The 46,651-nt window shown below is 47.3% G+C and carries 32 protein-coding genes; 14 read left to right on the top strand and 18 right to left on the bottom strand.

The window, feature by feature from the left end; all coding sequences use genetic code 11:
- Positions 1 to 117: 117 nt before the first annotated feature.
- From ACFQ2O_RS02260 to ACFQ2O_RS02275, 4 genes are all read left to right on the top strand, one after another.
- Positions 118 to 1,608 carry a hypothetical protein gene (locus ACFQ2O_RS02260; RefSeq protein ID WP_377522581.1) on the top strand — a complete coding sequence of 497 codons (1,491 nt, stop codon included), beginning with the start codon at positions 118 to 120 and terminating at the stop codon, positions 1,606 to 1,608.
- Between the two features lie 183 nt (positions 1,609 to 1,791).
- The gene (locus ACFQ2O_RS02265; RefSeq protein ID WP_377522582.1) at positions 1,792 to 3,573 is read left to right on the top strand and encodes a cytochrome-c peroxidase; all 1,782 of its coding nucleotides are present in this window, start codon (positions 1,792 to 1,794) and stop codon (positions 3,571 to 3,573) included.
- 307 nt (positions 3,574 to 3,880) lie between these two features.
- Entirely contained in the window at positions 3,881 to 4,873 is a 993-nt protein-coding gene (rluF, locus tag ACFQ2O_RS02270; RefSeq protein WP_377522583.1) for a 23S rRNA pseudouridine(2604) synthase RluF, read from the top strand.
- Positions 4,874 to 5,076: 203 nt separating this feature from the next.
- On the top strand, positions 5,077 to 6,057 hold the full coding sequence (locus ACFQ2O_RS02275; RefSeq protein WP_377522584.1) for a S4 domain-containing protein: 981 nt from the start codon (positions 5,077 to 5,079) through the stop codon (positions 6,055 to 6,057).
- A 165-nt stretch (positions 6,058 to 6,222) separates the two neighbouring features.
- On the opposite strand, the gene ACFQ2O_RS02280 is transcribed toward ACFQ2O_RS02275, so the two are convergent.
- The 4 genes from ACFQ2O_RS02280 to ACFQ2O_RS02295 form a co-directional block, all read right to left on the bottom strand.
- On the bottom strand, positions 6,223 to 7,071 hold the full coding sequence (locus tag ACFQ2O_RS02280) for a pirin family protein (protein WP_377522585.1): 849 nt from the start codon (positions 7,069 to 7,071) through the stop codon (positions 6,223 to 6,225).
- A gap of 167 nt (positions 7,072 to 7,238) precedes the next feature.
- On the bottom strand, positions 7,239 to 8,123 hold the full coding sequence (cysM, locus tag ACFQ2O_RS02285; RefSeq protein ID WP_377522586.1) for a cysteine synthase CysM: 885 nt from the start codon (positions 8,121 to 8,123) through the stop codon (positions 7,239 to 7,241).
- A gap of 169 nt (positions 8,124 to 8,292) precedes the next feature.
- Positions 8,293 to 8,973, bottom strand: coding sequence for a type 1 glutamine amidotransferase domain-containing protein (locus ACFQ2O_RS02290; protein ID WP_377522588.1), 681 nt, complete (start codon positions 8,971 to 8,973; stop codon positions 8,293 to 8,295).
- Between the two features lie 126 nt (positions 8,974 to 9,099).
- Entirely contained in the window at positions 9,100 to 10,401 is a 1,302-nt protein-coding gene (locus ACFQ2O_RS02295) for a PQQ-dependent sugar dehydrogenase (RefSeq protein WP_377522590.1), read from the bottom strand.
- 147 nt (positions 10,402 to 10,548) lie between these two features.
- On the opposite strand from ACFQ2O_RS02295, the gene dinB reads away from it, so the two are divergent.
- Positions 10,549 to 11,631 (top strand): DNA polymerase IV, encoded by a 1,083-nt coding sequence (dinB, locus tag ACFQ2O_RS02300; protein ID WP_449301385.1) that lies wholly within the window; start codon positions 10,549 to 10,551, stop codon positions 11,629 to 11,631.
- Positions 11,632 to 11,976: 345 nt separating this feature from the next.
- Here dinB and ACFQ2O_RS02305 read toward each other — a convergent pair whose 3' ends face one another.
- From ACFQ2O_RS02305 to ACFQ2O_RS02335, 7 genes are all read right to left on the bottom strand, one after another.
- Entirely contained in the window at positions 11,977 to 12,849 is an 873-nt protein-coding gene (locus ACFQ2O_RS02305; protein WP_377522591.1) for an alpha/beta fold hydrolase, read from the bottom strand.
- Positions 12,850 to 13,138: 289 nt separating this feature from the next.
- Positions 13,139 to 14,848, bottom strand: a complete 1,710-nt coding sequence (locus tag ACFQ2O_RS02310; protein ID WP_377522592.1) for a glycoside hydrolase family 15 protein — start codon at positions 14,846 to 14,848, stop codon at positions 13,139 to 13,141.
- 482 nt (positions 14,849 to 15,330) lie between these two features.
- Positions 15,331 to 16,236 carry a hypothetical protein gene (locus ACFQ2O_RS02315; protein ID WP_377522594.1) on the bottom strand — a complete coding sequence of 302 codons (906 nt, stop codon included), beginning with the start codon at positions 16,234 to 16,236 and terminating at the stop codon, positions 15,331 to 15,333.
- A gap of 119 nt (positions 16,237 to 16,355) precedes the next feature.
- Positions 16,356 to 16,724: a hypothetical protein gene (locus ACFQ2O_RS02320; RefSeq protein WP_377522596.1), complete on the bottom strand. Its 369-nt coding sequence runs from the start codon at positions 16,722 to 16,724 to the stop codon at positions 16,356 to 16,358.
- Positions 16,721 to 18,190, bottom strand: a complete 1,470-nt coding sequence (locus ACFQ2O_RS02325) for a cellulose synthase family protein (protein WP_377522597.1) — start codon at positions 18,188 to 18,190, stop codon at positions 16,721 to 16,723. Before ACFQ2O_RS02325 ends, ACFQ2O_RS02320 begins: the two co-directional genes overlap by 4 nt.
- Positions 18,190 to 19,734: a 4Fe-4S binding protein gene (locus tag ACFQ2O_RS02330; RefSeq protein ID WP_377522599.1), complete on the bottom strand. Its 1,545-nt coding sequence runs from the start codon at positions 19,732 to 19,734 to the stop codon at positions 18,190 to 18,192. The genes ACFQ2O_RS02325 and ACFQ2O_RS02330 overlap by 1 nt, the downstream gene beginning before the upstream one ends.
- Positions 19,731 to 21,125, bottom strand: coding sequence for an NAD(P)/FAD-dependent oxidoreductase (locus ACFQ2O_RS02335; RefSeq protein ID WP_377522601.1), 1,395 nt, complete (start codon positions 21,123 to 21,125; stop codon positions 19,731 to 19,733). The genes ACFQ2O_RS02330 and ACFQ2O_RS02335 overlap by 4 nt, the downstream gene beginning before the upstream one ends.
- Positions 21,126 to 21,996: 871 nt before the next feature.
- On the opposite strand from ACFQ2O_RS02335, the gene ACFQ2O_RS02340 reads away from it, so the two are divergent.
- The 7 genes from ACFQ2O_RS02340 to ACFQ2O_RS02370 all read left to right on the top strand — a co-directional run bounded on the left by ACFQ2O_RS02340 (position 21,997) and on the right by ACFQ2O_RS02370 (position 30,465).
- Positions 21,997 to 22,578, top strand: a complete 582-nt coding sequence (locus tag ACFQ2O_RS02340) for a TIGR04282 family arsenosugar biosynthesis glycosyltransferase (RefSeq protein WP_377522603.1) — start codon at positions 21,997 to 21,999, stop codon at positions 22,576 to 22,578.
- A gap of 45 nt (positions 22,579 to 22,623) precedes the next feature.
- Positions 22,624 to 25,680 carry a TonB-dependent receptor gene (locus tag ACFQ2O_RS02345; RefSeq protein ID WP_377522604.1) on the top strand — a complete coding sequence of 1,019 codons (3,057 nt, stop codon included), beginning with the start codon at positions 22,624 to 22,626 and terminating at the stop codon, positions 25,678 to 25,680.
- 297 nt (positions 25,681 to 25,977) lie between these two features.
- A complete protein-coding gene (locus ACFQ2O_RS02350; protein WP_377522605.1) occupies positions 25,978 to 27,192 on the top strand; it encodes an ABC transporter substrate-binding protein in 1,215 nt (404 codons plus the stop codon).
- Complete coding sequence (locus tag ACFQ2O_RS02355) at positions 27,179 to 28,033, top strand: ABC transporter permease subunit (protein WP_377522607.1); 855 nt, start codon at positions 27,179 to 27,181, stop codon at positions 28,031 to 28,033. Before ACFQ2O_RS02350 ends, ACFQ2O_RS02355 begins: the two co-directional genes overlap by 14 nt.
- Positions 28,026 to 28,787 (top strand): ABC transporter permease, encoded by a 762-nt coding sequence (locus ACFQ2O_RS02360; RefSeq protein ID WP_377522608.1) that lies wholly within the window; start codon positions 28,026 to 28,028, stop codon positions 28,785 to 28,787. Before ACFQ2O_RS02355 ends, ACFQ2O_RS02360 begins: the two co-directional genes overlap by 8 nt.
- Entirely contained in the window at positions 28,787 to 29,524 is a 738-nt protein-coding gene (locus ACFQ2O_RS02365; protein ID WP_377522609.1) for an ABC transporter ATP-binding protein, read from the top strand. The genes ACFQ2O_RS02360 and ACFQ2O_RS02365 overlap by 1 nt, the downstream gene beginning before the upstream one ends.
- A complete protein-coding gene (locus ACFQ2O_RS02370; RefSeq protein WP_377522611.1) occupies positions 29,521 to 30,465 on the top strand; it encodes a radical SAM protein in 945 nt (314 codons plus the stop codon). Before ACFQ2O_RS02365 ends, ACFQ2O_RS02370 begins: the two co-directional genes overlap by 4 nt.
- Positions 30,466 to 30,511: 46 nt before the next feature.
- Here ACFQ2O_RS02370 and ACFQ2O_RS02375 read toward each other — a convergent pair whose 3' ends face one another.
- Together ACFQ2O_RS02375 and ACFQ2O_RS02380 are read right to left on the bottom strand one after the other, a co-directional pair.
- Complete coding sequence (locus ACFQ2O_RS02375) at positions 30,512 to 32,038, bottom strand: sensor histidine kinase (protein ID WP_377522612.1); 1,527 nt, start codon at positions 32,036 to 32,038, stop codon at positions 30,512 to 30,514.
- Positions 32,039 to 32,050: 12 nt separating this feature from the next.
- Entirely contained in the window at positions 32,051 to 33,205 is a 1,155-nt protein-coding gene (locus ACFQ2O_RS02380) for an acyl-CoA dehydrogenase family protein (RefSeq protein WP_377522613.1), read from the bottom strand.
- Positions 33,206 to 33,457: 252 nt separating this feature from the next.
- Here ACFQ2O_RS02380 and ACFQ2O_RS02385 point away from each other — a divergent pair, with 252 nt between their 5' ends.
- On the top strand, positions 33,458 to 34,354 hold the full coding sequence (locus ACFQ2O_RS02385; protein ID WP_377522614.1) for an alpha/beta hydrolase family protein: 897 nt from the start codon (positions 33,458 to 33,460) through the stop codon (positions 34,352 to 34,354).
- Positions 34,355 to 34,440: 86 nt separating this feature from the next.
- Positions 34,441 to 36,093, top strand: a complete 1,653-nt coding sequence (locus tag ACFQ2O_RS02390; protein WP_377522615.1) for a M28 family peptidase — start codon at positions 34,441 to 34,443, stop codon at positions 36,091 to 36,093.
- A 205-nt stretch (positions 36,094 to 36,298) separates the two neighbouring features.
- Here ACFQ2O_RS02390 and ACFQ2O_RS02395 read toward each other — a convergent pair whose 3' ends face one another.
- The 5 genes from ACFQ2O_RS02395 to ACFQ2O_RS02415 form a co-directional block, all read right to left on the bottom strand.
- Complete coding sequence (locus tag ACFQ2O_RS02395; RefSeq protein ID WP_377522616.1) at positions 36,299 to 37,360, bottom strand: SusE domain-containing protein; 1,062 nt, start codon at positions 37,358 to 37,360, stop codon at positions 36,299 to 36,301.
- 73 nt (positions 37,361 to 37,433) lie between these two features.
- The gene (locus ACFQ2O_RS02400) at positions 37,434 to 39,020 is read right to left on the bottom strand and encodes a RagB/SusD family nutrient uptake outer membrane protein (RefSeq protein WP_377522618.1); all 1,587 of its coding nucleotides are present in this window, start codon (positions 39,018 to 39,020) and stop codon (positions 37,434 to 37,436) included.
- 14 nt (positions 39,021 to 39,034) lie between these two features.
- On the bottom strand, positions 39,035 to 42,325 hold the full coding sequence (locus ACFQ2O_RS02405; RefSeq protein WP_377522620.1) for a SusC/RagA family TonB-linked outer membrane protein: 3,291 nt from the start codon (positions 42,323 to 42,325) through the stop codon (positions 39,035 to 39,037).
- Positions 42,326 to 42,336: 11 nt separating this feature from the next.
- Positions 42,337 to 43,386: a FecR family protein gene (locus ACFQ2O_RS02410; RefSeq protein WP_377522621.1), complete on the bottom strand. Its 1,050-nt coding sequence runs from the start codon at positions 43,384 to 43,386 to the stop codon at positions 42,337 to 42,339.
- A gap of 223 nt (positions 43,387 to 43,609) precedes the next feature.
- Positions 43,610 to 46,429, bottom strand: coding sequence for an alpha-amylase family glycosyl hydrolase (locus tag ACFQ2O_RS02415; RefSeq protein ID WP_377522622.1), 2,820 nt, complete (start codon positions 46,427 to 46,429; stop codon positions 43,610 to 43,612).
- Positions 46,430 to 46,651 lie beyond the last annotated feature (222 nt).

The following is a 46,651-nucleotide window of genomic DNA, read 5'->3' on the forward strand; positions in this document are numbered from 1 at the left end:
TCTAATTAAATATAGGCATTTCACTTTCTAGTGACAATACGATAACCAAAGGGTTATTAGCATGTAATACTTAAGTAACATTGTGCTGGTAGTTTTGAGCAGACATAAACGTTTGCTATGAAAAACCTATCTACTTCAAAACTTAGTCTTGCCCTGGCACTGGCAAGCACAATCGTTGTTACTGGCTGTAACAATGACGACAAGTACACTCCCGAGCGACCTATCGAGTTTGGGCTTAAAGATCAGTCGGTAAACCCTGCGCTGGTTAAAACCTTACCTGGCTTCAACGGCATTAAGGTAAATACCCTTATCAGCAGCGACGATAAACTTGAGCAGTCTCCAAACTTTATCTATGGTGCGCAGCCAGATGGTGGTGGCATGATCAAAAACCCGAATGGTGAGGGTTATATTATGATTACCAACCACGAATACCTGCGTTCAGTATCGCGTGTATTCCTTGATAAAAAGCTAAAGCCAGTAAAAGGTGAATACCTCGTAAACGGCACAGGAGGTATGTGGCGCCTTTGCTCGGCCACCCTGGCTACCCCGGAGGAACACGGCTTCGGCCCAACCTTCCTGACAGCAGGCGAGAGTGGTGTAGAGTCTATGATTCACGCTATCAACCCCTTCGGTGACATAGCAGACAGAAGCCGCACCGACCGCACCTTGCCAGCCTTGGGCAAAGCCAGCGCCGAAAACGCTGTACCACTGCCGAAGACAGCATATCCTGGCAAAACAGTTATTTTTATTGGAGAAGATGAAAGCAACCCTGCCAACAGCATGGGTCAGGTGAACATGTACTTATCTAACAGTGTAGGTGATATGCAAAACGGCAAACTGTACATGCTGCGTCGCAAAGACAAAAACGTGGTAGAAACAGACATGCAGGTTGGCAGCAGCTACGATGTAGAGTTTGTAGAATATACAGACGTAAAATCCAGCACAGGCGCCCAGCTAGCCGCACAAACTATTGAGAAAGGAGCTATACAGTTTGCTCGCGTAGAAGACCTGGACTATGGCAAAGGCAGACCTGACGCCAACCGTACTTTATACTTTGTAGCCACAGGTGTGAGCCCCGACAAAGTAAATCCTGCACCAGGCTTTACAATGTGGGGCCGCCTTTACAAACTTGATTTGAACCCAAGAAGCCCATTGAGTGGCAAACTTACACCATTGATTGATGGTGGTATTGATCCGGGTAATAGCATTGTAAACCCTGATAACGTTTGTGTTACCGAAAACTTCGCTTACATTCAGGAAGATGGCGACTCGTTCTACAGCGCGAATAAACATGACGGACGCATCTGGCAGTACAACCTTAGGACAAAGGCTTTAAAGCCAATGCTTGAGATGAACCACCGCCGCGACGATCCTGCTTTCAATGCCAAGTATAACTCTGTTGGCTCTAACAACCTTAGTTCTTGGGAGTACGGCGCTATGTATGATATTTCGGATCTGATCGGTCTTCCTGGCACCTTTGTGGTAAACCTGCATCCACATACCTGGAGAGACGAGAAGTATAAAGATGCGGATGGCAGCGGCCTGTTTACAAGCGGCAGCGGCTTAGAAGGCGGACAAACAGTGATACTTACCAACGTACCCCGATAAATTACCCTTTTTATCCAGTCCCCACTGCAAAGCTCTCTTACCCCTAGGAGAGCTTTGCTTTATTTCAGTTAAAAGCCAGACGGGGGCATGATAATTTACTCTCTATGCCATGTCTGTCGATTTATTTCGGCTTTAGTTCTTCTGTTCTACCTTAACCAGTTCCTTTTCAAACTCCCTGTCGCCATGAAAAAGTTGCTATTCGCCTTTTCTTTGCTGCTAAGCACAGCTATCTATTGCTGCACACCGGATGCACCTTTATCTCCTTCTGAAAAAGCCAAACTTCATTTACTTTCTGAATTAGACACACTACAGCATATAGCAGAAAATGAGCTGTTGCGCTTAGCAACTACAGGTTCAGAAGACTCCATTCGTTTAGCGTTTCATCGTACACGGCAAGCTTATAAACAAGTGGAGTTGTTTACGGAGTATTACGCCCCAACAGTCAGCAAAGAACTAAATGGCGCTCCTCTGCCTGAAATAGAAGTTGAAGAAACAACCGTGTTTGAGCCTTCGGGTTTACAAGTGATAGAAGAACATCTTTATCCAAGCTTTGAAGAGCAGAACCGGGAGGTGTTAATACAGGAGGCAAAAAAGTTCTTATCCCTTACAGGGCGCGCACGCACTATACTGGAGGGCACAGAGTTTACAGATGCACATATACTGAATGCCTGCAGGCAGGAAGTGTTCCGAATCATCGTGCTCGGCATTTCCGGATTCGATACACCACTTACGGCTACAGGCGTTAAAGAGGCTGCTACAGCTCTACAATCTGTGCAGGAAGTGCTGGCGTTTTTTGGTAACAACGAACAGCTGCAAACACTCCTACAAAAAGCAATTGCTTATACTGCGCAAAGTGCTTCTTTTGATCATTTCGATCGAATGGCATTTATAACCCAGTTTGCGAATCCCATCACGGCAGAAATTACGGGCTGGCAAAAGCAGTTAAACGTTGCCCCCCTTACAATGCCCTTAGCCATTCATGCAGAAGCTGCCACACTTTTCGATAAAAACAGCCTCCGTGCCGATTATTTTGCAGGCTCTGCAGAAGCCATGGCTACACCAGAAAAGATAGCACTGGGTAAAGCGCTTTTTTTTAACCCTGTGGTATCTGGCAATAGCAGTACCTGTGGCGCCTGCCATAAGCCTGAACTTGCCTTTACAGATGGACTGCCGAAAAGTGCCGCAATCGAAAAAGGCAAATTCGTTCAGCGCAACGCACCCACCCTCTACTATGCAGGGCTACAGCACGCCCAGTTTTACGATATGCGCGCCTCAACCCTGGAGAGCCAAACCGTAGATGTTATCCGTAACAAAGATGAAATGCACGCCTCTGTAGAAGATGCAGCACATCGCTTAAATGCCGAAGCTGATTTTATACTCGCATTCAAACAAGCATTTCCGGGTATGGAGGCAGAGATCCAGCCAAAGCATGTGATGATGGCGCTTGCCAGCTACGTTCGCTCGCTCACTCCCTTCAACTCACGCTTCGACAGGCATATGCGAGACAAAGAGCAACACCTGACGGCACAGGAAACCAAAGGCTTCAATTTATTTATGGGTAAAGCAAAATGCGGTACATGCCATTTTATGCCTGTGTTCAACGGCACTGCGGCACCTGCCTTCAACAATACAGAAGCAGAAGTACTGGGCATTGTTGAAAACCCGAGAGCAGCTCACCCAATGTTAGATCCTGACCTTGGCCGGTTTACTCACAATAAAATGGAGGAACTTCGCTTTGCGTTTAAAACACCGACACTCCGCAATGTCGCCAAAACAGCACCATACATGCACAACGGTTCTTATCAAACGTTAGAAGAGGTTATGGATTTCTACAACAAAGGAGGAGCACAAGGCATGGGACTACAGTTGGAAAATCAGACTCTCCCTCCTGACCCACTCAACCTGACTGAGGAGGAAACGAAATCCATTATTTCATTTCTCCATACACTGACAGACGAAGTATAAATAGGCCAAACAGATTCAGTTTTTAAGTAACGTATCGCCATAGGTTATACCCGTGGCGATACGTGTTTATGGAGTATAAGAGTCAACAACACCTCCGATAGAATGCAAACTATTTATTCTATGCACGTAAGCCTCACCTTTTGAAGGTAGGTGAAAGGTGATCTCTTCTATCCAGCTCAAAATAGGTTAATCACTAGCTTTCCTGTACTTTTGATGTAAAGAAGTATAGCACGTTTAAAGGGTTGTTAAGAAGCTGGTTCTCATCATACTGAAATCAGGTAAATCAGCAAAAAGCTCCCATCACCTTATGGAACCGATCAGATTAAATAAATTTATAAGCGATACAGGCACCTGCTCCCGACGTGAGGCAGATAAAATGATTGAGCAAGGCCGTGTGTCAGTGAACGGCAAGCGCCCTGAAGTTGGTGCTAAGGTTACGGCAAAAGATAAAGTGCGTGTAGACGGTAACCTGCTGCAAATAGATGAGGTAGAGCCTGTGTACCTGCTCTTAAACAAGCCCGCTGGCATAGAGACCACTACTGACACCTCGCAGCGCGACAACATCATCAGTTTCACGAATTACCCCGAACGTATATTCCCGGTAGGCAGGCTTGATAAGGATTCTGAAGGACTTATTATTCTTACGAACGATGGCGACATCGTGAACAAAATATTACGTGCGGGCAACAGGCATGAGAAGGAATATGTGGTGACGGTAGACAAGCCCATCACTCAGGATTTTGTAGAGAAGATGAGTAATGGTGTGGCCATACTTGGCGTGAACACAAAAAAATGCTTTGTTGCTCAGGAAGGTCCAAATAAATTCCGCATCATACTTACCCAAGGCATGAACCGCCAGATTCGCCGCATGTGTGAGGCACTGGGCTACGAGGTAAAAACTTTACAACGCACCCGCATCATGCACCTCTCGCTGAACAAGATTCCGCTTGGCCAGTGGCGCAACATGACGGATACAGAGGTGGAAGAATTGCAGCGCCTGGTGGCTGGCTCCACTAAAACAGAAGAAGGATCAGTAAATAAGAAACGAACTACCGAGGCTGCTGCTCCTGCCAGAAGCAACAAACCTAAGCCTCGCGGAGGTACATCAGCGGGAAGACCTGCGCGTGCCGGAGGCGCTCCTAAAGGAACTTCAAAAGGTGCAGGAGCCGGTAAACGTGAAAAACCAAAATCAAGCGCAAGTAGTGCCCGAGGCTCTCGTGGTGCATCAAAAGGCAGCCCTAAAGGAGCCACAGGCGGAAGAGGTACGCGCGGGGCAGCTAAGGGCGGCAAAAGGCGCTAATTCTTTAAGTTAGGTAGCCTAAATCACAGTCTCTCTGCCAGCCAATCAAAGGCATCAGGCATAATACTGGTGAAGCAGCCATTATACTATAAAACAAGTAGGTAAAGCAGTGCATTTACCTTAATTTCGCCGCCCGATAAAGCAGGGTGCAACAAAAGGCTACTAAAAATACTACACTTATGTAGTAACAGCCAACATAAACCATGGAACCAAAGCGATTAAACAAATACATAAGTGATGCCGGCTTCTGCTCCAGACGCGAGGCTGACAAGCTGATTGAAGAAGAACGTGTTACTATCAATGGCAGATTAGCAGATGCTGGTGCCAAGGTAATGCCTAAAGACAAAGTGCGCATCGACGACGAAATTCTGAACGTGCGTGAAGAGGCGCCAGTGTTTATGATTTTCAATAAGCCTGCTAACATGTCTGCCACCGCTGATATGTCGGTGCGCGACAATGTGGTGCGGGCTATTAATCACCCGGCATCGCTACAGCCTATCCTCCACCTCGAAAGAGATGCTGACGGGCTTATATTTTTGAGCAACGATACTGATCTTGTGGCGCGCATGACGCGGTTCAATAACAAGTATGAAAAGGAATACATTGTTACTGTAAATAAGCTCATCACTTCTGAATTCCTGCTGAAGCTAAGCGGTAGCGAACCAAATGAATCAGGGGAGCAAGTACAAAGAACATTTGTTGCCAAAGAAGGCTCTAATCGCCTGCGGATTATTTTAAAGCCAAGCGCGAACCACAACATCAAGATGATGTGCGAAGACTTAGGTTACCAGGTAACGCATTTATCCCGCATCAGAATTGAGAATTTTACTTTAGCCAAACTACCCGCCGGGCATTGGCGTGCGCTGAACCCTGCAGAAGTGGAAAACCTGCGCAGCGTAACTAACAGAGCTGGTGCTAAAAGCAAAGAAAGGGATTTTGAGCAGAAGAAGCGCTCGACAACTACGCGCAGTGGTGAAGGCAGCCAAACTGGGGCACGTATAGGCAAAAGCAGACCTAAAACACCTGCAAAAGGTGGTGCTGGCAGTTTCTCCAGAAGTAGCACAGGAAGTTCTAAAGGAGCACCCAAAGGCGGCAATAGAACGGGTGGCTTTAAAAGCGGTGGCGCAAAAGGTGGTGCAGCAGGCAAAAGCGGCGGCAAAGGCCCAGCTAAAAGAGGACGCTAAAATCAAAAAAATATACTGGCTGGTTCTGTTTTTATAAAAGCAGCTATACTTGATAAAGCATTTTTTTAGTGCTCGGGCAGGATTTATACTATAAGCTTACATTCATAAGTATAAAAAAAGAGAAGCTGAATAAGCTTCTCTTTTTTTATACTTGCTTTCAAGCCATTACCAGCTACCCATTTTACCGGCCTGGTAATCACGGAAGGCCTCCTGAATCTCTTCTTCTGTATTCATCACAAAGGGGCCATGAGATACAACAGGTTCGTTGAAAGGATGCGCATGGCCTAGCAGAATATAACTATCCTCCTGCGCCTCTACCTTAATTTCCTCGCCCTCGTTTTCAAACTCAACCAAATTTTGCTTATCAACAGCTTCACCGTTGACTTTCACAGAGCCGCGCACCACATAGAAAAAGATATTCCGCTCAGCAGCTATGGAGGTAGTTAAACTGCCCCCCTGCTTCAGTTCTATACTTGCCATGTGAATGTCACTTAGCGACGGAATTGGCCCCTGAGTTTCGCGCCAATTGCCGGATATCACGTTTACCTTTACGTTGCCATCATCTTCCGTAGCGGTAGGAATTTGGTCTTTTTGCAGGCCAACATACTTTGGCTCAGTCATTTTATACTTGGCAGGCAGGTTAAACCACAGCTGCAGAATTTCCAGTGGGCCTCCCTCCTTCTTAAACTTATCGGAGGAAACTTCAGCATGAATAAGTCCGCGGCCAGCTGTCATCCACTGTACGCCGCCAGCCACAATAACATCTTTACCGCCGCCGGTATCCTGGTGCATGATGTCACCATCAAGTATAAATGTTAAGGTTTCGAAACCTCGGTGCGGGTGCGGCCCAAAAGGTAAGCCTCTGTTGTTGCTCTTGTATACCTGCGGCCCATGATGGTTCAGAAACAGGAACGGATCTATATACTCTACCTCACGCGTTGGAATGGCACGATACGTTACCAGGTCATCCATGGGCGCATAAGCTGCTTTATGTTTTTTCTTTATTTTTCTCATAGTAATCTCAAATTCAATGTACGTACACCAATATACAAATATGCTGCCAAGTATAAAAGCTTTATCCTTTCTTTATGTTTACGGGACGGGCATAAAAGTAAAGGAGGAGGAAACTAGTGCTACCCTCCTCCTTTGCTTATTTTAACTTGCTATACCGGGTGGTATACTTATGAGGCAAATAAATCTGAAGACAGGTAACGGTCACCACGGTCGCAGATGATGCAGACAACCACACCTTCCTCTATCTCTTCTATCAGTTTGGTTGCCACATGCACAGCACCACCGCTGCTCATGCCTGCAAATACACCTTCTTCTTTGGCTAAGCGGTGCGTCATAGCGGTGGCCTCGGCCTGGCTTACATCAATCGTGCGGTCTACACGTTCTGCCTCGAATATCTTTGGCAGGTATTCTTTTGGCCAGCGGCGGATGCCTGGAATCTGAGAGCCTTCTACCGGCTGTGCTCCTACAATCTGTACATCAGGGTTCTGCTCTTTCAGGTAGCGTGATACACCCATGATGGTGCCCGTAGTACCCATAGATGATACAAAATGCGTTATTTGGCCTTCCGTATCTCGCCAGATTTCAGGGCCGGTCGTGCGTACATGCGCCATATAGTTATCTGGGTTGCCGAACTGATTCAGCACCAGGTAACCTCCCTGCGCCACCTTCTCTGCCACATGATCTATAGCGCCTTCCATAGATTTCTCTGCTGGTGTTAGGGTAACTTTTGCGCCGTACGCCTCCATCGTCTGTACCCGCTCTTTAGTGGCATTAGCAGGCATTACCAGTTCTATCTCCACCTCAAAAAGACGTGCAATCATAGCCAGCGCAATGCCGGTGTTGCCACTGGTCGCTTCAATCAGCTTCATACCTGGCTTCAGATCGCCTCGGTCCAAAGCACCCTTGATCATACTATAGGCAGCACGGTCTTTCACGCTGCCGCCGGGATTGTTGCCCTCCAGCTTTCCGTACAGTTTTACGCCAGGTTTAGTATTTATATGTGTAAGCTCCACCAGCGGGGTGTTGCCTATAAAGTCAAGTAAAGTTGCCATAAGCTCTGGAATGGTGATAGATTGTTAAACCACAAAAGTAAGGGATAGTTTTCTTTCCTTCACCACTACAGCCACCTGCAGACGCTTTAGTCGTTTCTTTATACTTTAACACAACAAAAAGCCCACCTTGCGAAAGGCAAGGTGGGCTCAGCTATGTACTTATTGAATGCTACTTTTTTAATAACTTGAGTAACTCTTCAGCTACACCTTCCGATGATGCCGGATTCTGCCCTGTAATAAGCAGGCCATCGCGTACTATGTGCGGCTGCCAATCTGCTACTTTAGAGTAATTGCCACCAAGTTCCTGTAGTTTCTCCTCTACCAGAAATGGCACTACATCAGTAAGGTTAACGGCCTCTTCTTCTGAGTTGGTAAAGCCGGTCACGTTCTTACCTTTCACAAAAGACTCGCCCTGCTCGTTCTTTACTTTAGCGAAAACAGCCGGCGCATGACAAACAGCAGCCACAGGTTTTTGTTGTTTGGCAAATGCCTCAATTAGCTTGATTGATTCTTCGCTGTTTGTTAGATCCCAAAGCGGACCGTGGCCTCCAGGGTAGAAAACAGCATCGTAATCATCGGCTTTTATATCGCTAAGCCTGGTTGTGTTCATCAGTTTATTCTGCAAGTCCTGATCGCCATTATAGCGTTCAGTAGCTTCTGTCTGGGCACCGGGTGCTTCGCTACTAGGATCTACAGGTGGTGCACCACCTGCCGGAGATGCTAAAGTAACAGCTACTCCAGCATCAGCCATAACGTAATAAGGCGCGGCAAACTCTTCTACCCAAAACCCGGTTTTTTTACCCGTATCACCGAGCTCTGCATGTGATGTTAAAACAAATAATACTTTCATAATCCGTGTTATCTTCTGTAATTAAAATAGCAGGTGCTCCTATGGCACGTCTGCACACTTACAACCACTTCAAGAATATAAAGTTTTATTCTCCTGAAAACGCAAAGGCTAATTTAAAATCAAATCTTACTGTGCAGCTATCCGCCATACGGTATTACCCTCATCGTCAGCAACCAGCAGCGAACCGTCTGGTAATTCTGCCACACCGGCGGGCCTGCCGTATACTTCATTTTTTTCTGCATCGGCAATAAAGCCTGTCAGAAAATCCTCATACTTGCCTGGCTTCCCACTTTGGAAAGGCACAAAAACCACTTTATAGCCAGAGAAACTGCTACGGTTCCAAGAGCCGTGCTGCCCGACAAAAGCGCCGTTTCTATACTTAGCCGGAAAGCGGTTGCCGTTATAGAATTCCAATCCTAACGAAGAAGTATGGGCACCAAGCGGCACATCAGGCACAAGGGTCTTTTGCACCAGATCAGGCCTTTCGCCTTTACGACGCGGATCTACGTTCTGGCCAAAGTAGGCATAAGGCCAACCGTAAAAAGCCCCCTCCTGTACACTTGTCAGGTAATCTGGCACCAGTTCATCTCCCAGTTCATCACGCTCATTTACTGCTGCCCAAAGGGTAGTAGTACCAGGTTGCCAATCCATTCCTACCGGATTGCGGAGCCCGCTGGCAAAAATGCGTTCTCCTGATCCGTCTGGATTAATCTCCAATATGTTAGCGCGTCGTTTTTCTTCGTCCATGCCATACTCACCTACGTTGCTGGCAGAGCCTACTGAAACATATATTTTAGAACCGTCAGGGCTTGCAATCAGGTTGCGTGTCCAGTGGTGGTTATAGCCGCCAGCGGGTAAGGTCAGTATCTTCTCTCCTTTTGCGGTAATTTTTGTCTGCTCTTCTTTATAGGGATAGCGCATGATGCCATCGGTGTTGGCCACATAGAAATAGCCGTTCATCACCAACATGCCATAAGGCTGCTTCAGGTCGGTCATAAACACCTCGCGCATGTCAGGCTGACCGTCGCTATTGGTGTCGCGGAACATGGTAATGCGGTTAGCGCTTTTCTTCTCGTCATCCGACTCCACCACAAAAATATCTTTATTTGGGGCCACATACATACGGCGCGGGTGCTTCAAGTCTCCGGCAAACTTACTTACTGTAAAACCCGCGGGAGCCACAGGCATTTTGCCAGCAGGCCAGCCGATTGTTTTGCTGCGCTTTTCTACTTGATGGGTAGTATCCGGCGCAGGCAAAACCAGGTTAGCGTTTGTTTCAGTTGTTACGGTGTCGGCATCGGGGTTAATGTTGTTAACCGCAGTGTTATTGTTTGTTTCCGTAGTAGCTCTCTGTGATTCGGAGCAACCAGCAAATGCTATACTTGCCATCATGGCCAGTAGTGGCGCTCTCCATGTCATCTTTTTCATTTATCAGGCTTTACTATTTAAGTTTATACTATACGCAGGAGTGCTCGTTATTTGTTAAATTATTCTGGGTAAGCTCTTAACCTGACGGTAGTTTGCACTATACTTCCTGCCTTTGATTTTGTAAATTGCAGCGATTAAAGCTATACTTTGGAACAGCCCATCCGCAAGATTATACATGTAGACATGGATGCCTTTTTCGCATCCGTGGAGCAGCGCGATAACCCCGAGCTGCGCGGCAAGCCTGTGGCTGTGGGTGGCTCCAAGGCGCGCGGTGTGGTAGCCGCTGCCAGCTACGAAGCCCGTAAGTATGGCGTTCACTCTGCACTGGCCTCCAAAATTGCAGCACAACGTTGCCCGCACCTCATTTTTGTAAAAGCTCGTTTTGATGTTTACAGTGCCGTATCGCGGCAGATACGGGAGATATTCCATTCCTACACCGATTTAGTAGAACCCCTATCGCTGGATGAGGCATACCTGGATGTGACCGAGAATAAGATTGGTATGCCTTCTGCCAGCATCATCGCCAAAGAGATAAAGCAGCGCATTTTAGAGGAGACAGGCTTAACCGCATCTGCAGGAGTTTCCTACAATAAGTTTCTGGCAAAGATCGCTTCTGACATGAACAAGCCCGATGGCTTTACGCTCATCACACCGGACAAGGCAGAAGACTTGGTAGCTGGGCTTGAGATTGAGAAGTTTCATGGCATTGGCAAAGTTACAGCAGCCAAAATGCAACATATGGGCATCCTGACTGGAGCTGACCTAAAGCTGCGCACCGAAGAGGAGCTGGTGCGAAACTTTGGCAAAGTGGGCCGCTATTATTACCGCATCTCCCGTGCACAGGATGAGCGGGAGGTACAGCCCCACCGCATCCGTAAGTCTATCGGCTCTGAACGTACTTTTGATATAGACCTGACAGAAGAAGATGATATGCTGGAACGTTTACAGTTTTTATCAGAAGAAGTGGCTCAGGATATGGCACGGCTTCAGGCTGCTGCCAAGACAGTAACAGTCAAAATAAAGTATTTCGACTTCACACAAAATACCCGCAGCAAAACTTACCTGAGTGACTTCAGCTCGGCCAGCGCTATTTACACCATTGCCCGTGAGTTGCTACACACGCCGCAGCTTCCAGCTTATCCGGTGCGCCTGCTTGGTATCTCCGTTTCCAGCCTTACCTACCAGCACGACAAACAGCAGGAAGGTTATCAGCTAACCCTGGAGCTTTAGGTTATATATTTTTAGGTGTCTTATTTCTGATGAAGTATATCCATGCCGTAACTCCCTGATAATATCCTAGTTAATTACTCCTGATCTTTGAGCTGAGCACTCTAAAGCAAAAGGTGAGACAGTTAACCGAGAGGTGAAGTATAAACAGAAGCATGGAAGGAAAGCTTAACCGGAGATGCTATACTTCGAGCAATGCAAGTATCAACTGCACTAAGTATAGTAAAAGCTATAGCAAGTATGGCTTTTCAAGCCAGTTGAGTTACAAACCCAACACCATTGTAAGACACGAGTTGAAAACTCGCGCCAGCAGAGAATGGCAGAAGCTAAGAAACGCTAGTTATACTATCACTTTTTTAACCCCACAATTAATGCTGCAATTTCTTCTGGTTTTTCTTCCTGCAGAAAATGCCGAGACGCCAACTTGTGTACCTCCTGCAAATTAGCTGCGGCTTTTATTTGGTTGCCGTAATGGGCAAAATCCAAAGCTGGGTCTTCTGCGCCCCATATAGCTTGAATGGGATAAGCCACGTTTTCAACTGCCTCATAACATAAGCGTTTAAACTCTTCTGACTTCTGAAAACTGCGCATGATCTTTAGAAAAGCAGCTCCTCCATCCTCACGTTTCAACAGATCTACATAGGCATAAATCTCTTCGTCAGGTATAGGATTGGCATCTATCACACCCATATTAGAGAACAGCAGGTGCCAGGTAGGGTGTATAATGGTTTTAAGTTCTGCCTCTCCCAGCACCGGCATTTCAAACGGGCGCATCGGTAAAGGCTTCTTAAAAGTGTCTACATCAATCCAGGTGTTCAGAATATTCAGAGAGAGAATCTTAGCTTTGTTTTCGGCAGCCAGCGCAAAACCAACGGGCCCGCCTATATCATGTATCAGCAAGTGGTACTGCTTTAAGCCCAGCACTTCGGCAGCTCGGGCACAAAAGCGTGCAAAGCTGTGAAAGGTATACTCAAAATCTTCCGGTCGATCAGATAAGCCCAGGCCTGGAAGATCAATACAGATGCCCCGCATACCTTTATCTGCTAATGAGTTGATAACTTTCCGGTATAAAAAAGAGGATGTTGGCACACCATGGATACAAAACACAGCTTCTCCCTCACCCTGATCCAGGACGAAGGTTTTGATGCCGTCTACTTGAATAAACTTACCAGCTTCCTGGTGTTCGGCTATGACTTGCGCTACTGTTCTGCTTTCGCTCATGGTGCTCATTTTTCAGGTGGAGTAGAGGCACTGGCAAATTTTTGCTTGCGCTCCCAGACCCATACCTACTGCTATGCGCATGAAATGGTTTATTTGCTATAGCAATTTTAACTGAGCATCCGTTAAATTGCAGACCTGCTTTAAGCAAAGAAGTAGCAGCTCGCCCACCACAGTTCTATGTATGAATAGGCGTTTGCTATACAAAGCTTGGCTGTAGCGCTTCGCTTTTCTTTGCTCAACAAAGCTCCTTGAAAAGCACTGCTGCAGAGAAAGCTACCATAACTCCGGGTTAATCTTTTGTGTTCTCATAGTCAATTACGGCACCAACCAGCGATGCGTGCACAAAGGTTTGTGGTATATTGCCCAGAAACTCTCCTGTTACCGGGTCTCCTTCTTCTGGCATTAGTCCAACATCATTCATAAAAGCCAGCGCAGCATCCATTATCTGCTTAAACCGTTCGGTATTTTTGCGCATCACGTAATACTGTGCCACCCAGAAAGTGCCCGCTAAAAAAGCGCCTTCTTCTCCCTCATAATCCACGAGGTGGCGGCGAAACAGGTTATGCTGGCAGTAATCTCGCTCCAGTACTTCTATTGTTTTCAGCACAGCCGGATCATCAGCATCAACATAAGCCCATATTGGAAACAGAATTGCGCTTACATCTACTGCCTCTGTACCCGGAAAAGCAGCATAAGCACCTTCTGAGGTGAGGCAGTTTTGTTGTACAAAGTTTCTTATTTCGAAAGAGGCTTGTTCCCAACGTTCCTTTTGCTCTTGCTCTTCACTAAGTTCAGCTATATACTTGAGGCTAATAGAGGCTACTACTTTACTTACAGTATAATGCTGCTTCTGTGTTTCCTCCCAAATACCATGGTCTTTCTCATGCCAGTGTGCCGCCAAGTAGTTTGCCAGCTCGCTTACCAACTGCCAATGCTCCCTCGTATCAAACTTGTTATAGATAACTTTTGCTGCCAGTAAAACATTGCTGATAGCATCCAGCTGCAATTGGCTATTGGCATTGTTACCTATCCTGATAGGCAGGCTTGCCTTATAGCCTGTAAGGTGATGTAACTCCTCCTCGCCAGGGGCTGGCTCAAAATCAAGGGTAAAAAAAGGCACAACAGGTTTATCAATGTGGTGCAAGGCGTTACAGATAAAGTCAAGGAACTTCCGTTCTTCCTCACCGTCAGAGCCTGCACGTGTCAGGGCGCTAGCGATCATGGCGGCATCGCGAAGCCATACATAGCGGTAATCATAGTTTCTGTCACCTTCCGGCACTTCAGGCAAGGACGTAGTACCTGCCGCTATGATGCCTCCGTTCTCGGCAAAAGTCATCATCCGCAGCACACGCAGTGAGTTTCGCACTTCCTTTTGGTATGCGCCGTGGTACGTTATATGACGGCTGATTTGCTTCCATTCCTGCAGCGTAGCTTTTCTTGCCTCCTCCAGCAACTGCTCCTCTGCTTTAAACTCCTGATCAGCCAAAACAAACCATGATTTTTCTCCTTCAGGCACAGCACAACAAATCGTATCTCCTTGTAATTGTAGCGGATGAGATGCAGACAAAAAAAGTGTTCCGTTTATACTTGCTGTGTTGTCCTGTAGCAGCAGCTCTACCTCTCCACGTGCATAATCGGGCTTTGGCTGTAATACTAGTTGCAAGTCTACGGGTGCTTCAGACAGAGACCGGCAAATTCCGGTAAAAGCAGTGCCCATGGGCATCCAGTCTTCTACCTGCAAAGCTCCTGCTGTATGTAGCAGGTATGTATTCAGGATCGCACTGTCACCGGTATAATGCCGTTCTTTAAATGTAAGGCCTTCGGCTATTATCTTCCAGGCTCCTCCATTTTCTATATCAAGCAAGCTGGCGAACACGGACGGTTGGTCAAATCGGCCGGGGCAATACCATACAATATTAGCTTGTTTATCGGTATAGGCGCAGGTACGGCGATCGCCAATTATAGCAAGGTCTTGTATCTTGGGTTGTAATATTGTCATAGGCTATGATGCTCTCTATCCGGCTGTTAAGTTTAAAGTACCACCCCTGGTGAAGGTTGAGCCGGAGCAGTTATCTGAATCGGCTCAGGCCAAAACAGCGTTCGCTTCGCAAGTTCCTCAGGCGGACAGGTGTGTTTGGAGCCTGCTTTTCGCGCGCTTCCTGCTCCGCCAGCTCTCTGCTTTAAAACATAAATACCTTTCCAGATGCCTATTTGTTTTACTCTGATAATCTTGCAGGCACACTTCCTAACCATCTCAACCGACCTTTTCTGCACGAAGCCTGCGTTTGCCCTGGTAAAGCTGGTTACTTTGGCTAGTAGTTACTTATACATAAAAACTGAAACAGTACCTGATAGCTTTAGGACCTTCCTGGCTTACGCAATACAGTTAAAACCGCTACAGCAAACCAGAAGCTTTTGCTATAACCCAAAAGCCTGCTTAAAACAAGAAGGTTTCGGGTGCCAAGCATAATGACATTCTCACTAATTATCGAGCTTCAGCTTACGGCGCAGCGGCTCAAACTTGTTTTTGTTTTTGGTCCAGTAGTCAATCATCATAGTGGCTTTTCGGGTAGCGCGGCTAACTTCTTCTTTCCCGCCCTCCAAGCGCCGAATTTCCTCCCAACCAGCTATCTGATAAGGAAAAGCTGAAGTATAAAAGATATGCAGTGTGCGTGGGTAAGCCTTATACTTTACCGTAAGCAACTGCAGCTCTGTTGCTGCAAAGCCAGCCATACTTTCCGTGGCTGGAGCGATGGTGATGGTGGCCTCCTCTGCCTCCAGTTGCTCATGTGTCAGGCGCTGGTCCAGCAGAGCAGGAATGAGCTTAACCTCTCCGGTTGGCACCTGCCTGGGGTGCAGGCGCAGCAGTGTCCAGAGGTTATCTTCGGGAATGGCATCAAGGGTAAGCTGCTGGTCGCTTTCCCGCTCGAAGTATGAAAAAAGCTGCGCTTTATACTTGCCGTTGTTGCGCTTGAGCTGTGTGTAAGTCTGCCCGCACCACTCCTGCACGCTCGCAGTAACCTTTACGGCCGGAATACTATCATAAACAGGCGTAAAAACCGACAGCATCATGGAATAGGGGTATATGCCAGTAATAAACTTCTTGGTCATGTTCAGCTTCAGTACCTTCTGGGCATCGCTTTCATTGGCTTGCGGCTCATCCAGCTTCACCTGTTTGTCCCTCCAAAAATCCTCGGTTACAAAAATGAGTACAGCCTCGCCTACTCTTTTCTCTCCATAGCGATACTGCTCCAGTTCATAGGAATTTAGCTCTGCCTTTCCCTGGTACCAATATTCACCAAAAGCATCATAATTTATACTTCGCTGGCTTGCGCCGGAGCAACCCAAAAGGCTGAAAACAAGACTAAGTATTAAAAGCTGCTTCATAGTAATGATTTTTGTAACGGTTCTTACTTCCTGCTGCAAGTATCCGTATGTGCCTGTTTTATACTTAGCTGGCTGCTAATGGAGCACGAGCGGATGCTTGAGCTAAAATATGCGCTTATTTATACTTTTAGTTGTAGAGCCTCATTCAGACTTCCTTTCAGCTCGGCCAAAGATTTCATACTGTTCAGCTCCTCTGCCTTCAGCAGCAACGTTATACTTCCATTTTGCCGCAGCGCCACCAGCGGGTACTTGTCATACACCTCTTTGTGCCTCCACTCGTTCTTATAAATAAATTCCACCTTTAGTGGCAGGCTTTGCAGATACTCCGCCCAGTCTTCAAACATAGTAAACTTGCCATAGGTAAGCGCACAGAGGCTACAGGCATAGGTGTCCGGAGAAACAATTTTATGCACCATGTCCGTCAGCTTGTTAAAAAAGCCTGTCTCAGCGTTATAAACAAACAGTAGTTTTGAGTCGCTATACTTCATATTTTTCTGTAGGACTGAAAAGAGTAGTAGAAAACCAGCAGATAACCTATGGCCAGCATCAGGTGAAACACCAGAAAAGCATATTCTCCTTGTGCCACACTCCAGGCCGCAGTGCCCAGGAACAGCAGCCCCAGTACCCCTTCCAGGTAAGTGGTAAAAGGTATTTTCAGGCTGCGGTACAGGTTCTCCTGCCATTGGTGTTGCTGCGCCTCCAGGTTAAATTTCGGGGTACGGATAAAAGGTGATCTACGTCCGCTCCAGCCCTCCCACACCGCTACGGCATTATGCAGCGCTAGCCCCATCGACATAGACAAAAACATCGGATAGTATACCACAAAGCTAAGCAGCCTGTTCATACCTGTAGTTTTTCCCAGGGCATTAGCCTGAAAGTATACCAGGCTTATCATAACAAAGCTGATCAGCATAAAACTGCCTATGCGGAAAACAACATCAGGAAGCAGGTTATTTACCTGTGCCCACAGCAATGGTATACTTGCCAGCGAGGCTATCAGTATCGCCACAAACACTGCACTGTTCAGCAGGTGGGCCATGGCGTGATATTTCGTGCGCAGCCCGGCACCTGAGCGCAACACCGTTGGCAAATGCTTTACGGCAGACTCGGCTCCGCCTTTTGTCCAGCGGAACTGCTGCGATTTAAGGGCACTCATAACCGGAGGCAACTCTGCCGGCGACTCAACAGCTGACAGGTATTTAAAGTCCCAGCCACGTATTTGCGCCCGATAACTCAGATCCAGATCTTCGGTTAAGGTATCATCCTGCCAGTTGCCGGCATCAAGTATAGTTGCTTTGCGCCAGACGCCTGCGGTTCCGTTAAAATTGATAAAGGCTTGTTGGCTGTTACGGCCGACCTGCTCTATAAAAAAATGTGCATCCAGGGCAAGCGCCTGCAGCTTAGTAAGTATAGAGTAATCCTGGTTCAGGTGTGTCCAGCGGGTTTGCACCATACCTAGCTTTACATCAGCAAAGTGCGGAATGGTTTGCTTCAGGAAGTATGGAGATGGTACAAAATCAGCATCGAAAATGGCAATGTATTCTCCCTGCGCCAGCGCCAGGCCATACTTTAAAGCCCCTGCCTTAAAGCCGCTCCGGTCCGGCCGGCGGATGTGCTGGAACTGTAGCTGCGGGTGCTGGTTTATACTATGGTGGATGATGGTAGTGGTTTCATCGTCGCTGTCGTCGAGCAGCTGTATCTCCAGCTTATCTGCGGGATAATCCAAAGCAGCTATGGACTGTACCAGGCGCTCTACTACGTATTTTTCATTGTACACCGGCAACTGTACCGTTACCATCGGCCATACTTCCGGGGCAGGTAGTGCTGCACTTTCGCCATGCTTGCTGTACCTGCTGAAACGATACAGCAGATGCGCCTGGGCCATGCCGTAAAACAAGACAAACAGCATAGCGCAGCCATACAGCACAACGCAAAGTATAATCAGGTATTCCATTAATTCAGCACCTTTACAGAATCATTCCCGGTAAGTATAGGAATGTCGGTAATGCGGCCCTGCTCCGGGCCATTCTCTAGCTTTAATACGCCTCTTGGGCAAACAGTGGCACAAATACCGCAGCCAACACAGGAAGCGCGCACTACATTCTGGCCCCGCTGTGCATACCAGCGCACATCGATGCCCATTTCGCAATAGGCCGAGCAGTTACCGCAGGAAATGCATTGCCCGCCGTTGGTCGTGATCCTGAACCTGGATTTAAAGCGCTGCACGATACCGATATATGCTGCCAAAGGGCAGCCATAGCGGCACCACACCCTGTTGCCCATCATAGGGTAAAAGCCAACCCCTATCACACCGGCAAAAGCTGACCCGATCAGAAAGCCGTACCATTGGTGCAAAATGTCTGTGTAATGTCCTAAAAGTGCGAAATCGGTAAAATAGTTGGCTATGGTCATAATTGTGATCACTACAATTATAACAAGAATAGGATAAACCAGCCACCGCTCAATTTTCCAGGCCTTAAGCGATTTATCGGAAAGATGCCGGTAAGGGTCTCCGGCAGTTTCGGCCAGTCCGCCGCAGCCGCACACCCAGCTACAGTACCAGCGTTTGCCGTAGAAATAAGTAAATACAGGCACGCCTACCAATGCCAGCAGCGTTCCCCAGATCAACATAAAAATGCCTACAGCACCGCCGCCCAGCATACTTGCCACGCTGTAGTCGAAATAGAAGTCGTAGTCGAGGGGCCAGATGTTTTTCAGGTCTTGCCAAGGGTTGTTGAGCAGCACCAGTATTTCCGGTATCAGAAAAGCAAAACTCAGCTGGAAAAACATAACCGATGAGGTGCGCACCAGCTGGTATTTATTTCCCTTATACTTGCGAAACATCCGCACGCCCATCACAAGTATAGCTAAAGTATAGAGTGTGCCATACATAAACCATTGGCTGGCTGGCCCTCCAGACAGTGCCCGGCTTATCGGATCAACAAGTATAGTCCAGTTTACGAGGTACTCCGGGTACCAGTACAGCAGTATGTAAACAGCTGTTAGATAAACTCCTATCGTAATCCCAACCCAACCCCGCGATTTGTTGGAAGAGATCATCACGCCGTTGTTTCTTACACCAGCAGGCTCACCACGATGCTTCGGCAGGATGTATAGCAAGGCACCAGCGGCGCCTAAAACCACCGTCAGAAAGAGCAGAAGCAATTCGTTGTGTTGCACAAAACCCTGGCTGGCTACTTTGGTAAGGGCAAAGGCGTAATCATCCCAGATCACGCGGTCCCATTGCTGGCTGCGTTGTTGTTCTTCGTTATAGTTATCGAGGTGCTTGTTGAAATCGGTGGCAAATGCAAAGCTGGATGAATAGGTTTTGCCCAATATCGGCTGTAATTCCTGCCTTAGCACCTCCACGTGTTCCTGCTTTATCGACTGCTCCAGTTGCTGCTCGGTAAGCTCAAACTGCCCCATAAACAGGAGCGCGTTAAAAAGCAGCAGGCAAAGCAGAAACACGCCCAAACCTGTTTTCTGTAGTATTTTCATGCGGTTGTTCTGCTTCCTAAAAATGATAAAAAGTTTCTCTTTTTCTTCTTAGGCTGCAGGTTTGTATTAAATTGTTGGATATAGGCCTGCAGCATCGCCCGTTGGTGTTTATCATAAAACTCTGGGTCAAAGCTGGCGCGGTGCATGCTTTCCAGCACCTGCTCTACCGTCCAATTATCTTTTAAAGCTTCGTCAAAAAACTCATGCCGCAGTCGCATACCCAAGGCATTTACCCCATGCAAGCGTTTATCGTTTCCGTTAAAAACTGCCCTGAATGCAATCTTGCCACTTTCATGCTCCCAGTAAAATGATTGTACTGGCTCGCTCCACGTAGTCGGTACCATGCCATAGGTTTGGTATTCGATGTCGAAAAACTTAGCAGAGTTAAACCAGGGGCCAGGGTTATACTTTACCGGCTCCCGCGTCAGGTTATGCGCCAGCGTTTCGCCGTGCATGCGGCCTGTGTACCACACCTGCTCTATGTTCTTCCGATACGGCAGCGGCACCCGGTATTCAACACAATCGCCGATGGCGTATACATTGGGAACGTTAGTGGCAAAATGCTGATCTACCAGAATGCCTTTATTTACCTCTAAGCCTGTGTGGCGCACCAGCTCTATGTTAGGGTGCACGCCTACCCCAATGCCTACAAACCCGCAGGCAATTTCTTCTCCAGCTGTGGTAACAATAGCTTTCACACGACCTGTACCGTCATCTATTATTTCCTGTAGCTCGGTCTCCAGCCGCAGGTCAATGTGGTGCTCGCGCATGTGGCGCATGATGAGCTCCGATTCTTCAGGCGGCAGCACACTTCCCCAGAAGTGCTTTTCACGCACCAGGAAAGTGACAGGAATGTTCCGGCTCAAGATCATCTCGGCCATCTCAATACCAATTAAGCCTCCTCCTACCACCACGGCACGCTGGCAGTTAGCGGTGTTGGCGTTCATCTTTTCTAAATCCTGGTAAGTATACAGCCCCTGCACCCCCTCCAATTCCTGCCCCGGCCAGTTAAGCATATTCGGTTTAGAACCCAATGCCAGAATTAAGATATCATACTTGAGCGGCTGGTTCGCTTTTAGCTGTAGTTCTTTATTCTCAAAATCTATACTTAGTACCCAATCATACACCAGTTTCAGGCGGTTCTTTTCCCAAAACCAGTCCTCGTAGGGCTTAGTATGCGCATACTTCAGCTGCCCCATAAAAATGTACATCAGGGAAGTGCGGGAGAAGAAATGCTCTGTTTCGCCGGAGATAATGGTGATCTGCGCTTCGCTGTCGCGTTTGCGGATGTGGCGCGCGCAGGTTACACCCGAGATACCATTACCGATTATTGCGATGCGGCGGCCTGGGGTGTTCATGCAGAAATCAGCTATCGGTTTTGTTTCCTCCATAAAGGTGGTTTGGCTGTTGGTTTTAAGGGCTTGATTCCCCTGCTGGTTATACTACAGCTTTCTTCAAATTTACCTGAAAATAACCGTAGCTGCCGTACTTTTATACTTAAGTTGAAAGAGTGGGGCTTTGTTTAATGTGATGGCGTAATATTAGCTACGTTTATAAGTGTCTTTTTGGACTTATGGCTTTATGAGGTGATTATCGTTTCACTTACCTTTAGCATCTATCTGGCTATCGCTAGCCTTCCCCTGTCCCCCGTCATGGTGCAAGTCTTCTGACTTGTATCCTAGAATGATGTTGAGTTTGTAACTCAAAGGCTTGAAAAGCCATACCTATATTAGCAGCTGCTACACTTGGCACGGCCATACTTGCTTTGCCGCTGTATATGCATCTTCAAACAAGTTATCCTTTCTAGTTACAGTTCATCCTCTATCTCCCATATACCTACTGTTTCACCTTTTGCTTTGGTGCGCTCAAGCCAAGGACTGGAACAGACAGATAGCTACTGCTAACGGAGCTTCAGCTGGATTCCCTCCTTGAGGAGGGCAGGGAGGTGTTTCTTCTATAGCCGAAACTACAGTGCTTATACTACAAAGAAGACAAGTAAATACTGACCGATGATAAGGAAAGACCAAGTATCAATAACGTATTTCAAGAGAAAAACTCCCTCTTTCTCACCATACCCACCTCTCCTCCGCCTGTAGAATATAAATTACAAACTATATTTGCCTGAACATTTTGCTTTATTTCCTGTAAAGAGAGTAGTTGAACAAGCCCCTAGCACATACCGCTGTATTACTTTTTACCCGAACTTCAAGCGAAGAGGCGCGTGTAAAACGCTTTTGCCGGAGTAAAGGCAAAAGCAAAGCTGTGGCTTCTCAGCTCATTTTTCGTACGAAACAGGTAGTGCGGCAAGCGGGGCTTCCGTTGGTAATAATCAACTCTGCCAGGCAGCAGGGCAACAGCTTTGGCGAGCGACTGCAGCATGCCATACAACAGGTTTTTGAGCAAGGGTATGAACAGGTAATCTGCCTCGGAAATGATGCACCCGGCTTAACCCCTGCTACCTTACGTGCCGCCGCTGATGCTTTGCAGCATAAGGCATTTGTATTTGGTGAAGCGACAGACGGTGGGGTTTACCTTCTGGGACTGCACCGCCACACTTTGCCAGCGCTGAACTTTTCCGCTATTTCTTGGAATACTTCACTGGTCTTTGAGGAACTCTGCCAGCAGACGAGTCCTACAGCAACAGCCATACTTGAACCAATTTTGGCAGATGCTGATAATGCCGCGGCTATACTTGCTTTTTCCTCGCAACGTAAGCTGGGGCGTTTTGCTGATTGGCTGCGCACACTTTTGCTGGCCACCCCTTCTCAGTTTATACTTGACACATCTTACACACTACAAGCTAATGCTATACATGTAGGCCTGCGCGCGCCTCCTTTTGCCTGATACTGCTGCCCAAAAATCTTATCAGACAAAATCTATAGCACTAGCATGAGACAATTTTTACTCATACTTGGGTATTTTATATCCATATCTGCCGCCTTTGCACAAGGCGCCATCGAAGTAACCATACTTAACCCAAAACTAGAACCTGTAAAGGACATACAGGTTACAGCCAGTAACGAAGCCATTGGCTTCAGCGCCACCAAAACAACCAACAGCAACGGTATCGCCACCTTTAGCGGACTAAACACCGCTGGCAGCTACACCATCCTTTCTTCTGAAACCGATTCTTATGCGCTCACTTCATCCGAGCCTGTAACGCTGCGCTCTAACTTTAAACGCACCGTTTCGCTGGTGCTGCCTTTTAAGCGTGAGGTTGATTTGCAAAGTGTAACCATTGTGGCTCCAAGCGCTACACGGATCAACATGTACAATGCTGAAGTATCGTCGGAGATGCGGATTTCTGAGATCAGGGAGCTGCCGGTAGAGGGACGGGACTTATCGCGGATGCTGTACCGGCTCCCCAACGTAACGCAGGCAACTGGTTTCTTTGCGGAAGCACCTAACATCAGTATCAACGGAGCAAATCCTATTTTCAACAACTACCTGATCGACGGCCTTGACAACAATGAGCAGTTTTTAGGTGGGTCACGGTTTAATGTACCTATTGGCTTTGTGCAAAACGTGTCGGTGCTTACTAACAATTACTCCGCAGAATTTGGCAACACAGGTAATGGCATCGTCAATATCACTTCTAAGTCAGGAAGTAATGAAATACAGGGCGAAGTATTCTTCCTGACACGGCCCGGTTTTCTGGATGCCTCCTCTCACTATGCCCAACGCGACTTATCAGGCAATCAGGTAAAGGATGGATTTCAGCGTTACCAGGCTGGCTTTGGTGTGGGTGGCCCGATTATCAAAGGGCAAACCTTTTACTATCTCAACTATGAGCATACCACAGACCTGAAAGACAACTTGCTGAATAGCCCGGCGCTGGGCGTGAACGAAACAGTGCGCGGCAAAAACTACTTCAATTATGTTTCAGGGAAGATTGATCACTACTGGAGCGACCGCTTTCACTCGGCCATACGCGCTAATGTGGGCATCGTGGGCATCGGCAGACAGGCAGGTGGCCTAAGTGGTGGTCTCAATTTTCCTTCATCGGCCAGCGACCAGGTGCGCAACTCTCTCAACCTGGCCAGCACCAACGTGTATACAACGGGCAACCTGACGCTGGAGACAAACCTGCAGTATGCCCGCTTCCGCTGGGATTATGTATCACCGGATAACCCAACGAGTCCGGACGTAACGGTGGCTGGCCCAACCGGTGAAGTAGTAGCTGTGCTTGGGCATCCTGGCTATGCCTTTGAAAGTATACAGCACACACTACAGGCGCAGCAAAAAGCCACCTGGACCAGCGGCATCCATACTTTTAAAGCAGGAGCCGAGATAATGAGCACCGATCATGAACTGTTTGGCGGTGGCAACCCCAATGGCAGCTACCGCGTGCAGCTTACGCAGGCTCAGCTTGATGGGCTACGTGCAGCAAATCTGGGGACAGGATTAGATATAAACAACATTCCTTCTGATGCTTTGGTCACAAATTATGCGGTAGAGTTACGGCCAACATCCTTCGGCAAACGGCAGAACATCTACAGTTTATACCTGGAAGACCAGTTACAGGCTACCAACCGCCTGAACCTGAACCTCGGCCTACGCTACGACTACGATAACCTTTCGCAGGGTGGCAATGATAAGGGCGATTATAATAACATCTCACCACGCCTGAGTTTCAACTATCAACTTACGCCAAACAGCACCATCCGTGGGGGCTTTGGTTTGTTTTATGATAAGATCCTGTACACCGTTTACTCTGATGCATTGCAGCAGAACAACAATTCTTCAGACTTCAAACGCCAGCTTGCCTACTATGTGGAGCAAGGTATACTTCCGGCTGATACCGACCTTAACCGTGTGACTTTTAACGGCAATTTAACTGTTGGGCAAAGCAATAATGCTGGCTTACCTTATGCATACTTACAGGGCCCGCCGGCCGAGAGCTTTGCTGAGCAGCGCAATTTGTTCAGCAACGAGCGTCGCATTCTTAACCCGAACGGCTATGATAACCCGTACACGCAGCAATTCTCGCTTGGCTACCAACTACAAATGGCCGCAAACAAGCTTTTTTATGTAGACCTGGTATACAATAAAGGTCGCAACCTGTTCCGCACTGTGAACCTGAATGCGCCTGCTGCCTGGGACTATAGTCGCAGCCAGGAAAACGGTATTGCCCGCAGCAGCGCCTGGGCTGATAAAACCCGCCCGCTACCGATCTATGGCAACTATGCCATTATAGATGGAGAGCGTGTGGAGGGTGTTGCCAGAAGTTTGGTGATGACAGAATCAGAAGGAGAAAGCAACTATTACGCTGCCAGCTCTAATTTACAGAAAGACAGAGCCGAAGATAACTTCTCATATCGCCTGATCTATACTTTGTCTTACCTCGAGAATAATACCGAGGACATTAACTTCCGGGCAATGGATGCCAACAATTTTGCAGCCGAGTGGGGGCCCAGCATCAACGACCGCCGCCATGTCATCAATGCCATTTACAACTATTACCCGGTGCAAAACCTGACACTAACGGTGGCAGCACTCCTGCAAAGCGGCCAGCCAATTAACCGCATACCAGATGCCTCACAATATAGGGTGGTGGGCAGCAATGGAAATCCGATCCTTAATGCTAACGGAGATCCTATTTTCACAAATGACCTGAATGGAGATGGTTCTGCATTTGGTGATGCCTATGTAGGCAACTCTGATCGTCAGCCTGGTGAAGAGCGTAACTCCGACCGCCTGCCCTGGTCCAATACATTTGATGCAAGTGTGCAGTATTTTATACCTTTCGGAACTGACCGAAGCAATGGACTGGAACTTCGTGCCGATGTTTTTAACCTGTTCAACGCGGAGAACCTGAGCGGCTACAGCAACAATGCTACGCAGAGCAATCAGATTCAGGTTGGCCCAGCCAGCAGCGGTGTCCTGGTTAGAAGGAATGCAGCTCCGCCACGCCAATTTCAGTTTGGGCTGAGATACATCTTTTAATTACGAATTAGGAATGAGAGCACATGGTGCAAGTTTTTGGCCTTGTATCCTAAAAAGATGCGAAGTCTGTGACTTTACTGGAGTCAGCGGCTTCAAACGAATAGCTACAAAGCTACTGTTCTAGCAACAACAGAACATTTCTATCCATAATCAAAGCTTACACATGCAAGTTAAAAACTTGTCTCATGCAACACCACAAGTTACGCTCTCGCTAAACTTGCGGCATAAAATATAAAATTAAAGTTAAGTCTCTCCCCTTTCTTGTCTTTAGGTAAGGGGCCGAGGGAAGATTAAACTATGCAAAAACTCACGATACTCCTGCTCTCCCTCACGCTGCTGTTCAGCAGCTGTGGAAACAAGGCAGAACAACAGCTGGATGTGCAGCAAGCCGATTGGCAAAGTATAGAACAGGCGGCCAAAGGCTCTACCGTTCAGATGATGATGTGGCAGGGCGATCCGCTCATCAACCAGTACATGGAAGACTATGTAAAGCCGCAACTGCAGCAACAGTATGGCGTTACGCTTGAGATATCTTCTGGCCAGGGCAAAGATATTGTAGGGCTGGCACTCGGCGAGAAAGAAACCGGTAAAGAGACCAGCGAGTTAGATGTAATCTGGATAAACGGAGAAACGTTTTACCAGCTTCGCCAGCTCGATGCGCTGTATGGTTCTTTTACCGAATTGCTGCCGAACAACCAGTACGTTAATTGGCAAAACCCTTTTATTTCCCGGGATTTTCAGCAGCCGGTAAATGGTATGGAAGCCCCTTGGGGCAACGTGCAGTTAGCGTTCATTTACAACTCCGCTAAAATAACAAATCCGCCTGCCTCTTTTGAAGAACTGGAAACTTACATCGAAAGCAACCCCGGCACCTTCACTATCCCAAATGAATTCACCGGTATGACCTTGCTCAAATCCTGGCTAATTGCCCTGGCCGGAAAAGGAGAATTGGCAGGTGATTTTGATGAGGCAAAGTATAAGCAGTATAGTCAGCAGCTGTGGCAGAAAATCAACAACCTGAAGCCATACTTCTGGAAACAAGGACAGACATTTCCAGCCACGCTTTCGCAGCTGCACCAGCTGTATGCCAACGGCGAAGTTAACTTTACATTCAGCAACAACGACAGCGAAGTAGATAATAAAATCCTGCAGGGCGTTTTTCCGGAAAGCTCCAAAGCCTATGTGCCAAAGCCTGGCACAATCCAGAACACGCACTACCTGGGCATTATGAAACAGTCGGGAAACCTGCCGGGGGCGCTGGTGGTCATTAACTTTTTGCAATCACCGGAAGCACAGTACCAGAAGGCTAGTCCAGAAGTATGGGGGGATGGCACAGTGCTCGCGACAGAAAAACTTCCAGTCGAATGGCAGCAGAAGTTCAGCAACATCCCAGCCCGTAAAAATGCCCCCGACCGTTCGGCCATACAAGACCGAGCCTTTGAAGAGCTAGCTCCTGAATACATGATCCGTTTGTATGATGACTTCAGAACACAGGTTATTGAGCAAAACTAAAGCAGGTGCAGGTGTATACTTGCGCCTTGTGTTCCTGTTGCTGGCTGTAGTGCCCGTGGCAGGCGGTTTGCTCTATGGCCTGGCCTATAGTTTGGGGGTGACGGGTGCCCTTTCCACAGGCTTTACCTTCCTGCATTGGCAGCAAGTGCTGGGAAATGGCGCTTTGCTGCACTCACTGACTTACAGTTTATACATTGCGCTGATCGCTATTACTATTGCCACCGCCACAGCGCTGTTCATGACTTTATACTTTAAGAAAAGTCTCTCCTACGGTGCCTTAAGCTACTTTTTATACTTGCCCCTGACTATTCCCGCTATGGTCACAGCTTTTCTGGTGTTTCAGCTGCTTACCAAATCCGGGCTTGTGTCACGGATGGCTTATACGCTGGGCTTTATATCAGATTTGCAGCAATTTCCGGGTTTGGTGCACGATGCCTTGGGCTTCGGAATTATACTTGCCCATGTGCTGATGGCGGTGCCGTTTCTGACGCTGCTGTTCCATGCCATCTACCAGGAGCAGGGACTTGAAAACCTGAAGCAGGCATCGGAGAATTTAGGTGCCGATAACGCCTATTTCGTAAAGCGCATCGCAGTTCCTACTTTACTGAAAACGGCTGCCCCCAACCTGTTGCTATACTTCATTTTTATACTTGGCTCCTACGAGATCCCGCTGCTCATTGGCAGCCAGCAACACCAGATGGTGTCGGTGCTGGCAGTGCAGAAATTTCAGCGTTTTAACCTGCTCGACATACCGCAGGGCTATGCCATCAGCGTAGCGTTTACACTCTTTGTGCTGCTCCTGCTCTCGCTCACTTTTAAGAAACTTCAGCGCCATGCTTAGGAATACACTGACCGTTATACTTGTCTCAGCCGTGCTGCTGCCATTCCTTTTTTTCGGGATACTGTCGGTGGGGCAAGCCTGGTTTTACCCCGGCATTCTGCCGCAGCGCTTCACCTGGGACAACTGGCAACAGCTGCTGGTGGGGCAAAGCGAATTGCAGCTAGGGCTACTGATCTCGCTTATACTTGGTGTGGGCGTGGCCATACTTGCCACCTTATCTGGTTTTGTGATCAGCAAAGAAATTGCACGGGCAAAACATAAAAACCGGTGGCTGTTGCTGGCTTACTGGCCTTTCGTGCTCTCGCCGGTAGTGTTGGCCGTACTGGTGCAGCGCTTCTTCCTGCTGACAGGTATGAGTGGTGAAGTGATCGGTGTTTTGCTAGGACAGCTTATACTTGCCTTTCCTTTTGCGGTAATTTTTTTCCAGAGTTTCTGGAGCCAGCAGGTACTGCAACTCGAGCAGCAGTCGCAAACATTAGGCGCATCAGCTGCTTATACTTTAAAGAAAGTGCTGCTGCCGCTGGCAAAGCCTATGCTGCTCATCTGCTTTTTCCAGACTTTCCTTATCTCCTGGTTTGAGTATGGGCTGACACAGTTTATTGGTTTGGGCAAAGTAAAAACGCTTACTATTTTGGTGTTTAAGTATATAAATGAGGCTAATATTTTTCACGCGGCCCTGGCTTCGCTGCTGATTATGCTGCCTCCTGCGCTGCTGCTGTGGCTGAACAAACGTTTTGTTTTTAGAGGAATCTGATGCTGACAATACAGAAGTTACATAAAGCCTATCAATCGCAAACGGTGCTCGACCAAATATCACTGGAGTTGCCGCAGGGGCAGATACTGGCTATACTCGGCCGCTCTGGTTGTGGCAAAACCACCTTGCTTAAAGCTGTGGCAGGCTTACTTTCTCCGGATGCGGGTGCTGTGAGTTGGTCTGGCACAAGTATGGATACTGTGCCGCCGCGTGAGCGGGAGATGGTGTACCTGTTTCAGGAGCCATTGCTGTTCCCGCACCTCACTGTTTTTGAGAACCTTGCCTATGGTTTGCGTGTTCGGAAAGAGACGGAGCAGGAAATTCAGCAGAAGGTAGGCGAAATGCTGGAGGAATTAGAACTGCAGGAACATGCACAGAAAAAGCCAAATCAGCTTTCCGGAGGGCAGCGGCAGCGGGTAGCTTTTGGCCGTGCTATTATTTTCACGCCGCGCGTGCTGTTGCTGGACGAGCCTTTCGCAAGCCTTGATGCCCAGACCCGCGCCACCATGCAGGCGCTGTTTCTGCGGTTAGTTAAAAAGTTTAACATTAGTGCTCTGTTCGTAACGCACGATGTAAAAGAGGCCTTGTTAGTAGGCGACAGCTTTGCTTACATGGCTGCCGGAAAGCTCCAGGTTTATACTTCCAGCGAGGCCTTTATGGGAGACCCTAAAACAGGTGTAAGCGACGAACTGACCTTCTGGAACAAGATTGAACAAAAGATTAAGTACCAATCATGACGCAAGACTTCAACCATATAGAATCTGTTTACTGGGTTTTCACGCAGCTTTGCAACGACCAATGCGACCACTGCTACAACAATTCGGGCCCTTATGGCGAGCGTATATCGGAAGAAGACTGCATGGCCATCATCGAAAACCTGCCCGATAGTATGGACCGGCTGATTCTATCTGGTGGAGAGCCATTGGCAGATAAAAAACTGCTTTACAAAATTCTGGACAGGCTGCAGGCGCGTTACCAGGGCCGGGTGCAGATCATGCTGCAAACAAATGGCGATCTGCTGAATGAGAAGATACTGGACAAGCTGCTGGAAAAAGGCGTTACCCGCTTCGACATTGCCAGCATCGACCGCTATCACAAACACGCCGGAGCCCGACTGATGGAATTGGCTGATTTATTTGCCAGCCGTGGTGTAAACGGAGAAGACAAAGACCCGCTTATCGAAAAAGACACTTACATTACCAAGCACAAGGCCAGCTGGGGCTACTGGGGTGCTACGATTGATATGTGGCTGGGCGGCAACTGGGCACGCGGTCGTGCATTCGAGAAAGGGCTGTGGAAGGCAGATCCTGATCATAACTTCTGCGCCATTTTATCCGGCGGCAAGGGTTTTTTAACCGGGGCCGAAGCTATTCCGCAGGAAATTTCCATCCAGCTCTGGAAGATCAACCCCTGCTGCCCTGGCACCAAAGTACCACTAGGCGACGCCCGCTCCGAAAAAGTAGCCGATGTGCTGCAGCGTATTTCAAAATCAGAGATATGGCAGAAGATAAACGAGGGCAACCCGCTGGCGCTTGGCGAAAGCATAGGCATTTCTGAAGAGCATGCAAAAGAGCGCACGGCACAACTGAAGAATATTTGCCTCTGGTGCGATGAGTTCTTTGAAAAGCATTACCAGGGCGAGGCGCTAGAGCGGAACTGCAGCGGTTGCCAGCGTTAAAATGACTGTTAACTTAGAGTCACTTTCCAGAAGAGCGCTAAAAGGTTTACACTTTTAGCTTGATGATAAAGGTACTCCCTTTCCCTTCGGTGCTTTCTAATAGTATAGCGCCGCCGTTATTCTGCACAATACGCTTAACAATATACAGACCGATTCCTGTGCCTTTTACGTGCTCATGCACACGCTTAAACAGCTCAAAAACTTTTTCTTTGCTGTTTTCAGGAATACCTACCCCATTATCTTTTACCTCCAGGTAAAAATCGTTTTCCTGCTGCCAGGTTCTGATATTGATAACAGGAGTTTTGTCAGGAGACCTGTACTTAATGCCGTTGCTGATTAGGTTATAGATGATACTTTTCAGGTTATGTTTGGCGAAGTGTAATTGAGGAGCTGCAGTGCTATCCACCTCTATTACAGCTTCTGCTGCACGAATCTCAAAAGATACAGACTCCTTCACCTGTTCCACTACGTCATCTATCCTCAACAGTACCGCCTCCTGCTCGAAGTTCTTCTGTATGCGCGCTACCTCTGTCAGGTCTTCTACTGTATTTTTGAATCGTTGAATAGAAATTTTGATATGCTCCAGCTCTGCCTCTACCTGTTGTTTATCGTCACCCAAACCATATTCCAGCAGCGTTACCAGCCCCTCAATATTTAGTATGGGTGATTTTAGGTCGTGCGAAGCAGTATAAACAAAAGTGTCTAAGTCATTATTCAGGCGCTTCAGATTAGCGTTCATCTCCTCCAGCTCCTCTAAATGCACCTGTGTGCTACGTTGTGCCAGGGTCGCCGCTGTAATATCATTGATGATCAGAATTCTGAACCGGTTAGAGGCCTGTTCCTGAACTCTGGCCAGAGATAACTCTAAAAATTTCTGTTCTTTCTGCAGCTTCAGATTAAATACTTTTTTAGGTATCGCTATTGGCTCTTGTTGCAGAAAAACATCGACATCCTTTTGCATCTCTTCCGGAAAAAGAACCGCCAGTGAGCGTCCAAGAATCTCTCGCTCAGTTTTTTTAAAAAGATGTGCCGCATATGTGTTGATGGTGAGCACATGTCCATGTTCAGAAACAAGTATAGCGCCAATGGGAGCTTCTTCCAGTACTTTGGCGGTGAATTCTCCCCGTACTTTATCTAGTGACGCTTTGCTAACATCTACTTGTGTTACGAACGATTGGCTAAAGTGGCGAAAGCTCCTACGCTGTTCGGTTCGCTGCAGTGCATCCTGCAGTATATCTACCAAACGTTCTTTTACCTGGTTTGAAACGCACTGAACTGTGTGTCCTATAAAGGGCGAAAACTGAAGTGATTGCTTTACACGCAGAAAGTTATGTTCATCATTAATAATCAACACCGAAAGTTGCTTATCAGCGGCATAGGCCTCCTGCGCTACCCTTATCGGATTCCCGACTTCTTCACCAATCAGCAGCGTACCGCTTTTTTGTAGTTTACTTGTAGCATCCTTTATTTCCTGCTCTGTTATTTCTGCCAGTGTTATACTTTGCCTTTGCAGGTTTTCTTCTAATAGAACAAGTGTAGCATGGTGAAGCCCTGTATATAAAATTTCAGTCATGGATAAAGGCACTTAGCTGTCAAGAATAGGTTGATCAAGTACAGCACGCCCCAGCCAGGTGTAAAGTATGTCAGTAGTTGGGCCCATAATATGTGCGGCACGTGCATCGCGCAGCAATACATCCAGCCTGGAGTTGTCGCGGTAAGCTATTCCACCAGCCAGTGTCATCGCTTCGTTTACGACCTCCACCACACAGTTAGCCACCTCCGCCTTAGATGAAAGTATAGCTAAAACAGCAGCCGGATCGCCCTTATCATACTGTTGTGTCGCATGATAAATTAACTGTCGCGTGCGCTCAATTTTAGCCCATAACATGCCTAACCGATGCTGGAGAAGTGAAATCTGATCGAGAGAAACACCATTATGGCGGTACACACGGCTTTTGAGGTGCTCCCTTACCACATCGAAAGCAGCCTGTGCTATACCTAAGTATGTGCCAGACATAGCTGTTAAAAAGTAGGGAGCCACCACTTGAAAAATATACCATAACTGGTCGCCTTGCGCACCTAGCAGATTACCTTCTGGCAAGGCAACATTAGAGAGCGACAGGCTGCGTGATGAATTTCCGCGCATACCTAAACCGTCCCATTCTGGCCCCCAGGCTATTCCTTTCATGCCTTCTTCCACCACCACGCAAGAAAACTCGTGTTGCGTTGCATCAGGGTCTACACCCATCGTTGAAAGCACATAAGAATCTGCATAGCCCCCGTTTGAAACGAATGTTTTTTCACCGTTAACGATAAAGCCTCCTGATGAACTGGTTAACAACTGTGTCTGCGGATAATAGAAATGGGCCCCTGTGCCCGGTTCACTTAAAGCGAGTGTGGTAAGATGCTCTCCTGCTGCTATTGGCTCCAGGAAATTCTTTTTTTGGTGCTCAGTGGCTTTGGCTACTATCATGGCAGTACCCACACAATGCATCCCGAAGCATAATCCCGCCGACCCCGACTCCTCGCCAAGTATCTCGCAAGCGCGGGCCAAACCATATAGCCCTTGCCCATGGCCTCCATTTTCCTGTGGAACTACAAATCCACCAAAACCCTCCTGCTGTAGTGCTTTAATACTATTTTGGGGCCACTTTGCTTCTTTATCTATAATTGGTGCCTCTGCCCGCACAACACTTTCTGCAATTTGCCGGAGTTGGTCCAGGGTTGTTTCTAAACTCATAAGTAGTTGAAGAATGCTTTCAGGATACAGTTAGTTCTGACCCTGCTTGACACAAAGTGAATAGCTACAGCCGTATACTGCAGTAACAGGTATAAATAGTGTTTGCAATTTAGGTACTGCTATTGCCATACACAAACGAATCATACATCAAGATGCAAACAATAGCAAGGCCGGGTAACTTTTTCACGTTCTGTTTTAGCTACAAAATCCGTAATATGCACGCTGTTAGCTACTATGCTGGCAGCTTATCCCATGTTATCGAGATTTATACTTTGTTTTATACTTGCCACCCCTCTTGCCATGAGCCAAACGAATGCCCAACAGCAGCAACCCACCCTTATAACCTGGCAGCAAATTGCCGAGACCCCAGTGCCCGCAGCAGACCATGTTATCAAATATGGTTCTGATTCCCTTCAGTTTGGAGAATTGCGACTGCCTGAGGGGAAAGGTAATTTTCCGGTGGTAGTGGTGGTACACGGCGGCTGCTGGCTGAACCAATACAACCTGCAGTACATGAGCCACCTAAGCGATGCATTGACTAAGGCAGGCTATGCCACCTGGAATATTGAGTTTAGGCGTGTAGGTGATGCCGGTGGTGCATGGCCCGGTACATTTCAAGATGTGGCCATGGCTACTGACCATGTGCGGGAGTTGGCAAAGCGCTATCCTCTTGATGCCAAAAAAGTAGTTGTAATTGGTCACTCGGCTGGTGGGCACCTGGCGCTTTGGCTGGCGGCGCGCCATCGCTTGCCAAAGTCTAGTCCGCTGTATGTAAAAAATCCGCTTAAGCTAAAAGGCGTTGTGTCTTTAGCGGGCATTACTGATCTGGCCACCTATAGCCAGCAGGAAGGCAGCTGTAATGCTGCTGTAGAACAGCTGATCGGAGGGCTTCCGGCAGACTACCCGGAGCGTTACGCACAGGCCTCACCTATCCAGATGTTGCCCTTGCAGGTACCCAGCCGATTAGTGCAGGGTGAGCTTGACCCAATTGTACCTGTGGCGCAGGCTGATAATTTTGTTCAAAAGGCCAAAGCAGCCGGAGATACTTCTGAAGTTATACGATTACAAAATGCCGGACACTTTGACCTAGTGGCTCCCTCCTCTCCTATGTGGCCGCAGGTGCTAAAGGCGGTGCAGGATTTACTGTAATATTATTGTCAGCATGCTTAAACCTTTGCTCTGTTTCTGTTTCTAAGAAGCAAGCATTTTTTACATGACATCAACTTAACCCCTATATGAAATCTAAGTTACTAGTGGCAGGCATCTGTCTTGCTCTGGCTACCCCGGGTGCTTTTGCCCAGACTGCAACTGTTCCGAAACCCGTTGCAAAATCGTTGAGCAAGGTAAAGCCCAATGACATCAAAGCACATATTGCCTATCTGGCCGATGATAAACTTCTTGGCCGTAAACCAGGCACTCCTGGCTATCAGATGGCTGTAGATTATGTAACAGAGCAGTTCAGGAAGATGCAGGTGGCCCCTGCCGGTGAAAACGGTACATACCTACAGACAGTCCGGATACGCACTGCCACACCCAACCCAGATGCGGCCTTGCAGTTGAAAGGAGCTGCAGGAGCCGCTGAGCAACTTAAGAATGGGATAGATTTCTCGGTCTATCCAAACCCAGGTGAGGCGCAGGTATCTGTGCAGGAGGCTCCCTTGGTTTTTGCTGGTTATGGTATCAGTGCGCCAGACATGAACTATGACGACTACGCTAACATTGATGCAAAAGGCAAGGTAGTCGTGATAGTGCGTGGTACACCCGAGGGTTTTCCTTCTACAGTATCATCCTATAGTATGGACATGCAGACCATCTTGAATACAGCTGCAGCGCATGGTGCGGTAGGTGTGCTGGTAGGGACTACAAACCCTAAAGGTGGCGTGCCAAACTTCTCAAGAGGTGTAAGCAGTGTGATGGGGGCAGACGGAAGTGTAGCTGCTTCCCGTACCTACCATGAAGATATCAAGCTGCTGGGGATGCTCAACTACATCACATTACAAAAGCTGATGGCAGGAGCCGGAGCAGATGTGGCACAGGCTGCTGCCAGCATCAAAGGTGGCCAGACCGCCTCTGTTGCGCTTCCTTTTTCCTTAAGCGGTAGCTACGGCAGCAGCTATCAGGATATTGAAAGCTACAACGTGGTAGGCAAAATTGAGGGTTCTGACTCTAAGCTGAAAGACGAGTATGTGGTACACAGTGCCCACCTCGACCACGTAGGCATTGGCCGCCCGATAGACGGTGACTCGATCTACAATGGCGCCCACGACAATGCCTCTGGTGTAGCCAGTCTGCTGGAGATTGCCAATGTATACGCCAGACTTAAAAATAAGCCTAAGCGCTCTGTTTTGATTGTAATGGTTACCGCTGAAGAAATGGGCCTGTTGGGCTCCGCTTACTTTGCAAAATTCCCTACGGTACCTGCCTCGCAAGTTGTAGCCGATATTAATACCGATATGCCTACGCTGATTGCTCCGCTTCTGGCTGTTGTGCCACTGGGTGCTGCTCACTCTTCTTTAGAAGATGAAGTAAAGCAAGCCAGCAACTATTTGGGCTTAGACGTGGAAGAAGACCCAGAGCCAGAGCAAAATCGTTTTGTGCGCAGCGACCAGTACAGCTTCGTTACCCAAGGCGTGCCGGCGCTGCACATCAAGTATGGCAACAAAACGGCGGACGGCAAAAACAACCTGGATGAGACTGTGAAAGTATGGCGTGAGAAATATTACCACAAGCCACAGGACGGCCTGGAAGGAGGCATCTTCGATTTTGATGCCGCTAAAAAGTACGCACAGCTTAATTTCCTGATCGGCTATTTGGTAGCTCAGGATGTGGAGCGGCCTACCTGGAAACAAGGTGATTTCTTCGGGACCCGCTTTGGAAATTTGCAGTAGCAGAGAAAAAGAGCCACGAAAAAAAGGGAGCCGGGAAATATTTCCCGGCTCCCTTTTTTCATGGCTCTTCGTTAATGAATAACTAAATGTAAACCTCCAGCTTATAGAACGAAAAAAATAAGCCGGCAGGAATTCCTGCCGGCTTATAGGATTGTCTGTACCTGCTGTAGTTGTTCTTACTATCGCTTATACAGCACTAGTACTTCTATTGCTTCGTAAGAGTGTAGCTATAATAGCCGGGAATGCTTAGGTCGAGCACTATCTCGTACGTACCAGCTTCCTCCACTACAATGTTATCCTCACTACCCTGATCTACAAATCCATCTGCAGGTTTGTTGTCACCGTAGTTTAAACCCCATGCATCGTTCGCTCTGAATTTAATTGCTCCAGCTGTTAAAGGTAGAGTAATTGCCCATACACCTCTTTCTTCATCATAGGTCATGTCATGATCTGTTACGCTATCGCTCACCCAACCTTTAGGAGTTGCATTGCCTGTTACGGCCCAGTTTGTTTTAGTAGCAGACCACGTCAATTTATTTACATCTACTTTCAACAGGTAAAAACCAGGTTCGCTTACTGTTAGGTTACTAGCACCTCCATCATCCGATAAAGTCCCCGCTGTAGCTCCTGCACCATAGTTTGGTCCATCCCAGTTTGGCTGACTTGTAAATTTAAAGCCTTCTGCTATCGTATTCATGTAGACATATCCTTCAAACACACCGTTATCCTGAAGAGAAGAAACCTTAGGTGCGCTACCAGGAGTCCATCCCTGGTACAATCCAGGAACATACAGCGAAGTATACTCAATGATATCCAGGTAAGGTACAACAGACACAGTGATAGGCTGCGAGTAAAGTGGCGTAACCTCAGAAGAAATATCTGCCTTTACACGTAGTTCCATATCGGAAGCCATGCCAACCGGCAACTTCAGTTTAGCGGCTAAAGCATTAAACTCATTAACTGTAAATGTTTTTTCAGTTAAATTAGCAACAGCAACTTCTTTTGCTCCGGCAAATTCGTTACCGGCCACATCATATTGGATGCTGTAATTTACAGCAGCTTGGTAGCCATAGTCGGCAGGAGACCATTTAAATGTGATAGCGGCGCTACCTTCCTCCTCTTGGGTCAATGCAAGATCAGTAACAGATGCCGATACCACCGGAGCATCTCCTACACGAAGGATGGTCATGTCTTCGTCTTTTTCACAGCTCATCAGAACCAGTGAAGCCATCAAAAACAGAAATGATTTATTTATCCAGTTTTTCATATAATTCTTCTTTACAATTAGATTAGCAGCACCCGCCATTAGTAATAACTTATGGCAGGTGCTGTAAAAAAGATTAGTAACCGTTGTTCTGCTTAAGATTAGGGTTGGCTACCAAGTCATCGGATGGAATAGGGTATAATGCTCTAAAGTCAGGAACAGAAGTTCCTTCTTTAAGGCCACCCTTCCAAGCCCACAGATATTCTCCACCAGTAAATAATTTATAGCGGATTAAGTCTGTGCGGCGGTGCCCTTCCCAATTAAGTTCACGTGCACGCTCATCCAACAAGAAGCCAAGGTTTAATTGGCTGTTATTGATACGTCCAGCTCCGTCTGTATAAGCACGATCACGTAGCGCATTTACATAATCCAGCGCCTGAGCTATGGAACCTCCTGAACCACCACGCACAACTGCCTCTGCATACATCAGGTAAACATCAGCCAAGCGGAACATAGGGAAGTCCGTGTCCACAAAGGTTGGGTTAGAACCCGCTTCGCCTGCGGGGTTTACATTTTTCCATTTTGTAATCGGGTAACCGTTTTTGAAGGTTTTGATCTCTTCTATTTCCAGTGTTTGCCCCTTAGTGAAGAAGTTGGCTCTGTCGTCATTTTCCAGCGCTGCGCCAGAAAACAGGCCATATACTGCAGGAGTTGTACGGATACCGCCCCATCCAGAATCTATGCCAAAATCAGAGGCAACCATATCTCCGCCTACTGCACCATGCGTCAGGAAGGTAGTGCCACCATACGACTGTGTTCTCATGCCATCAAAAGCAATCGGAAAGATAATCTCATTAGATTTGTCATTACTAGTCATGAACAACTCATCATAATCATTCTCTAACTGATAGCCAGCATCAATCACTTTCTTGGCATACGTGATCGATTCAGTGTACATGTTCTGCCCGATGTAAACGGGTGCATTCAGGTACAGCTTAGTGAGCAGTGTCCAGGCGGCAGCTTTGTCAGCGCGTGCATACTCGTTTTGGCGCGCATCCACTAGCTCGCTCTCAATAGCCTTCAGCTCAGACTCGATATAGGCAAAAAGATTTTCTTTGCTGATCTGCTCTGGGAAGAAAGCCCCAATAGGATCTTCTTCTGTAACAAAAGGAACACTGCCGAATAGGTCTAAAGCATGCCAGTAGCTTAGGGCGCGCAGGAAGCGGGCCTCGGCACGGTACTTTTTGGCAGCCTCTAGGTTAGCCCCTGTTATACCGCGCTCCTCTAGCTTTGCATCGGTGGTTTCACGAATAAACTCGTTTGCTGCTGTAACCTGATAGAAGATGCGGTAATACATGGCCTTGGTCATGTCGTTATTTGCGGCCCACAACATCGTATTGATTACCGGTAGCCCCGGATCGTTCCAGGCAACAACGGCTTCATCTGTCGGTATCTCCTGTAGCGTCCAGTAGGTGCGTACATAATTTGACGCTCCTTCGTCGATTCCTCCTACGTCTGGCTTACCGGCCGGCCCCTGCTGGCCAGTTACCGCAAAGCCCGCGTACAGCTTTGCCAGAATGCTTTTGTAGTTAGCAAAGTCTTTATATACTGTAGCCGAGGTAACCTCATAAGCAGGTTCGCGGTCCAGGTCGTCTGTGCAGGACACGGTACTTACCGCTACCAAACCAGCACAAAGTATAGTTCTTATATAATTAGATGTCATCTTGATTCTGTTAATTAAAGTTCCAGGTTCAGGCCAATTGTATAAACAGTTGGTCTAGGATAGAAGTTGTTATCAATACCGCCAGCAATTTCTGGGTCAAGGCCTTTGTATTTACTTACAGTAAATACGTTTTGAACACTGGCGCTCAAGCGCAGGTTAGCTTTATCATTCAGAACTTTTCCGAAGTTATAACCAAGGTTGATGTTCTCCATGCGGAGGAAAGAAGCATTCTCAATGTAATAATCAGACTCATACTGGCGCATGTTAAACTGTGTTTCATACACGTTATCTACCAGGTTGCCAAGGTACTCCCCTGCTTTGAATACATCGTAGGCCGCATTGTTTGAATACACGTTGTTATACACGTAGTTATTCAGGCTAGCTCGCATTAACATCCCCAACGACCAGTTTTTATAGTTCAATTGAGAGTTAAACCCTAAATAGAACCGTGGTTCTGGATTTTTATAACGGTATCTGTCAGCATCGTTCACGATTCCGTCGTTGTTCAGGTCAGCATATAGCCCTTCAATAGGTCTGCCGCTTTCATCGTATACCTGCTTATATACATAGTAACTGTACGGTGCATAACCTACTGAATGGATCTGGATGTTACGCCCCGTGGCACCTGAGATACCACCTACCAGCACACCAACAGAGTTCTCATCTTTTACGGTGTTAAGTTTAGTGATCTCATTTCTGTTCCAGGAACCGTTTACACCTACTGTCCATTCAAGGTCTTCTTTATCTACCGCAACAAAATTCACAACAGCTTCCAAACCTTCGCTATCAATAGAACCTACGTTTGTTAACAGCAGGTTTGTCAGGTTTGTACCAGCAGGAACAGCTATTACGCTTAACAGATCATCAGTTTTTCTGTTATAGTAATCCAAACTGCCGTATAGTCTGTTGTTAAGGAAACCAAAGTCTATACCAGCGTTATAGGTTTGCGTCTCTTCCCATTTCAGGTTAGCATCATACCCTTCCGGACGCAGCAACAGATAGTACATATCTCCAAGGCGGTACATGGAAGCATTGTCCGAGTTAGTGTAGCGCGCCAGGAAGGGATAATCGTTATCAGAAATATCTTGTTGGCCAGTTATACCATACCCCACACGCAATTTCAGGTCAGAGACAACAGCAGAATTCTTTAGGAAAGACTCTTCCACAATTCGCCAGGCAAGTGCCATGGACGGGAAAGTGCCCCAACGATTATCTTCTGAAAAACGGGAAGAGCCATCACGACGTACAGTGGCCGTTAGCAAGTAACGATCTTTGAAGGCATAGTTAACTCTTCCAAAGAAAGAAACCAGTGTGTTCTGTGTTTCAAATGGAAAAGGATCAGCCTCTTTACGTACATCACCGTTGTCACGGAAAGTAGCAAATGCTGGTTTTTTTACAAGGAAGTCCTGGTATGAATAACCCGCAGTTGCATCAATGCGGCTACTGATGCCTGGTAGTTCTTTGTTATAGTTCAGGTAGAAGTCCAGCAACTTGTTAGTGCGGTCTTCCTCATATTCCTTTACAGAGCCGCGCTCATAGTATTCAGCAGCCAGAGTACCCGGTGAGCGGGTAATACCTTCACTTTCTGAAACATCATAGCCCAGGTTCAGGTTAGCGCGAAGCTCAGGCAGGAAGTGAAACTTATAATCCAGCTGCACATTACCGATGCTTCTGAACACCTCCCCTTTGTCACGCTTCTGCTCTAACATACTTAAAGGGTTTCTGGTAGCAATGGTGATTGGATTACCGCTCACATCTGTCCACTCAAAATAGCCTCCAAATTCAGTATCTTGATACACTGGTTGTGTTGGATCAAAGGCAACAGCTGCGCCAATAGCTCCTGTATCTGCAAAACGACTCTTCGTTTTAGCACCTTTTACATTTACATCTACTTTCAGGTGATCGTCTAAGAAAGTAGGTGTAAGTTTAATAGCTCCTGTTACACGCTCGAATTCAGAAGTTTTAAGTACTCCTTCCTGGTTCAGGTAACCTACTGATACACGGTAAGGCAGGTTTTTAACAGATCCACTTAAGCTTAGGTTATTATCAGTAGTATAAGCTTGTCTGTAGATAAGATCCTGCCAGTTAGTGTTTGCATCACCAAGTAAAGCCTGCTGCTCTGGAGTCCCTTGCTCCATTACTACTTTCCTGAAATCGTCAGCACCCAACACATCTATCTCCTTGTTCACAGTAGATAAAGAGTGTTGCGTACTAAAGTTCAAACGCATTCTATCCCCTGTTGTACCACTCTTAGTAGTAATGATGATTACACCGTTAGACGCTCGCGAACCGTATATAGCCGTTGCTGACGCATCTTTTAAGATGTTCATAGAGGCGATATCGTTCGGGTTGATAAAGTTGAGAGGGTTAGCGCTTCCAGCAATCTGATCATTATCTACCGGTACTCCATCAATTACAATTAATGGATCGTTGCTAGCATTAAGCGATGCCCCACCACGAATACGAATTCTGCTACCAGAGCCTGGTGCACCACTGTTAGACGTAATTTGAACACCAGCAACTTTACCTGTTATTAGCTGCTCCGCAGTTGTTACCTGGCCTTTTTGAAACTCTTCAGAAGTTACTGCAGTTACAGCGCCTGTTACATCACTTTTCTTTTGCGTACCATACCCGATTACCACTACCTCTTGCAGGGCTTTGGTATCAGTTTGCATGGTAATGTTAAGGTTTGCCTGGTTGCCTACTGGTACTTCCTGTGTTGTGAAGCCGAGGTAGTTGAACACCAACGTAGCGTTTGCTGGTACTGCTATGGTAAAGGTACCGTTCAAATCAGTAGAGGTGCCGCGGGTTGTACCTTTTACAACAACTGCTACACCTGGTAAAGGTGTGCCTGCCCCATCTGTTACTGTACCACGCACTGTTTGCTCCTGTACAGCATTTACTGCTTTAGCAGGTGCTGCTTGCACTGGTGTGGCTACCGGAGCCGCGTTCTTTTGAATAATGTATACGTCATTTACTTTCTTGTAAGAAAGGCCATTTGGCTGCAGAATCTTGGATAGTAAAGCATCAACGTTCGTGTCTGTTTCTAAATTCTCCGGCACCTGAAGCTGAAGGTTTTTAGCCATCTGCGCTTTATAGGAGAACTGTATGCCATACTTATTTCGCAGGCTTACCAGCACATCGTTAAGCGATTTCGAGGATACGCTCTGCCCACTAGCTTTGGCCGTCGTAGCCATGGCTACCTTCGCGCTGTAGTGGTCCTGGGCATTTCCCGAAAAACTAAGGAAGCAGGCAGCCACAATCAGGCTACTGGTCCTTATTCGGTTTGTAGATTTTTTACGCATAGGAAAAGGAATTAATGATCAGTTAGGCTTATTGTAATATTTTTGTCTTGTTTGTTTACCTCTACCTGAAGTGTTTCAGATAAGGTAGACAGTATATGTTCTGGAGAGTTTTTATCCAGGTAGGCAGTAATTCTTTCGTTTTCTAAGGCTGGCTCTTTGATGTTTACCTTATAACCATAGCTGTGTTCCAGCATCTGCGCCACCTCATGCAGGGTTGTATTATCAAACACTAGTTTAGAGTTCTTCCAGGCTGTATATAATTTGGTATCAACCTGTTTTTTAGAGATCCCATTCCTGGCGTCAGCCTCTACCATATCACCCGGTGCTAAGCCTACTTCCTGCTGTAGCCCGTTCTGGTTTAGGGTGAGGTGGACTTTGCCATTTTCGAGCACTACTTGTTTCTTCTCTTCTTTATTTGATACACTGAACTCAGTACCCAATACCTCTACTTTCAGTCCATCTGTAGTCTCCACTACAAAGCGTTGGTGATTGCGTTTATGGGTGACGGAGAAATATGCTTTTCCTTCCAGCTGCACCAGACGATCTTTATCTACTGACCACTTTGCTGGCATTGTCAACGAGGAGTTGGCGCTTAATACAACACTTGAGCTATCAGGTAAAAGCAATTCCATGCGCTCGTTTGCTTTGGTGGCGTACACTTTTACTGCCTGCTGCTGCCATTGCTGCAACAATAAAACGCCGCTTACCATTAGTATAGCGGCTATGGCAGCAGCCATTAACCACGGCTTGCGTTGCCAGAAGTTCATCGGAATTACGTTATCCTCTGCGTCACCCTCCACATCACCGTCCAGCAGGAACTGCTTTTTGCTTTGCTCCAACTCCTGCCACATCTCATCCAACTCCCACTCGGGCACTTCATCCGCATCATGAGACAAATGCAAAACCAACTCACGCGCCTCGTACACAGCTGTTTTCATCTTAGGGTTTTGAAGCAGAAACTTCTCCCAATAAGCATCCTGCTCCTGAGAGGGCTGCTGCACCCACTTTATAAATTGTTCGTCTGCTGCAAAATCGCTGGCTCTGTAGTTGATGTAGTTCATTCAGGTTGATGGTTGATATCCGTAGCAGCGTGAGGCCTGCATACTATGTACAATAGCTAAAGCTCCACCTTATTATCCCTTCGGATGTTAAATATTTTTCAAAAAATTAACGATGAGTTAAACTTGCCTTATATGAAAGACATCTTTAGAATACAGCTCATAAAGACAAAAGCCCTCTACCTGCCATAGATAGAGGGCTTTAAATCTCAAATCTGGATTTCTGTTACTGCTGTTGCTTCACTATTTTGCGTATCAAGTGCTCATTACCTCCACTTATCTGCATGTAGTATAAGCCGTCAGGGATGCTGCTTAGATACATTTCCTGCTGCATTACCTGCTCTGTTTTCAAGAAGGTTTTGTTGAGTACCAGTCTGCCTAAGCCATCTAGTACCTGAAACACTACCTGTCCACGGTAAGCATTATCCAGCCTAACCATTACCTTATCCGGAGCCGGGTTTGGATAAAGTACAAAGCCTCGCTCTTTTGCCAGCTCGTCATCGGCAGCGAGCACGGTTTGCGTCCAGGGCAGTAGGTCAGGTGTAGCAGCTTCCAGCTTTTTCGTGGTAAACAACCTGAATTCGCCTGGCTGCAACACAATCTTTTCCGCTGGGTTAGTCACCTGCACTTCTTCTCTGCCAAAGTAATCGTACCAGGTGCCAGCTTGCGGAAAGTTGGCTGCTATGCTTTGTTGCTTCACATCGAAGTTTCCAATCATAAAAACCTGCGCCTCTGGAGTAGATAGCGTCAGGCGCTTCACAATATCGATGAAGTCTGTATGAAAATCATCGGTAGCGAAAACAGGAACTGTTGTTTTTAGTTTAATTAACTCTGCGTAAACCTGAAACAACTTAGCCCGCTCCGGATCATTCTGATATTCCCAATGTAGTGGTTTATTGCCTGTGCGGCCATTCTGATCAATTGAGACATCATACCCTAACTCACCAAACTGCCAGATCATTTTAGGTCCGGGAACAGCAAGCGAGAAGGCCGCTGCCAGTTTGGCTCTGTTTAATGCCGTTGTTAAATCGCGGGTGTTATAGGTGCCTGATGCTTTACCATTCTGTACCACATCAAAAAGCACCCTCTCTTCATCATGGCTTTCTATATACCCGATGGCATTGGGCTGCTGCCAGCCGCGCTGCTTGTAAGAAATCCAGCCCGGGTTCGTGTTCTGTCCTTTAGCTAAATTACGGAAATCATGATTCGCGTTATTCCATAGCAACATGCCATAGTTGGCCAGTTCTTTCTCTTCCTTTTCATCGGCAAAATGCTCCAGTATTACGTATGCCGCCTCATCTACCTCTCTGATTTCATCATAAATTCTCTTCCAGGTTGCTACGCGGCCTGCATCATAGGCACTCCATGCGTTTACATCAGGGTCTGTTTTAGTTTGTGTAAATCCTTTGGAGAGATCAAACCTAAAGCCATCCACCTTATACTCCTCCAGCCAGTAAGCGGTGACACGCTTCACCAGTTGTTTTGTAGCGGGGCTTTCGTGGTTAAAATCGAAGAACACGTTGTAAGGGTGCGTAGCCACGGGATTAAAATACGGATTGTTTGCTGCGGGCTTATCTCCGTCCCAGTACAGGCGCACGTAAGGGTTCTCGAAGTCGGCCTGGTTCAGCACGATGTCCAGGATAACAGCAATACCAGCCTGGTGTGCTGCATCTATAAATGTTTTTAAATCTTCTTCCGTACCGTATGCTTTATCTGGCGCAAAGAAAAAGGTAGGGTTATATCCCCAGGAATCATTTCCTGAAAACTCCATGACAGGCATCAGCTCAATGGCGTTTATTCCCAGGCTTTTAAAGTAGCTGAGCGTATCGGTAAGGGTTCTGTAATTGCGTGTTGCCACAAAATCCCGAATCAGTAACTCATAAATAACAAGCTGTTCTACTGCTGGCCGTTCATAATTTTTCACTTCCCAGGTATAGGCTGGCTGCTGTGTTTGCAAAACCGAAACTATACCAGTAGCCCCTTTCGGGTATGGCTTAAGACCAGGATAGTTGGCTTCTGTTAAATAGTTATCGTTGGCAGGATCAAGTATTTTGTCTGCGTAAGGGTCTGCTACGGCTATAGTGCCATCCACCAGGTACTGATAAGCGATCTCTTTGCCAGCAGGCAAATCACTTATTTTTAACCAATAGCGCTCCCCATCAGGTGTGCGGTGCATCAGGTATTCCTGCTGTGGCAACCACTTGTTAAACTCTCCAATCACATATACATGCTCCTTGTGGGGAGCGAACAGTACCAGTATCACCTCCTCCTTGCTTATGTAATTGATCCCGTCCTTTAAACCGGCTGGCAAGGCAGCGACACTAGGCTTTGGCGCTACCAGATAATAGAAGGTATCCGTTGCTACTTCGCTTGCTGCTTTAGCTTCCAGCACTACCTGATGCCTTTTACCGTTATCTGTTCCGGCGTTTAAAGTATAGCTTATACTTTGTGCATTCTCCTCACGCTTCAGCTCCACACCATCCAGTAAGATGCGCATAGCGGCAGGAGCTGAAGCAGCTGCCTGCAGCTCGATAGTGCTATTAGCATCCTTGAACAGAAAGCGCTGAGACGGCTGCTGAAACTTGGCAGTAAGTGCTTCAGAGTAAATCTGAATAATAAAGTCTTCTGTTTGAGCAGAGCCATTAGCATTTTTCAGCAGCAGGCCCAGTTTATGTATGGGCGTACCCGCTTGCACCGCAAAATAAGTGCGAGGCACTAGTGTGATTTTCCATTTGCTATTGCCCAGGTAGGTCATGCGACCAGGCTCAAAAGGGGCGCTCCAGTTTGTCTGGCCTGCTGGCTGTACTTCAAAAGCATCTGCGCCTTCAGAAGTACCTGCACCAGACCATAGAAACACCTGATCAGGTGTCTTTAGCAAACCCTGCGCTCTACTGTCTTTCGCTTTTGAAATGTCAAACAACAGCGTTACTTCTTTCCCTGCAGCAGGAAGGGCAGGCTCCGTTATAACTACTTGCGCAACCGATAGATGCGCAAACAGCAGCAGCATAGCAATTATGTACTTGAGGATAGGTGTAGAAACTTTCATAGGCAATTATGTATGGGGTTTGATAAAGTATAAAAATGGAGCTATTGTCCTTTTCTGCTGCTGAATTGTGTTTTTGTTCTGTAAAAAGATTTTTGGGCTAAGAGGCTGCTTTCATTTTCTGTTCTGCTGCTAATCCATCCACCCCCTCTACCTGGTGCAGCATGCGGCGGCGGCGTTAGTCAAAAGTTGAACTAGTGTAAATTAATTACTCGATTGCTGGTA

The sequence above is a fragment of the Pontibacter rugosus genome (assembly GCF_042678745.1).
Classification (GTDB): Bacteria; Bacteroidota; Bacteroidia; order Cytophagales; family Hymenobacteraceae; genus Pontibacter; species Pontibacter rugosus.

Bases quoted from the DNA above. Each gene is read 5' to 3' on its own strand.
- ACFQ2O_RS02400 (WP_377522618.1), bottom strand. From the start codon at position 39,020: ATGACATCTAATTATATAAGAACTATACTTTGTGCTGGTTTGGTAGCG.
- ACFQ2O_RS02265 (WP_377522582.1), top strand. From the start codon at position 1,792: ATGAAAAAGTTGCTATTCGCCTTTTCTTTGCTGCTAAGCACAGCTATC.
- ACFQ2O_RS02335 (WP_377522601.1), bottom strand. From the start codon at position 21,125: ATGGAGGAAACAAAACCGATAGCTGATTTCTGCATGAACACCCCAGGC.
- ACFQ2O_RS02390 (WP_377522615.1), top strand. From the start codon at position 34,441: ATGAAATCTAAGTTACTAGTGGCAGGCATCTGTCTTGCTCTGGCTACC.
- cysM (WP_377522586.1), bottom strand. From the start codon at position 8,123: ATGGCAACTTTACTTGACTTTATAGGCAACACCCCGCTGGTGGAGCTT.
- ACFQ2O_RS02365 (WP_377522609.1), top strand. From the start codon at position 28,787: ATGCTGACAATACAGAAGTTACATAAAGCCTATCAATCGCAAACGGTG.
- ACFQ2O_RS02350 (WP_377522605.1), top strand. From the start codon at position 25,978: ATGCAAAAACTCACGATACTCCTGCTCTCCCTCACGCTGCTGTTCAGC.
- ACFQ2O_RS02385 (WP_377522614.1), top strand. From the start codon at position 33,458: ATGTTATCGAGATTTATACTTTGTTTTATACTTGCCACCCCTCTTGCC.
- ACFQ2O_RS02275 (WP_377522584.1), top strand. From the start codon at position 5,077: ATGGAACCAAAGCGATTAAACAAATACATAAGTGATGCCGGCTTCTGC.
- ACFQ2O_RS02370 (WP_377522611.1), top strand. From the start codon at position 29,521: ATGACGCAAGACTTCAACCATATAGAATCTGTTTACTGGGTTTTCACG.
- ACFQ2O_RS02290 (WP_377522588.1), bottom strand. From the start codon at position 8,973: ATGAAAGTATTATTTGTTTTAACATCACATGCAGAGCTCGGTGATACG.
- ACFQ2O_RS02375 (WP_377522612.1), bottom strand. From the start codon at position 32,038: ATGACTGAAATTTTATATACAGGGCTTCACCATGCTACACTTGTTCTA.
- ACFQ2O_RS02345 (WP_377522604.1), top strand. From the start codon at position 22,624: ATGAGACAATTTTTACTCATACTTGGGTATTTTATATCCATATCTGCC.
- ACFQ2O_RS02360 (WP_377522608.1), top strand. From the start codon at position 28,026: ATGCTTAGGAATACACTGACCGTTATACTTGTCTCAGCCGTGCTGCTG.
- ACFQ2O_RS02405 (WP_377522620.1), bottom strand. From the start codon at position 42,325: ATGCGTAAAAAATCTACAAACCGAATAAGGACCAGTAGCCTGATTGTG.
- ACFQ2O_RS02305 (WP_377522591.1), bottom strand. From the start codon at position 12,849: ATGAGCGAAAGCAGAACAGTAGCGCAAGTCATAGCCGAACACCAGGAA.
- ACFQ2O_RS02295 (WP_377522590.1), bottom strand. From the start codon at position 10,401: ATGAAAAAGATGACATGGAGAGCGCCACTACTGGCCATGATGGCAAGT.
- ACFQ2O_RS02380 (WP_377522613.1), bottom strand. From the start codon at position 33,205: ATGAGTTTAGAAACAACCCTGGACCAACTCCGGCAAATTGCAGAAAGT.
- ACFQ2O_RS02260 (WP_377522581.1), top strand. From the start codon at position 118: ATGAAAAACCTATCTACTTCAAAACTTAGTCTTGCCCTGGCACTGGCA.
- ACFQ2O_RS02325 (WP_377522597.1), bottom strand. From the start codon at position 18,190: ATGGAATACCTGATTATACTTTGCGTTGTGCTGTATGGCTGCGCTATG.
- ACFQ2O_RS02315 (WP_377522594.1), bottom strand. From the start codon at position 16,236: ATGAAGCAGCTTTTAATACTTAGTCTTGTTTTCAGCCTTTTGGGTTGC.
- ACFQ2O_RS02320 (WP_377522596.1), bottom strand. From the start codon at position 16,724: ATGAAGTATAGCGACTCAAAACTACTGTTTGTTTATAACGCTGAGACA.
- ACFQ2O_RS02280 (WP_377522585.1), bottom strand. From the start codon at position 7,071: ATGAGAAAAATAAAGAAAAAACATAAAGCAGCTTATGCGCCCATGGAT.
- ACFQ2O_RS02415 (WP_377522622.1), bottom strand. From the start codon at position 46,429: ATGAAAGTTTCTACACCTATCCTCAAGTACATAATTGCTATGCTGCTG.
- ACFQ2O_RS02310 (WP_377522592.1), bottom strand. From the start codon at position 14,848: ATGACAATATTACAACCCAAGATACAAGACCTTGCTATAATTGGCGAT.
- rluF (WP_377522583.1), top strand. From the start codon at position 3,881: ATGGAACCGATCAGATTAAATAAATTTATAAGCGATACAGGCACCTGC.
- ACFQ2O_RS02410 (WP_377522621.1), bottom strand. From the start codon at position 43,386: ATGAACTACATCAACTACAGAGCCAGCGATTTTGCAGCAGACGAACAA.
- ACFQ2O_RS02330 (WP_377522599.1), bottom strand. From the start codon at position 19,734: ATGAAAATACTACAGAAAACAGGTTTGGGCGTGTTTCTGCTTTGCCTG.
- ACFQ2O_RS02395 (WP_377522616.1), bottom strand. From the start codon at position 37,360: ATGAAAAACTGGATAAATAAATCATTTCTGTTTTTGATGGCTTCACTG.